The 56,872-nt window shown below is 59.9% G+C and carries 49 protein-coding genes (1 of these 49 only partly in view); 25 read left to right on the top strand and 24 right to left on the bottom strand.

The window, feature by feature from the left end:
• On the top strand, positions 1-1,482 hold the 3' portion of the coding sequence (gene ppx, locus ABJ99_RS02890; protein WP_054084529.1) for an exopolyphosphatase. The gene continues 21 nt to the left of window position 1, outside the view; the window shows 1,482 of its 1,503 coding nt (coding positions 22-1,503); the start codon falls outside the window, past its left edge; its stop codon occupies positions 1,480-1,482.
• Here ppx and ppk1 read toward each other — a convergent pair.
• Both ppk1 and hemB read right to left on the bottom strand, forming a co-directional pair.
• Complete coding sequence (gene ppk1, locus ABJ99_RS02885) at positions 1,469-3,679, bottom strand: polyphosphate kinase 1 (RefSeq protein WP_054084528.1); 2,211 nt, start codon at positions 3,677-3,679, stop codon at positions 1,469-1,471. The genes ppx and ppk1 overlap by 14 nt on opposite strands.
• A 16-nt stretch (positions 3,680-3,695) precedes the next feature.
• Positions 3,696-4,706: a porphobilinogen synthase gene (hemB, locus tag ABJ99_RS02880; RefSeq protein ID WP_054084527.1), complete on the bottom strand. Its 1,011-nt coding sequence runs from the start codon at positions 4,704-4,706 to the stop codon at positions 3,696-3,698.
• A gap of 237 nt (positions 4,707-4,943) precedes the next feature.
• Here hemB and ABJ99_RS02875 point away from each other — a divergent pair, with 237 nt between their 5' ends.
• The 4 genes from ABJ99_RS02875 to ABJ99_RS02860 all read left to right on the top strand — a co-directional run bounded on the left by ABJ99_RS02875 (position 4,944) and on the right by ABJ99_RS02860 (position 9,415).
• Positions 4,944-5,606, top strand: coding sequence for a DedA family protein (locus ABJ99_RS02875; protein WP_054084526.1), 663 nt, complete (start codon positions 4,944-4,946; stop codon positions 5,604-5,606).
• A 166-nt stretch (positions 5,607-5,772) separates the two neighbouring features.
• Positions 5,773-6,831, top strand: coding sequence for a PA0069 family radical SAM protein (locus ABJ99_RS02870; protein WP_054084525.1), 1,059 nt, complete (start codon positions 5,773-5,775; stop codon positions 6,829-6,831).
• Positions 6,832-7,037: 206 nt separating this feature from the next.
• Complete coding sequence (locus tag ABJ99_RS02865; protein ID WP_007248160.1) at positions 7,038-7,778, top strand: carbonic anhydrase; 741 nt, start codon at positions 7,038-7,040, stop codon at positions 7,776-7,778.
• Between the two features lie 104 nt (positions 7,779-7,882).
• A complete protein-coding gene (locus ABJ99_RS02860) occupies positions 7,883-9,415 on the top strand; it encodes a SulP family inorganic anion transporter (RefSeq protein ID WP_054084524.1) in 1,533 nt (510 codons plus the stop codon).
• Positions 9,416-9,520: 105 nt separating this feature from the next.
• Here the strand turns inward: ABJ99_RS02860 and ABJ99_RS02855 are convergent, their stop codons facing one another.
• Positions 9,521-10,171 (bottom strand): hypothetical protein, encoded by a 651-nt coding sequence (locus ABJ99_RS02855; protein WP_007248162.1) that lies wholly within the window; start codon positions 10,169-10,171, stop codon positions 9,521-9,523.
• Positions 10,172-10,459: 288 nt separating this feature from the next.
• Between ABJ99_RS02855 and ABJ99_RS02850 the strand changes: the two genes are divergently transcribed.
• Together ABJ99_RS02850 and ABJ99_RS02845 are read left to right on the top strand one after the other, a co-directional pair.
• Positions 10,460-10,978, top strand: coding sequence for a cytochrome c oxidase assembly protein (locus tag ABJ99_RS02850; protein ID WP_054084523.1), 519 nt, complete (start codon positions 10,460-10,462; stop codon positions 10,976-10,978).
• A 95-nt stretch (positions 10,979-11,073) separates the two neighbouring features.
• Positions 11,074-11,706 carry an SCO family protein gene (locus ABJ99_RS02845; protein ID WP_054084684.1) on the top strand — a complete coding sequence of 211 codons (633 nt, stop codon included), beginning with the start codon at positions 11,074-11,076 and terminating at the stop codon, positions 11,704-11,706.
• A 349-nt stretch (positions 11,707-12,055) separates the two neighbouring features.
• On the opposite strand, the gene ABJ99_RS02840 is transcribed toward ABJ99_RS02845, so the two are convergent.
• From ABJ99_RS02840 to ABJ99_RS02830, 3 genes are read right to left on the bottom strand one after another with little or no spacing between them, the layout of a single operon-like run.
• The gene (locus ABJ99_RS02840) at positions 12,056-12,829 is read right to left on the bottom strand and encodes a MetQ/NlpA family ABC transporter substrate-binding protein (protein WP_054084522.1); all 774 of its coding nucleotides are present in this window, start codon (positions 12,827-12,829) and stop codon (positions 12,056-12,058) included.
• A 51-nt stretch (positions 12,830-12,880) separates the two neighbouring features.
• Positions 12,881-13,555 carry a methionine ABC transporter permease gene (locus ABJ99_RS02835; RefSeq protein WP_007248166.1) on the bottom strand — a complete coding sequence of 225 codons (675 nt, stop codon included), beginning with the start codon at positions 13,553-13,555 and terminating at the stop codon, positions 12,881-12,883.
• Entirely contained in the window at positions 13,555-14,562 is a 1,008-nt protein-coding gene (locus ABJ99_RS02830) for a methionine ABC transporter ATP-binding protein (protein ID WP_054084521.1), read from the bottom strand. The genes ABJ99_RS02835 and ABJ99_RS02830 overlap by 1 nt, the downstream gene beginning before the upstream one ends.
• Before the next feature lie 311 nt (positions 14,563-14,873).
• On the opposite strand from ABJ99_RS02830, the gene katE reads away from it, so the two are divergent.
• Entirely contained in the window at positions 14,874-17,024 is a 2,151-nt protein-coding gene (katE, locus tag ABJ99_RS02825; protein ID WP_054084520.1) for a catalase HPII, read from the top strand.
• 122 nt (positions 17,025-17,146) lie between these two features.
• Here katE and ABJ99_RS02820 read toward each other — a convergent pair whose 3' ends face one another.
• The 4 genes from ABJ99_RS02820 to ABJ99_RS02805 are packed head-to-tail and all read right to left on the bottom strand — an operon-like array spanning position 17,147 to position 19,953.
• Positions 17,147-17,863, bottom strand: a complete 717-nt coding sequence (locus ABJ99_RS02820; protein WP_054084519.1) for a PA5502 family lipoprotein — start codon at positions 17,861-17,863, stop codon at positions 17,147-17,149.
• A gap of 38 nt (positions 17,864-17,901) precedes the next feature.
• The gene (gene znuB / locus ABJ99_RS02815) at positions 17,902-18,690 is read right to left on the bottom strand and encodes a zinc ABC transporter permease subunit ZnuB (protein ID WP_054084518.1); all 789 of its coding nucleotides are present in this window, start codon (positions 18,688-18,690) and stop codon (positions 17,902-17,904) included.
• Complete coding sequence (znuC, locus tag ABJ99_RS02810) at positions 18,683-19,471, bottom strand: zinc ABC transporter ATP-binding protein ZnuC (protein WP_054084517.1); 789 nt, start codon at positions 19,469-19,471, stop codon at positions 18,683-18,685. The genes znuB and znuC overlap by 8 nt, the downstream gene beginning before the upstream one ends.
• The gene (locus tag ABJ99_RS02805; protein ID WP_024645124.1) at positions 19,471-19,953 is read right to left on the bottom strand and encodes a Fur family transcriptional regulator; all 483 of its coding nucleotides are present in this window, start codon (positions 19,951-19,953) and stop codon (positions 19,471-19,473) included. The genes znuC and ABJ99_RS02805 overlap by 1 nt, the downstream gene beginning before the upstream one ends.
• Before the next feature lie 67 nt (positions 19,954-20,020).
• Here ABJ99_RS02805 and znuA point away from each other — a divergent pair, with 67 nt between their 5' ends.
• Entirely contained in the window at positions 20,021-20,956 is a 936-nt protein-coding gene (znuA, locus tag ABJ99_RS02800) for a zinc ABC transporter substrate-binding protein ZnuA (RefSeq protein ID WP_080377985.1), read from the top strand.
• 149 nt (positions 20,957-21,105) lie between these two features.
• Here the strand turns inward: znuA and ABJ99_RS02795 are convergent, their stop codons facing one another.
• Together ABJ99_RS02795 and ABJ99_RS02790 are read right to left on the bottom strand one after the other, a co-directional pair.
• Positions 21,106-22,056 (bottom strand): homoserine kinase, encoded by a 951-nt coding sequence (locus tag ABJ99_RS02795; RefSeq protein WP_054084515.1) that lies wholly within the window; start codon positions 22,054-22,056, stop codon positions 21,106-21,108.
• A gap of 50 nt (positions 22,057-22,106) precedes the next feature.
• Complete coding sequence (locus ABJ99_RS02790; RefSeq protein WP_024645121.1) at positions 22,107-22,394, bottom strand: DUF2782 domain-containing protein; 288 nt, start codon at positions 22,392-22,394, stop codon at positions 22,107-22,109.
• A 74-nt stretch (positions 22,395-22,468) separates the two neighbouring features.
• Here ABJ99_RS02790 and polA point away from each other — a divergent pair, with 74 nt between their 5' ends.
• Complete coding sequence (polA, locus tag ABJ99_RS02785) at positions 22,469-25,234, top strand: DNA polymerase I (protein ID WP_054084514.1); 2,766 nt, start codon at positions 22,469-22,471, stop codon at positions 25,232-25,234.
• 241 nt (positions 25,235-25,475) lie between these two features.
• On the opposite strand, the gene yihA is transcribed toward polA, so the two are convergent.
• Positions 25,476-26,111: a ribosome biogenesis GTP-binding protein YihA/YsxC gene (gene yihA / locus ABJ99_RS02780; RefSeq protein WP_054084513.1), complete on the bottom strand. Its 636-nt coding sequence runs from the start codon at positions 26,109-26,111 to the stop codon at positions 25,476-25,478.
• A gap of 295 nt (positions 26,112-26,406) precedes the next feature.
• Here yihA and ABJ99_RS02775 point away from each other — a divergent pair, with 295 nt between their 5' ends.
• From ABJ99_RS02775 to ABJ99_RS02760, 4 genes are all read left to right on the top strand, one after another.
• Positions 26,407-27,051, top strand: a complete 645-nt coding sequence (locus ABJ99_RS02775) for a thiol:disulfide interchange protein DsbA/DsbL (RefSeq protein ID WP_054084512.1) — start codon at positions 26,407-26,409, stop codon at positions 27,049-27,051.
• Between the two features lie 9 nt (positions 27,052-27,060).
• Positions 27,061-27,936, top strand: coding sequence for an endonuclease/exonuclease/phosphatase family protein (locus ABJ99_RS02770; RefSeq protein WP_054084511.1), 876 nt, complete (start codon positions 27,061-27,063; stop codon positions 27,934-27,936).
• Positions 27,933-30,005 carry a GGDEF domain-containing protein gene (locus ABJ99_RS02765; RefSeq protein ID WP_054084510.1) on the top strand — a complete coding sequence of 691 codons (2,073 nt, stop codon included), beginning with the start codon at positions 27,933-27,935 and terminating at the stop codon, positions 30,003-30,005. Before ABJ99_RS02770 ends, ABJ99_RS02765 begins: the two co-directional genes overlap by 4 nt.
• A gap of 92 nt (positions 30,006-30,097) precedes the next feature.
• Entirely contained in the window at positions 30,098-30,877 is a 780-nt protein-coding gene (locus ABJ99_RS02760; RefSeq protein WP_054084509.1) for an N-acetylmuramoyl-L-alanine amidase, read from the top strand.
• A gap of 53 nt (positions 30,878-30,930) precedes the next feature.
• Here ABJ99_RS02760 and ABJ99_RS02755 read toward each other — a convergent pair whose 3' ends face one another.
• Positions 30,931-32,718, bottom strand: coding sequence for a KinB sensor domain-containing domain (locus ABJ99_RS02755; protein WP_054084508.1), 1,788 nt, complete (start codon positions 32,716-32,718; stop codon positions 30,931-30,933).
• A 10-nt stretch (positions 32,719-32,728) separates the two neighbouring features.
• On the bottom strand, positions 32,729-34,075 hold the full coding sequence (gene algB, locus ABJ99_RS02750) for a sigma-54-dependent response regulator transcription factor AlgB (protein WP_007248187.1): 1,347 nt from the start codon (positions 34,073-34,075) through the stop codon (positions 32,729-32,731).
• 196 nt (positions 34,076-34,271) lie between these two features.
• Between algB and ABJ99_RS02745 the strand changes: the two genes are divergently transcribed.
• The 4 genes from ABJ99_RS02745 (at position 34,272) to ABJ99_RS02730 (ending at position 36,321) form a co-directional block, all read left to right on the top strand.
• Entirely contained in the window at positions 34,272-35,111 is an 840-nt protein-coding gene (locus ABJ99_RS02745; RefSeq protein WP_054084507.1) for a BON domain-containing protein, read from the top strand.
• Positions 35,112-35,337: 226 nt separating this feature from the next.
• Positions 35,338-35,625 carry a hypothetical protein gene (locus ABJ99_RS02740; protein ID WP_054084506.1) on the top strand — a complete coding sequence of 96 codons (288 nt, stop codon included), beginning with the start codon at positions 35,338-35,340 and terminating at the stop codon, positions 35,623-35,625.
• 61 nt (positions 35,626-35,686) lie between these two features.
• A complete protein-coding gene (locus ABJ99_RS02735; protein ID WP_003380232.1) occupies positions 35,687-35,851 on the top strand; it encodes a DUF1328 domain-containing protein in 165 nt (54 codons plus the stop codon).
• Positions 35,852-35,853: 2 nt separating this feature from the next.
• Positions 35,854-36,321 (top strand): inhibitor of vertebrate lysozyme family protein, encoded by a 468-nt coding sequence (locus ABJ99_RS02730; protein ID WP_054084505.1) that lies wholly within the window; start codon positions 35,854-35,856, stop codon positions 36,319-36,321.
• A gap of 246 nt (positions 36,322-36,567) precedes the next feature.
• On the opposite strand, the gene ABJ99_RS02725 is transcribed toward ABJ99_RS02730, so the two are convergent.
• A complete protein-coding gene (locus tag ABJ99_RS02725; protein ID WP_054080137.1) occupies positions 36,568-37,878 on the bottom strand; it encodes an ATP-binding protein in 1,311 nt (436 codons plus the stop codon).
• A gap of 163 nt (positions 37,879-38,041) precedes the next feature.
• A complete protein-coding gene (gene ompR, locus ABJ99_RS02720; RefSeq protein WP_007248192.1) occupies positions 38,042-38,782 on the bottom strand; it encodes an osmolarity response regulator transcription factor OmpR in 741 nt (246 codons plus the stop codon).
• Between the two features lie 269 nt (positions 38,783-39,051).
• Between ompR and ABJ99_RS02715 the strand changes: the two genes are divergently transcribed.
• The 3 genes from ABJ99_RS02715 (at position 39,052) to gshA (ending at position 43,591) form a co-directional block, all read left to right on the top strand.
• Complete coding sequence (locus ABJ99_RS02715; RefSeq protein WP_054084504.1) at positions 39,052-41,373, top strand: Tex family protein; 2,322 nt, start codon at positions 39,052-39,054, stop codon at positions 41,371-41,373.
• Entirely contained in the window at positions 41,373-41,756 is a 384-nt protein-coding gene (locus tag ABJ99_RS02710) for a PaaI family thioesterase (protein ID WP_054084503.1), read from the top strand. The genes ABJ99_RS02715 and ABJ99_RS02710 overlap by 1 nt, the downstream gene beginning before the upstream one ends.
• A gap of 242 nt (positions 41,757-41,998) precedes the next feature.
• A complete protein-coding gene (gene gshA / locus ABJ99_RS02705; RefSeq protein WP_054084502.1) occupies positions 41,999-43,591 on the top strand; it encodes a glutamate--cysteine ligase in 1,593 nt (530 codons plus the stop codon).
• 259 nt (positions 43,592-43,850) lie between these two features.
• On the opposite strand, the gene argA is transcribed toward gshA, so the two are convergent.
• Positions 43,851-45,149 (bottom strand): amino-acid N-acetyltransferase, encoded by a 1,299-nt coding sequence (gene argA / locus ABJ99_RS02700; protein ID WP_007248197.1) that lies wholly within the window; start codon positions 45,147-45,149, stop codon positions 43,851-43,853.
• 126 nt (positions 45,150-45,275) lie between these two features.
• Complete coding sequence (argE, locus tag ABJ99_RS02695; protein WP_007248198.1) at positions 45,276-46,424, bottom strand: acetylornithine deacetylase; 1,149 nt, start codon at positions 46,422-46,424, stop codon at positions 45,276-45,278.
• Between the two features lie 162 nt (positions 46,425-46,586).
• On the opposite strand from argE, the gene ABJ99_RS02690 reads away from it, so the two are divergent.
• The 3 genes from ABJ99_RS02690 (at position 46,587) to ABJ99_RS02680 (ending at position 50,830) form a co-directional block, all read left to right on the top strand.
• Positions 46,587-47,954, top strand: a complete 1,368-nt coding sequence (locus ABJ99_RS02690; RefSeq protein ID WP_054084501.1) for a CYTH domain-containing protein — start codon at positions 46,587-46,589, stop codon at positions 47,952-47,954.
• A gap of 618 nt (positions 47,955-48,572) precedes the next feature.
• Entirely contained in the window at positions 48,573-50,357 is a 1,785-nt protein-coding gene (locus ABJ99_RS02685; protein ID WP_054084500.1) for a GspE/PulE family protein, read from the top strand.
• A gap of 152 nt (positions 50,358-50,509) precedes the next feature.
• Complete coding sequence (locus ABJ99_RS02680) at positions 50,510-50,830, top strand: DUF2388 domain-containing protein (RefSeq protein WP_007248201.1); 321 nt, start codon at positions 50,510-50,512, stop codon at positions 50,828-50,830.
• A gap of 51 nt (positions 50,831-50,881) precedes the next feature.
• Here the strand turns inward: ABJ99_RS02680 and gcvH are convergent, their stop codons facing one another.
• The 5 genes from gcvH to ABJ99_RS02655 form a co-directional block, all read right to left on the bottom strand.
• Positions 50,882-51,268: a glycine cleavage system protein GcvH gene (gene gcvH / locus ABJ99_RS02675; RefSeq protein WP_054084499.1), complete on the bottom strand. Its 387-nt coding sequence runs from the start codon at positions 51,266-51,268 to the stop codon at positions 50,882-50,884.
• Positions 51,269-51,311: 43 nt separating this feature from the next.
• Positions 51,312-52,394, bottom strand: coding sequence for a glycine cleavage system aminomethyltransferase GcvT (gcvT, locus tag ABJ99_RS02670; protein WP_054084498.1), 1,083 nt, complete (start codon positions 52,392-52,394; stop codon positions 51,312-51,314).
• 154 nt (positions 52,395-52,548) lie between these two features.
• Positions 52,549-54,165, bottom strand: coding sequence for an ABC transporter permease (locus tag ABJ99_RS02665; protein WP_054084497.1), 1,617 nt, complete (start codon positions 54,163-54,165; stop codon positions 52,549-52,551).
• 242 nt (positions 54,166-54,407) lie between these two features.
• Entirely contained in the window at positions 54,408-55,409 is a 1,002-nt protein-coding gene (locus ABJ99_RS02660; RefSeq protein ID WP_054084496.1) for an extracellular solute-binding protein, read from the bottom strand.
• Between the two features lie 115 nt (positions 55,410-55,524).
• Complete coding sequence (locus ABJ99_RS02655; protein WP_054084495.1) at positions 55,525-56,229, bottom strand: Crp/Fnr family transcriptional regulator; 705 nt, start codon at positions 56,227-56,229, stop codon at positions 55,525-55,527.
• A gap of 84 nt (positions 56,230-56,313) precedes the next feature.
• On the opposite strand from ABJ99_RS02655, the gene ABJ99_RS02650 reads away from it, so the two are divergent.
• Positions 56,314-56,838, top strand: coding sequence for an Mpo1 family 2-hydroxy fatty acid dioxygenase (locus tag ABJ99_RS02650; protein ID WP_054084494.1), 525 nt, complete (start codon positions 56,314-56,316; stop codon positions 56,836-56,838).
• The last annotated feature ends 34 nt before the right edge of the window (positions 56,839-56,872 follow it).

Below are 56,872 nucleotides of genomic sequence, written 5' to 3'. Positions count from 1 at the left end.
AATCTTTCACTGATCGCCGCTATCGACCTGGGCTCAAACAGCTTTCATATGGTTGTCGCGAAAGCCAATCAGGGCGAAATCCGTATTCTTGAGCGCCTCGGCGAGAAGGTGCAGTTGGCCGCAGGCATCGACGAAGAGCGCCAGCTGTCTGAAGAATCCATGCAGCGCGGTCTTGACTGCCTGAAACGCTTTGCTCAGTTGATCAACGGTCTGCCACACGGCGCCGTGCGCATCGTCGGCACCAACGCCCTGCGCGAAGCACGCAATCGCAACGATTTCATTCACCGCGCCGAAGAAATTCTCGGCCATCCGGTGGAAGTGATTTCCGGCCGCGAAGAAGCCCGCCTTATCTATCTGGGCGTGTCCCACACGTTGGCGGATACGCCGGGCAAGCGCCTGGTCGCCGACATCGGCGGCGGCAGTACCGAGTTCATTATCGGCCAGCGCTTCGAGCCGCTGCTGCGTGAAAGCCTGCAGATGGGCTGCGTGAGTTTCACCCAGCGCTACTTCCGCGACGGCAAGGTGACACCCGCCCGTTACGCCCAGGCCTACACCGCAGCGCGCCTTGAAATCATGAGCATCGAGCATGCACTGCATCGCCTGAAGTGGGATGAGGCCATCGGCTCATCGGGCACCATTCGCGCCATTGGCGTGGCGCTCAAGGCCAACGGCTACGGCGCAGGCGAGGTCAATGCCGAAGGGCTGGCCTGGCTCAAGCGCAAACTGTTCAAGCTGGGAGACGTCGAGAAGATCGACTTCGACGGCATCAAACCTGACCGCCGCACTATTTTCCCGGCAGGCCTGGCGATTCTGGAAGCCATTTTCGACGCGCTCGAACTCAAGCGCATGGACCATTGCGAAGGTGCGCTGCGCGAAGGCGTGCTGTACGACCTGATGGGTCGCCATCACCACGAAGACGTGCGTGAGCGCACGCTCAGTTCGCTGATGGAGCGTTATCACGTCGATCTGGAACAGGCCGCACGCGTCGAAACCAAGGCGCTGCATGCGCTGGAACAGGTTGCCGAGAGCTGGGAATTGCAGCACGAGAGCTACGCCGAACTGCTGAGCTGGGCTGCCAAGGTGCATGAGATCGGGCTGGACATCGCCCACTACCACTATCACAAGCACGGCGCCTATCTGATCGAGCACTCGGACCTTGCCGGATTCTCGCGCGAAGACCAGCAAATGCTCGCCCTGCTGGTGCGCGGTCATCGCCGTAATATTCCCAAGGACAAGTTCGCCGAGTTCGGCGCGGAAGGCATCAAGCTGATTCGCCTGTGCGTGCTGTTGCGCTTTGCCATTCTGTTCCACCACATCCGTGGCACCCAGGAGATGCCAAGGGTGGTGTTACGTGCCGACGGCCCGAGCCTTGATGCGGAGTTCCCGGAAGGCTGGCTGGAAAACAACCAGCTGACTCAGGCCGACTTCGCGCTGGAAGCGGAGTGGCTGGCCCGAGTCGGTATCGTCTTCAGCGTACGCTGAGGACCGGGTTGCTCAGGCGCTCCAGCAGGGTCGCCTGAGCGCTCCGCGGGTTCTGATTGCCGGTCGGCGTGCTGCGCACGTAACGCCCGTCAGACTGCAACAGCCAACTGTGGGTGTTGTCGGTCAGATAGCTTTCCAGCTCTTTCTTCACCCGCAGAATCAGCTTCCTGCCTTCCACCGGGAAGCAGGTCTCGACACGCTTGTCGAGGTTGCGCTCCATCCAGTCGGCACTCGACAGGAACATCTGCTCGTCGCCGCCGTTGAGGAAGTAGAACACCCGCGTGTGCTCCAGGAAGCGGCCGATGATCGAGCGCACATGAATGTTGTGCGAGACCCCGGCAATCCCCGGACGCAGGCAGCACATGCCGCGCACCACCAGATCGATACGCACACCGGACTGGCTGGCCTTGTACAGCGCGCGAATGACCTTCGGGTCGGTCAGCGAGTTGAACTTGGCGATGATGTGCGCAGGCTTGCCGTCGAGCGCGAACTGCGTCTCGCGGGCAATCATGTCAAGCATGCCCTTCTTCAGCGTGAACGGCGCATGCAGCAGTTTCTTCATGCGCAGGGTCTTGCCCATGCCGATCAACTGACTGAACAGTTTACCGACGTCTTCGCACAACGCGTCGTCGGAGGTCAGCAAGCTGTAGTCGGTGTACAGACGCGCGTTGCCGGCGTGATAGTTGCCGGTCCCGAGGTGCGCGTAACGCACGATCTCGCCCGCCTCGCGGCGCAGGATCAGCATCATCTTGGCGTGGGTCTTGAAGCCGACCACACCGTAGATCACCACCGCGCCCGCCGCCTGCAGACGACTGGCCAGTTGCAGGTTCGACTCTTCGTCGAAACGCGCACGCAACTCGATCACCACCGTGACTTCCTTGCCGTTACGCGCAGCATCGACCAGCGCATCGACAATTTCCGAGTTGGCACCGCTGCGATACAGGGTCTGGCGAACTGCCAGAACATGCGGGTCTTTCGCCGCCTGGCGCAGCAGATCGACCACTGGCGTGAAGGACTCGAACGGATGCAGCAGTAGAATGTCCTGCTTGCTGACTACGCTGAAGACGTTTTCGCTGTTCTGTAGCAGCTTGGGAATCGCTGGCGTGAACGGCGGGTATTGCAGCTCCGGATGGCTGTCCAGGCCGGTGATGCTGAACAGGCGCGTCAGGTTGACCGGGCCATTGACCTGATACAGCTCGGACTCGTTCAGGTTGAACTGCTTGAGCAGGTAATCCGACAAGTGTTTCGGGCAGGTATCCGCCACTTCCAGACGCACCGCGTCGCCGTAACGACGCGAAAACAGCTCGCCACGCAGGGCCCGCGCCAGGTCTTCCACGTCTTCCGAGTCCAGCGCCAGATCGGCGTTTCGGGTCAGGCGGAACTGATAGCAGCCCTTGACCTTCATGCCCTGGAACAGGTCATCGGCGTGCGCGTGAATCATCGACGACAGGAACACAAAATTATCGCCAGGCCCGCACACGTCTTCCGGCACCTTGATCACGCGCGGCAACAGGCGCGGAGCAGGAATGATCGCAAGGCCGGAGTCGCGACCGAAGGCATCGATGCCTTCCAGTTCGACGATGAAGTTCAGGCTCTTGTTGACCAGCAACGGGAACGGGTGCGTCGGGTCCAGGCCGATCGGGGTGATGATCGGCGCGATCTCGTCACGGAAATAGCGACGCACCCAGGCCTTGAGCTTGGCGGTCCAGTGACGACGACGAATGAAGCGCACCTGATGCTTTTCCAGCTCAGGCAGCAGAATGTCGTTGAGAATGGCGTACTGGCGGTCGACATGACCGTGAACCAGTTCGCTGATTCGGGCCAGCGCCTGATGCGGCTGCAGGCCATCTGCACCGGCCTGTTCACGGGCAAACGTGATCTGCTTTTTCAGACCCGCCACACGAATCTCGAAGAACTCATCGAGGTTGCTGGAGAAGATCAGCAAAAACTTCAGCCGCTCCAGCAACGGGTAGGACTCATCGAGCGCCTGTTCCAGTACCCGGATATTGAACTGTAACTGGGACAGTTCGCGGTGGATATACAGGCTGCTGTCGTCCAGGTTCGGCGCGACGATGGCCGGCACCAACGCGGCAGGCGCCTCGATGGCCGGGACTACTTCGATATCAGGTTCAACCACGGGCGTCGCCTCCTGAACATCGACTTCAACAGCGGCTTCGATGAGTGCTTCGGTATTCATGAGTGTTCCTGTGAGGCTATTGCCCCTTCAACAGTTGAGCGGCACGAACGGCAAAATAAGTAAGAATGCCGTCGGCACCTGCGCGTTTGAAGGCAGTGAGGGACTCGAGAATCACCCCTTCACTCAGCCAACCATTCTGGATTGCTGCCATGTGCATCGCATATTCACCACTGACCTGATAGACAAATGTCGGCACTTTGAACTCATCCTTGACCCTGTGAAGGATATCCAGATAAGGCATGCCGGGTTTGACCATCACCATGTCAGCGCCTTCAGCAAGGTCGGCGGCCACTTCGTGCAGCGCCTCGTTGCTGTTGGCCGGGTCCATTTGATAGGACGCCTTGTTGGCCTTGCCCAGGTTCAACGAAGAACCCACCGCGTCGCGGAACGGGCCGTAATAGGCACTGGCGTATTTGGCCGAGTAAGCCATGATTCGAACATTGACGTGCCCGGCCAGCTCCAGAGACTCGCGGATGGCCTGAATGCGGCCGTCCATCATGTCTGACGGCGCGACAACCTGAGCACCCGCATCGGCATGGGACAGTGCCTGCCTGACCAGTGCGTCGACAGTGATGTCGTTCTGCACATAGCCTTCTTCATCGAGGATGCCGTCCTGACCATGGGTAGTGAACGGGTCCAGCGCCACATCAGTGATGACGCCCAGCTCCGGGAAGCGGTCACGCAGGGCGCGAGTGGCGCGCTGAGCGATACCGTCCGGGTTCCAGGCTTCGGCACCGTCCAGAGACTTCTTCTCTGGCGGGGTCACCGGGAACAGCGCCAGCGCAGGAATACCCAGCGCGACCCATTTTTCAGCTTCTTCGAGCAACAGATCGACGCTCAGACGCTCGACGCCCGGCATCGATGCGATGGACTCACGTCGGTTTTCACCATCGAGCACAAATACGGGGAGAATCAGATCGTCAACGGTGACTACGTTTTCACGCACCAGCCGACGGGAAAAGTCGTCGCGGCGATTACGGCGCAGACGAGTGAGAGGAAACAGGCGGTTTGCGGGGGTAAAGCTCACGGCGAGACTCCTGAGCCCGCTTACACGGGCAAGCGCGACAGTTATAAGCCGCCATTATGACCAATGTGTGACAGTCATGGTTCGACCTGCGACTGCACGTCGCGGCCATGGCCATGGCCCATATGGGGATGCGACCATTGTGGTTGCAAGAATCTTTAACGTCGAGACACATATCGACACTTTCTTCCTGGCGTTGGGCGCGTTAGGCTGCGCGTTCACTTCGCCAGCATCCAGACAATGCTCCAGAATTTCTTGAACGAATTCGGCTACTTTGCCCTCTTCCTCGGCACCTTTTTTGAAGGCGAGACCATCCTGGTGCTCGCTGGATTCCTGGCGTTCCGTGGCTACATGGACCTCAACATCGTCATCATCGTCGCCTTTTTTGGCAGCTATGCGGGTGATCAGTTGTGGTATTTCATGGGGCGCAAACACGGTCGCAAGCTCCTGGCGCGCAAGCCTCGCTGGCAACTGATGGGCGACAAGGCCCTCAGGCTGGTTCGCAAACACCCGGACATCTGGGTGCTCGGCTTTCGTTTTGTCTACGGTTTGAGAACGGTCATGCCGGTGGCCATCGGCCTGTCCGGTTATCCACCCGGGCGCTACCTGCTGCTCAACGGTATTGGCGCTGCGGTCTGGGCGGCGGCGCTGGGTTCGGCGGCTTACCATTTCGGCGCAATTCTCGAAGGCCTGCTGGGCAATATCAAGAAATACGAGCTGTGGGTACTGGGCGCGCTGCTGCTGCTTGGTCTGGGCCTGTGGATACGCCGGCGTTTCAAGAATGCGCGTATCGCTCGTGAAGCACGCGAAGAGAAGGATCGCTACTGCGCCTCGGCCGCGGCTTCCGATCTGGATGAGCCGATTGCAGCGCCTGTCGACTCAATCAAAAAGTCCGACGCGTAAACCTGTACTGTCAGGCATCCGGGTGAAGGCATCGCGCCTCACCCGGCAGCAACATCCTCGCTGTCTCGCCCCGCCCATACCGCCTGTCAGGCTCCTGATAGTTTGCAGACCGCAGATAGCGCCGCATACTGTACTGTACAGATAAACAGTATGCGAGCAAACCTCCATGTCCAGCCCTTCCCCGATTCGTGGTCGCGGTACCGCCAGCAATCCGCACAATCGCTTCGCGCCCAGCCAATCGGTTGCGGAGGATGACGGCTGGCATCAGGAAGCCCCGCTGACGCAGGGTACTCAGGTCACCCATGAGACGGCCAAGAGCATCATCACCCGCAACAGTTCGCCGGACATTCCCTTTGATCGGTCGATCAATCCTTATCGCGGCTGCGAGCATGGCTGCATCTATTGCTTCGCCAGGCCCAGCCACGCCTATTGGGACATGTCACCAGGGCTGGACTTCGAGACAAAACTGATCGCCAAGACCAATGCGGCGGCGCTGCTGGAGCAGCAACTCTCCAAACCGGGCTACCGCTGCGCGCCCATCACGCTGGGGGCCAACACCGACCCGTATCAGCCCATTGAACGTGAGTACCGGATCACCCGCGCCACACTCGAGGTTTTGCTGCGCTACCGGCATCCGGTCAGCATCATTACCAAAGGCTCGCTGATCCTGCGCGACCTGGATCTGCTCGCGGAAATGGCAAAATTGCGGCTGGTATCGGTCTTCATCAGCCTGACGACACTGGATGACGAGCTCAAGTGCATCCTGGAACCGAGGGCAGCAGCGCCCAAGGCGCGTTTGCGGGCGATTCGGGTGCTGCGTAACGCCGGCGTGCCGGTCGGTGTGCTGTGCGCGCCAATGATTCCGATGATCAATGACCACGAACTCGAAGCGCTGTTGAGCGAGGCAAAGGACGCTGGCGCATTGAGCGCCAGTTACGTGATGCTGCGCTTGCCACTGGAGGTCGCGCCGCTGTTCGACGAATGGTTGAAGACGCATTACCCGCAGCGCGCCGAACATGTGATGAGCCTTGTTCGCCAGAGTCGCGGCGGCGCGCTGTATGACAGTCGGTTTGGCTCGCGGATGCGCGGTGAGGGGCCATTTGCCGATCTGCTGGCGCAACGTTATGCCCTGGCAATCAGACGGCTTGGATTGAACAAACGTGACGGCTTCACACTCGATTGTGAGGCGTTTTGTCCGCCCGGAGAACAAATGTCACTCTTGTAACGAACTTGGCACCATCGTGCAAACCCGCATTCCAGAGCCATCGCATTCAGTTTCATTTAAGCTTGGGCGATTAGTCTGTAACTCGGAGTGTCACCAGCAATAGCGCTCAAGGGATTTGTTCGTGATTCCGATTGACAGGAATCACATCCGGCTCTGGTCAAACAGGCATGAGAAATCCACATCAATCCGTCAGAGAGGATGAACAGATGAGAGACACGGATAACCAGCATTCGGCTACGTCGGACAACACAGACAGCCATTTGAGCAGCGCCGACGTAGCGTTGAAACAGATTGTCGATGGCTTTGTGCATTTTCGTAAAGAGGTCTTCCCCGAACAGGAAGAGCTGTTCAAAAAGCTGGCGACTGCCCAATCGCCACGCGCCATGTTCATCACTTGCGCCGACTCGCGCATCGTGCCCGAGCTGATCACCCAGAGTTCGCCCGGCGACCTGTTCGTCACGCGCAACGTGGGTAACGTGGTGCCGCCGTATGGCCAGATGAATGGTGGCGTGTCCACCGCACTGGAATACGCAGTGGTCGCGCTGGGTGTGCAGCACATTATCGTTTGCGGCCACTCCGATTGCGGTGCCATGCGCGCCGTACTCAACCCAAGCAGCCTAGACAAGATGCCGACGGTAAAAGCCTGGTTGCGTCATGCAGAAGTCGCCCGCACCGTGGTCGAGCAAAACTGCAATTGCACCGGCGAGCTGGAAACCATGCAGGTCCTGACTCAGGAAAACGTGATTTCCCAGCTGCAACACTTGCGTACCCACCCTTCGGTTGCTGCAAAGATGGCCAGCGGTCAGCTGTTCATTCACGGTTGGGTCTACAGCATCGAGACCAGCGAAATTCTGGCCTACGACGCCGAACGTGACGCCTTCATACCGCTCGACGGCAAAGGTCCGACACCGATGGCTTCCCCGAAAGCACGCTTTTCAGTCGACTGACATCTGCCGCGACTGACGGCAAGACCTTTTGAGTCAGAGGAGGGCGGTTGCGCAGGATGCGCGCCGCCCGTCTTGCATCGCCTGAAGAAACACGGAGAAGCGACATGGGAATCACCGAATTGAAATCCGCACTACCACGGGAGCTACTGGCTTCCGTGGTCGTTTTCCTGGTCGCATTGCCTCTGTGCATGGGCATCGCTATTGCGTCCGGCATGCCGCCGGCCAAAGGTTTGATCACGGGCATCATCGGCGGCCTGGTCGTCGGCTGGATAGCCGGTTCGCCGCTGCAAGTCAGTGGCCCGGCCGCCGGTCTGGCGGTGCTGGTGTTTGAAGTCGTGCGTGAGCATGGCATGGCGATGCTCGGCCCGATCCTGCTGCTGGCGGGGCTGCTTCAGTTGCTGGCCGGTCGATTCAAGCTGGGCTGCTGGTTCCGGGTGACGGCTCCGGCGGTGGTCTACGGCATGCTGGCAGGCATCGGCGTGCTGATTGTGCTTTCTCAGGCGCATGTCATGTTCGACAGCGGGCCCAAGCCCTCCGGGCTGGACAACCTGATCGGCTTCCCCAGTACATTTATTCAGGCGTTCGGGCCAGGCACCGGCATGCAGGCCGGTATGCTTGGTCTGGGCACCATGGCGATCATGTGGGGCTGGGAAAAACTCCGTCCTCAATCACTGCGTTTCGTACCCGGCGCCCTGCTGGGTGTGGGCATTGCCACCGGCATCAGCCTGTTCCTGGCGTTGCAGGTCAAGCGCGTGGAAGTCCCTGACAATCTGGCCGATGCCATCGACTGGCTGCGTCCGGCGGACCTGATGAACCTGGCGGATCCGGCGATTCTGGTTGCCGCCGTCGTTGTCGCGTTCATTGCCAGCGCTGAAACGCTGCTGTCTGCATCGGCGGTAGACCGTATGCACAGCGGCCAACGTTCGGACTTCGACAAGGAGCTGAGCGCTCAAGGCGTGGGCAATATGCTCTGCGGCCTGCTGGGCGCACTGCCGATGACCGGCGTTATCGTGCGCAGCTCGGCCAATGTCCAGGCCGGTGCCACGACCCGCTACTCGACCATCTTCCACGGCCTCTGGCTGCTGGCCTTTGTCTTGCTGCTGTCGAGCGTGCTGCAAAGCATTCCGGTCGCGAGCCTGGCGGGTGTGCTGGTCTACACCGGTTTCAAACTGGTCGATCTCAAGGCGTTTCGGGGTCTGGGCCGCTACGGCCGGATGCCGATGTTCACCTACGCGGCCACGGCCGTGGCGATCATCTTCACTGACCTGCTGACCGGTGTGCTGGTGGGCTTCGGCATGACGCTGGTCAAGCTGGCGTTCAAGGCGTCGCGTCTGAAGATCAATGTGGTCGAACTGGCGGGCGAGAAAGAGTACGAGCTGCGTCTGGTGGGGGCTGCGACCTTCCTCAAGGTGCCAGCGCTGACTCAGGCACTGGGGACAATCCCGCAAGGCAGCACCGTGCATGTGCCGTTGGGTAATCTGTCCTACATCGATCACTCCTGTCTGGAGCTGCTGGAAGAGTGGGGACGTTCCAACGCTGCCCACGGAACCCGGCTGATCATCGAGCCACGCGGCTTGAAGCGGCGCCTCGAAGGGAGGATCTACACGACAACAGGAATAGGTTCAGGCGCGACCTGACAATCGCAGCGTCAAGGTGACGGGTTCGGATGGGTCTTCGCGAAGCAGCGGAGTGTCATCCGGCTCCTTCCCTTGCTGGCGAAGACGTTGAAGCGGGCGGTTGGATCAGACAGCGGAACGTTCCAGTTCCAGGCCGACGCCCAATTGACGTGACAGACACGGCCAGCGCTTCCAGGCTGCACCCGTATCAGGACTGCTCAGCTTTTCTCGGTAAACCTCGACCGAATCCAGCGCAAAACTCTCATCATCAAGCAACTGATCGACGGCATGGTGCACCGCCTCGTCCAGCTCATTGGCGAATTGCTCGCCGATCAGCTGATGGGCAATCACGCTGGCAACCGTGGTATTGGACGGAATCAGCGGCTGACCAAAATGCTTGATGTACAGGTCGTTCACTTCCTCGACCAGTCTGTGCGCCAGATAAGCTTCGTCCAGCAAGCTCTCCAGCCCCTCGTGTCCGTCCATGATTGCAGGTGGAGCGGCGAAAAAATGTTCGGCAATCTTCAACACCGGTTTTATCTGCCCCTCGATCCCGGCTTCGACGGCGACCTCATGGGCAGCATCCAGCAAGTCAGGGACCAGATCGATATAAGCGGTAACGAAACGCGTCAGAACGTCCTGGGCGTCGACATCCGGCAAGTGGATGGCGGGGTGTAAATGTGGCAGTTTCTGTTCCAGTTGCTGTAGCAGGTGGCCGGTCCTGGCCTCATGTTGATGGGCTCGTTGTATCTGCTCGCGCAACGCGGCGGTGTTCATGACAGTGAGCACTCCTGAGGGCGATAAAACCCGTGGCTGGTTTATGGAATTCATACGTTAGCTGGCTTAACTAAATAGCTAAGACGCTTTTGTCATAACTGATTCATATTTATATGCATTGGCTATATCAGGCGTTTATCTGCTCATTTTTTGATCATATGCCAGCGCTGGCCAAGACAAAGCGCACCTGACAAGTCACGACGAGCGACCTGTTTGTGCATAAGCCGACTACTCTGATGCCGTCGACGCCCTTCGCGGCACGCTGTCCCACACAAAAGTGAGCCATTCATGACTCAACCTGTCCTGCCCAGGCGGCTCGTTATCCGCCTGATGCTGTTGCTGGCTTTTGTATTCGCCTGCGGCTTCGCGCTGGCACCGATTCGTGACCTGCTGAGCCGGGTGGGCGGACACGCCGGGGCCGGCGATTCGTACACGCAAGCGCAGCAGGTCGATACGTCGCGTGAGATCGAGGTGCAGTTCACGTCGAGCAACGCGGCAGGCATGGTCTGGGCGTTTTATCCTCGTGCCGATCAAATGCTCGTACACCCCGGAGCACTCAACGAGATGATCTTTATTGCGCAGAACCCGACCGACAAACCGATGAAAGCCCAGGCCGTGCCGGGGATTTCGCCGGGAAAGGCAGCGGCCTGGTTTCACAAGACCGAGTGTTTCTGCTTCACCCAGCAGACGTTACAACCGGGCGAGCGCATCGAAATGCCGGTGCGCTTTATCGTTGATCGCGATCTTCCTGAAGACATTAAACACCTGAAGCTGGCGTATACCCTTCTGGACGTCACGCCGCTCTAGGGTCTGTTNGCGGCTCGCGATGAAACGGGAACAGACCCTAGGCTCTGTTCTGAATATGCGACATCATGAGCGAACACTACGCCTGCATTGAAACCATGACCCGAATCCAGAAAACCGTTTTCATCGTTGCCGCTATTGTGGCGCTCCTGCTCGGCCTCATCACCAGCCAGCTGCTGTCTGGCCGCGGACCGCAAGATCAGGCGGCACTCAACGACGCAGGCATTATCCTGTTGCCAAAAAGCCGCACCCTGCCTGCATTGAGCATGATCGATCAGAACGGTGAGGCGATGGCCATCGACCGGCTCAAGGGCCAGTGGACACTGATGTTCTTTGGTTACACGTTCTGCCCGGACATCTGCCCTACCACGCTGGCGCAGATCAAGCAGATCAGAAGCGAACTGCCCAAAGACACGGCCGAGCGGATGCGCGTGGTGCTGGTCAGCGTTGACCCCAACCGCGACACGCCGCAGCAGCTCAAACAATACCTGGGGTATTTCGACAAAACCTTCATCGGCCTTACCGCGCCGGTGCCTGAACTGCAGAAACTGGCCAGCGCGGTCAGCATCCCGTTCATCCCCGCCGACACCAGCAAGCCAAACTATTTCGTCGACCACAGCGGCAATCTGGCCCTGATCGGCCCGGACGGCACCCAGCGAGGCTTCATCCGCGCCCCGCTGAACAACCAGAAACTGGTCAGGCAATTGCCTGGGTTGCTGGAGAGGGATTGAGCGTCGCACGGCCCGCTCACAAGCCACATTCTGCGAGCATTTCACAGGCCTTGAGGTGCATAAAGATTTGGGCTTCTGCCCGCAGGGCGTGGGAGCGGACTCGTCCGCGATGGGCTGCGTAGCGGTCCTGAAACAGGCTACCTTGGTTGTATCTGGTGCACCGAAGCAACTGGTTTTACTGCCGGTGCCCGGCAGTTAGCGGACAAGTCCGCTCCCACACAAGCGAAGCGTCGCCCGGTCCGCTCCCACAGAAGCGATGGACTGCGTTGCGGCCCCAAACCGGGCCACCTCGGTCTTGTGTGGTGCACCGAGGCAGCCTGTTTTGCATGTATGGCGCAACGCAATCAGATCAGAACGCCGGAACCACTGCGCCTTTGTATTTCTCTTCCAGGAACGCTTTCACTTCCGGGCTTTGCAGCGCTGCGGCCAGCTTTTTCATCGCGTCCGAGTCCTTGTTGTCCGGGCGGGCAACCAGGATGTTCGCGTACGGCGAATCCGGACCTTCGATGATCAACGCATCCTTTTTAGGATCGAGACCAGCGCTGAGCGCATAGTTGGTGTTGATCAATGCCAGATCGACCTGAGTCCGCACGCGTGGCAGCGTGGCAGCTTCCAGCTCGCGGAATTTCAGTTTTTTCGGGTTGTTGGTAACGTCCGAAGGCTTCGACAGGATGTTGGTCGGGTCCGCCAAGGTGATCAGGCCCGCCTTCTGTAACAGTAACAGCGCACGACCTTCATTGGTCGCATCGTTGGGCAGCGCGACGTTGGCACCGTCTGGCAGCTCGGCCAGCGACTTGGCTTTTTCCGCGTAGGCGCCAAACGGCTCTACGTGGACTTTGGCCACGGCCACCAGGTCAGTGCCTTGGCCCTTGTTGTACTCATCCAGATACGGCTGATGCTGGAAGAAATTGGCGTCCATATGCTTCTGCGCGACCTGCGCGTTCGGCTGAATGTAGTCGTTGAACACCTTGATGTTCAGGTCGACGCCTTCCTTGGCCAGGGTCGGTTTGACGAATTCGAGGATCTCGGCGTGCGGCACGGCGGAGGCCGCGACGGTCAGGGTCTCGTTGGCCTGCGCGGACAAGGCGGTAACAGCGGCGAATATCGCCAATAGCTTTTTCATGCAACAACTCCTTTGGGCCCGCGCAAGGCGGGCCAGTACCAACGGATACGATCAACGATGAGTGAAGTGCGCGACCAGTCTGTCGCCGATTGTCTGAAGAATCTGCACCAGCACCAGCAACAATACGACCGTCACAAACATCACATCGTTCTGAAAACGCTGATAACCATAACGAATGGCCAGATCGCCCAGCCCGCCAGCGCCTACCGCACCGGCCATGGCGGTGAACGACACCAGCGCAATTGCTGTCACGGTGATCGCCGCCAGAATGCCGGGCCGCGCTTCCGGCAGCAGCGCCTTGATGATGATCTGCCGCGTGGTGGCCCCCATGGCCTGGGTGGCTTCGATGATGCCGCGATCCACCTCACGCAGCGCGGTCTCTACCAAACGCGCAAAAAACGGCGTCGCACCGGCAATCAATGGCGGCAAGGTGCCGAGAATCCCCAGCGATGTGCCGGTAATGATTTCGGTCAGCGGCATCATCACGATCAGCAGAATGATGAACGGCAGCGCGCGCAGCATGTTAACGATCAGCCCGACCGTGGCGTACAGTTGTTTGTGCTCGAGCAACTGACGTGGCGAGGTCAGAAACATCAGCACGCCCAGCGGCAGGCCGAACAGAATGGTGAAGCCCAGCGAGACACTGAGCATGATCAACGTGTCGCCGGTGGCGACCCAGATTTCATACCAGTCGACGTTGGCGAACAGGTTCAAAAAAGCGTCCATCAGCGCAGCACCTCCATATGAACATCGGCGGCGGTGAAGTGAGCAAAGGCGGCGTCCATGTCACCGCCGGTGATCGCCAGCGTCAGTTGCCCGTATGGAGTGTCTTTGATGCGGTCGATACGGCCTGCGAGGATGCTGTAGTCGACACCGGTTTCCCGGGCCACGGTGCCCAGCAGCGGCGCGTAGGTCGCCTCGCCCTGAAAGGTCAGGCGCACGATACGGCCCTGCACGTGGGCAAAATCGTCACGCTGCTCGTTTTCATCGACCTGGTCGTCTTCCTGCACAAAACGCTTGGTTGTCGCGTGCGTCGGGTGCAGAAACACGTCGGCAACCTCGCCATGCTCGACGATCACGCCGGCGTCCATGACGGCTACCCGGTCACAGACACGACGGATCACATCCATCTCGTGAGTGATGAGGACAATGGTCAGCTTCAGCTCGCGATTGATCTCGGCCAGCAGTTGCAGGACCGACGCAGTGGTCTGCGGGTCCAGTGCGCTGGTGGCTTCATCGCACAGCAGGATTTTCGGCTTGGTCGCCAGGGCGCGGGCGATGCCGACGCGCTGCTTTTGCCCGCCCGACAATTGCGACGGGTACTTTCTGGCGTGATCGGAGAGCCCGACCCGCGCCAGCAACTCGGCCACACGCTGATCGATCTGCTGGCGCGACATGTCGCCTGCCAGCGTCAGCGGCATGGCCACGTTGTCGGCCACGGTTTTCGACGAAAGCAGATTGAAGTGCTGAAAGATCATCCCGACCTGCTGGCGAAAGCGCCGCAGGCCGGTGGCGTCGAGCGCCGTGACATCTTCACCGTCAACCACGATCTGCCCGCCGCTCGGGGTTTCGAGACGGTTGATCAGCCGCAGCAGCGTGCTTTTGCCTGCACCGGAATGGCCAATGATGCCGAACACCTGGCCATCGTCAACGCGCAGGCTTGTAGGGTGCAATGCCGGTATTTCCCGGCCTGCCACCCGATAGGTTTTGTGGACGTTATGAAACTCGATCACGGAGCGAACCTTGTGGGGGCGCGTTAAAAAATCAGCGCAGTGGGCGTAGTGCCACTTGCTTCGTTACCTCGGCCAGATTGAACCGGGCGCGCATTTTAGCCTGTCCTGCACGCCGTGCTTAGCATTTATTTGCAGGCAGGCCTGGGTAATGGGCTTAACGCGACCGTTGGTGCAAAAGGCATTGAATCGGAGTGAACGGCTGATTCCACCACCGGTCACTCTCTGGATACCGTGATTTCCCGCTTGCATCAGGGAAGTCGTATTCATCGAACCCAACTCAACGATTGGGTCGAAATAAGGAGTTGTTTCCGATGGCTAGCGAGAAAAACCCACCTATCACCACGACACCCAAAAGCGAGATGGCAGGCACCGACACACTTGATCGGGGCAACACCAACGCCAAGCTCGACAGTCTTGATCAGTTCCGCTCCGACGCCACCAGCCAGGCGTTACGCACCAACCACGGCGTCAAGATTGCCGACAACCAGAACACCCTCAAAGTCGGCAGCCGTGGCCCGTCGCTGCTCGAAGATTTCATCATGCGTGAAAAGATCACGCACTTTGACCATGAGCGTATTCCAGAGCGCATCGTCCACGCGCGCGGCACTGCAGCACACGGTTACTTTCAGACGTACGAAGACCAGAGCGCGCTGAGTAAAGCAGGCTTCCTGCGTGATCCGGGCAAGAAGACCCCGGTGTTCGTGCGTTTCTCCACCGTTCAGGGCCCACGCGGCTCGGGCGACACGGTGCGTGACGTGCGGGGCTTTGCAGTCAAGTTCTACACCGACGAAGGCAACTTCGATCTGGTCGGCAACAACATGCCGATCTTCTTCATTCAGGATGCCATCAAGTTTCCGGACTTCGTGCACGCGGTGAAGCCTGAGCCGCACAACGAAATCCCTACCGGCGGCTCGGCGCACGACACCTTTTGGGACTTCGTCTCGCTGGTGCCGGAATCCGCGCACATGGTGCTGTGGACCATGTCCGACCGTGCGATCCCGAAAAGCCTGCGCACCATGCAGGGTTTCGGCATTCACACGTTCCGCCTGATCAACACTGAAGGCAAATCCACGTTCGTCAAATTCCACTGGAAGCCCAAGTTCGGCGTGTGCTCGCTGGTCTGGGACGAAGCGCAGAAGCTGGCCGGCAAGGACACTGACTTCCATCGCCGTGACCTGTGGGAGTCCATCGAGATGGGCGACTACCCGGAATGGGAACTGGGCGTGCAGATCGTTGCCGAGGAAGACGAGCACAAGTTCGAATTCGACTTGCTCGATCCAACCAAGATCATCCCGGAAGAGCTCGTGCCGGTCACGCCGCTGGGCAAAATGGTGCTGAACCGCAACCCGGACAATTACTTTGCCGAGACCGAGCAGGTTGCTTTCTGCCCAGGCCATATCGTGCCAGGTATCGACTTCTCCAACGATCCGCTGCTGCAAGGTCGCCTGTTTTCCTACACCGACACGCAGATCAGCCGCCTCGGTGGTCCGAACTTTCACGAAATCCCGATCAACCGTCCGATTGCGCCAAACCACAATGGCCAGCGCGACGCACAGCATCGCACCACCATCGACAAGGGCCGTGCTTCTTACGAGCCGAACTCGATCGACGGCGGCTGGCCAAAAGAAACACCGGCAGCTGCGGTAGACGGCGGTTTCGAGACTTACCCGGAGCGCGTCGAAGCGCACAAGGTGCGTGAGCGCAGCGAATCGTTCAGCGATCACTTCTCGCAGGCGACTCTGTTCTTCCAGAGCATGAGCCACCACGAAAAAGAACACATCATCGCGGCGTACAGCTTCGAGTTGGGCAAGGTCGAGCGCGAGTACATCCGTGCCCGTCAGGTCAACGAGATTCTGGCCAACATCGATCTGGAACTGGCCAGCCGTGTAGCGGCCAACCTGGGTCTGCCTGCGCCGAAGGCTGGCACTGTGCATGTGCGTCAGACTTCGGTGAAAGAGTCACCGGCGTTGAGCCAGGTCAACCTGCTGTCGGGCGACATTGTTTCGCGCAAAGTCGCGATCCTTGTGGCCAATGGTGTTGACGGCAAAGCGGTCGAGGCCATGAAAGCTGCACTGACGGCCAAAGGCGCACACGCCAAGGTACTTGGCCCGACGTCTGCACCAGTCAAAACGGCCGATGGCAAAAGCCTGCCGGTCGATGCATCGGCTGAAGGCTTGCCTTCGGTAGCGTTCGACGCGGTGTTCGTGCCGGGCGGCGCAGATTCGGTTAAAGCGTTGAGTACTGATGGCGTGGCGCTGCACTTCATCCTGGAAGCCTACAAGCACCTCAAGGCCATCTCCGTTGCCGGGGAAGCCAAAGACTTGTTGAGCTTGCTGCGCCTGGAAGAGGATGCGGGCCTGCTGGTTGTGTCGGATAGTGCATCGTTCGAAGCCTTCTTCGACGCAATGGCCCAACACCGCGTCTGGGACCGTGAGGTGAAAGCCAAGGCTGTTCCGGCTTGATCTGACGCTACCCTGATTATCGTCCCCACGCTCCAGCGCTCATCGTGATGCATAAATCTCGATGAGCGCTGTGCGTGGGCAGGCAGCTCTGGACGCTCTGCGTCCGGTTTTGAAGGCGCAGCTCAGGACCTGGCTGGCGTCAAAACGATGTGTGCTTTTTCATTGCGCTCGATTTCTCGACGCAGCTGCAACTCGAAGTCTGGATTGGCCTTCACCACCCGTTTGGTCAGCAATGTGGCCAGCCACGGGTAATCTTCGGTGCGCGGCACTACCAGCAGCACGTCACAGTTGAATGCTATGGTATCTGCCGCAATGTCATCCAGTTGACGACGCAGTGCGGGCATATCGCCGATTTTCAGGTCGATGGTGGTACTCGGCGCTGACGGGTCAACCAGCTTGGCCACCCTTCTCGCTTCCGCTTCTTTCAAATCCGCTTCGGCTTTTTCCAGTTCTGCCTTGCGGGCGTGGGCAATCGCCCCGTTGACACCGCTGGTCAGCGCAGGCGCCTTGGGCATCAGTGCGCGCGCTCGGGATAATGCGCTGGCCGCAGCGTTCATGTCGCCCTTCTGCAGGCTGATCTGGCTGCGGCTCAGGTAGGCTTCGGCCAGACGACGCTGTAAAGGCTCGAGCCGGGCATCGTCGGAATTGGCTGCTTGCAACGTCGCCAGTTGATCCTCGGCGGTTGCCAGTTCATTGCCAGCGATGTTCTGTTCAAGCTGCGCGAAAGCGTCAGGCTGAGCCTCGGACGCGGCCGTCTCGACCGTTGGCGCACTGTGACAGGCACCCAACAGGATGGAAAATGCGACCAGCAGCAGATAGCGTGGGGCGAACGGGCTCATTCCTGCGATTCTCTAGTTTGCGCAAAAAACGAGCAAGTCTACACCGCTCGCCTGGGTAGAACAAAGCTGAGCAAGAACAACGCCGCAGCGGATACCACTATAGACGGTCCGGCCGGTGTGTCCTTGAACCATGACAATGATAGCCCGATACACACCGCAGTCACGCCCAGCAGGCTTGCACCAACGGCCATCTGCTCTGGCGAGCGGGCGTGACGCTGTGCCGCAGCGGCCGGAATGATCAGCAACGAAGTAATCAGTAACACACCGACGATTTTCATCGCTACCGCGATCACTACCGCGATCAACAGCATCAGCGCCATGCGCAGCGCCGCGACCGGCAGGCCTTCGACACGGGCCAGCTCCTCATGCACGGTCATTGCCAGCAGCGGTCGCCACAGCGCAATGATCGTGACCAGCACCAGCGAACTGCCGCCCATGATCCAGGCCAGATCGGCCGGGCTGATTGCCAGCAGATCACCGAACAGATAAGCCATCAGGTCGATTCGCACTTCGTGCATGAAACTGAGCACGACCAGCCCGAGCGACAGCGTGCTCGGTGCCAGAATCCCCAGCAGCGTGTCCGACGCCAGTGGTTGACGCTGTTGCAGGGTGACCAGCAGCACCGCCAGCAACAGGCAGCCGCAGGTCACCGCGATGGTCGGGCTGATATCCAGCAAAAAGCCCAGCGCTACGCCGAGCAGTGCGGCGTGGGACAGTGTGTCACCGAAATACGCCATGCGTCGCCAGACCACAAAGGACCCGAGCGGACCGGCCACCAGGGCCAGCGCAACGCCTGCGAGCAAGGCATACAGTAGAAAATCAGCCATGCTTGCAGCTGTCTCCGTGAACGTGAGTATGAGGGGTGGCCGGGGCGTCATTCACCACCGAACCATGCAGATCGTGGGCGTGGTCATGATGATGGTGATAAATCGCCAGACTTTGCGCATTCTTGCCGAACAGTTCGACGAACGCCGGATCATGGCTGACCTGCTCGGGATGCCCGGAGCAACAGACGTGGCGATTGAGGCACACCACTTGATCGGTGGTGCTCATCACCAGATGCAGATCATGGGACACCATCAACACGCCGCACTGGTGACGGTCGCGCAGCCGTGTGATCAGGCTGTATAACTCCGCCTGCCCGGCCACATCGACGCCTTGCACCGGTTCGTCGAGCACCAGCAATTCGGGCTTGCGCAACAAAGCGCGAGCCAACAGCACACGCTGCATCTCACCACCTGAAATACCCTGCAACGGGCTGTCGATGACTTTTTCGGCGCCGACCTCTTCCAGTGCCGACTGCGCAGCAGCACGGTCCACACCGGGCACCAGACGCAAAAAGCGCAGCACCGACAGCGGCAGGGTCTGGTCGACATGCAGCTTTTGCGGCATGTAGCCAACGCGCAATCTGGGTTTGCGCCACACCGTGCCTGAATCGGGCTTGAGCAGCCCCAACACCGCACGCACCAGCGTGGTCTTGCCCGCGCCATTGGGGCCGATCAGCGTAACGATCTCACCGGGGCGAACACTGAGCTGGATGTTTTCCAGCACGTTTTGCCCGGACAGCGTGACGGCAACCTGCTCCAGGCGTATCAATGCATCCGTCATCAGGCAGCCTTGCAGCCGGCGCACACGCCAACGATCTCGACCGTCTGGCCTTCGACCGCAAAGCCGACGCCCGCGGCAGCATCGACCACCGACGCGCTGATGGCCGGGTGTTGCAACTCGATCGCGGCATGGCACACGCGGCAAATCAGAAACTGGCCCTGATGCGCGTGGGTCGGATGATTGCAGCCGGTGAAGGCATTGAGCGAGGCAATCCGGTGCACCAGGCCGTTTTCCAGCAGGAAATCCAGCGCACGGTAGACGGTCGGCGGCGCGGCGCGACGGCCGTCCTCTTCGCTGAGCACCGCCAGAATGTCGTAGGCACCCAGCGGTTTGTGGCTTTGCCAGACCAGTTCCAGCACGCGGCGGCGCAAGGTGGTCAGGCGCAGCCCCTGTTTTGTGCACAGCGCGTCTGCTTCGGCGAGGGCCGAATGCACGCAGTGGGAGTGGTCATGGGGGCGACTGGCCAGGGGAGTATTGGGCATGAGCAGCGACGATATTGGCTAGAGACGTTATTATGTTACCTGTTCCTGACTTATATGAGTGATTCGAGTGCGCCGTCTTTTCAATCTTGTTGCTGTTCTGTGGATCAGTCTGTTGTTCATCGCCCCGGCTCAGGCCGAAGTCAATGTACTCACCAGTATCAAGCCATTGCAGCTGATTGCGGCGGCTGTACAGGACGGCGTCGGTAAGCCCCAGGTGCTGTTGCCACCTGGTGCGTCGCCGCATAACTATGCGCTGCGGCCATCCGACGTACGGCGCGTGCGGGAAGTCGAATTGCTCTACTGGATAGGCCCGGACATGGAAACCTTCCTGCCGCGCGTCCTGCAAGGCCGCAGCTCGCCTACGGTTGCCGTGCAATCTCTGCCTGGCATGCACTTGCGCCATTTCGGCGAAGACAACGCTTCCCATGACGACCACGCTCATGACGAGGATGCAGACGAACACGATCACGACCACCAGCCCGGCAGCCTGGACTCGCATCTGTGGCTGTCGACCGTCAACGCGCGGGTGATCGCAGCAAAGATGGCGGCTGACCTGGGCGCTGCGGACCCGGCCAATGCGGCCCGCTACGCCAGCAACGCCGAGGCGTTCAACAAGCGCCTCGATGCACTGGACGCGCGCATCAAGGGCCGTGTCAGTGCCGTTGCGGGCAAGCCGTTTTTCGTGTTCCACGAGGCGTTCGATTATTTCGAAGAAGCTTACGGGCTCAAGCACGCTGGCGTATTCGCCATCGCCGCCGAGATCCAGCCCGGCGCGCAGCACGTGGCGGCAATGCGCGAGCGCCTGAAAGCGGCGGGCAAGACCTGCGTGTTCAGCGAACCACCCCTGCGCCCGCGCCTGGCAGAAACCCTGAGCGCAGGCCTGCCGGTCAAGCTCGCAGAGCTGGACGCGCTAGGCGGCTACATCCCCGCCACCGCGCAGGGTTACGAGCAGGTGTTACAGAAACTGGCGGATGATCTGACCGGCTGCCTGAGCAGTATTTGATAGCACAGGCACTTTTCGTCCTGACTATCGTCCCGACGCCCCGCGCCGGTATGCCGTTCTGGACGCTCTGCGTCCGACCCGGCGCATGCGGTGCGGCACGGATTTGTGACGCAGAGCGTCACGAACTGCATGCCAACGCGGAGCACCAGTCAGAGCGCAAACGGCAGCGCGATGTGCGCTTCCTGGCGCTCGGCCAGACGCCGCTCGAACTCCACGGGATCGTGAATCAGCACGTCCTGCCCGGCGAAGGTCTCGGCGGCGATCAGGCGGGACAACCAGAAGCGCACACAGGCGATGCGCAACATCGTGTTCCAGAGCTTCGATTCCGCAGCCGTGAATGGCCGCAGTCCGGCGTAAGCGCCCAACAGGGCACGCGCGCGGACGGCGTCGAGCTGGCCGTTTTCGCGTGAGCACCAGTCGTTCAGCGCAATCGCCAGGTCGTAGAGCATCGGACCGGAACAGGCATTATAGAAATCGATCAGCCCGGTCAGGTGTGTGCCCTCGAACAGCACGTTGTCACGAAACAGGTCGGCGTGCAGGTTGGCGCGTGGCAAGGCCATGATCTGCGACTTGAGGTCTTCGATTTCCTGAAGGCTTTTTGCAAGCAATGCCCGCTGAGTCTCACCCAGGTGCGACAGAAAGTTGCGCCCCTCGCTCAACATCCAGTCCAGCCCGCGATCGGTCTTGCGCTCCACTATTCGCTCGCGTGTCGCCAGATGCAGATTGGCCAGCAACTCGCCGATCTGCACGCAATGCTGAGTATTCGGCTCACTGATGTGCTTGCCCGGCAGGCGCGGCTGCAACAGCGCCGGTTTGCCTGCCAGCTCGCGCAACGCCTGACCGTCGGTGGTGCGCAGAGCGTAAGGCACCGGCAGATCGGCCTCGTGCAACACATCGAGCAGCTCGATGAAGAAAGGCATTTCCTGCACCGGACCGCGCTCGACCAGGGTCAGGACGAATTCGCCCCGCTCCAGGCTGATGAAGTAATTGGTGTTTTCACTACCGGCGGCAATGCCCTGAAAATCAAGCAGACGGCCGAGCCCGTAAGGGGCGAGAAATGTTTCCAGCTCGGGCCGAGCCAGCGGGGTAAAAACGGACATATCAGAACTGCCAACCAATAAAGTGAATGTGGGGTGCTACCGACCAGCGACTACCAGCTGAATATTTCCCACTGCGGGATCAGCATGTCCGGTTGATCCGAACGAATGAAATTGGGGCTTGTACCATCGGCGCGCACCAGAAAATAAGGCTTGCCGTGTTTCGGGGTGATTTTCACCGCATACAGAAAGCCGTTCTGTCGATATTCCTGAATGGTTCGGTCACCGTCGGTGCGAATAGTAACGTCCGGCGCCGCCGAAGGTGAGTCCTCTGCTGCAACAGCGAGCAAAGGGCAAAGTGCCAACAGGCCGGTCAATAACAGTCGATTTACCTTGCGCATGATAACCTTGTCCCTTTGTCGTCAATGGTCCGCGCATTCTAGCGCCGACCCCGCCGAAAAGGTTGATTCTGCTCATGACCCAAGCGCCGCTCGTCCTGGTGGACGGTTCTTCTTACCTCTACCGCGCCTTCCATGCACTGCCCCCCCTGACCACGTCCAAAGGCTTGCCGACCGGCGCCGTCAAAGGCGTGCTGAACATGCTTAAAAGCCTGCGTCGCCAGTACCCGGAAAGCCCGCTCGCCGTGGTTTTCGACGCCAAGGGCGGGACCTTTCGTGACGCGCTGTACACCGACTATAAAGCCAACCGGCCCAGCATGCCGGATGACCTGCGCGTGCAGGTCGATCTGCTGCATGCGTGCGTCAAAGGCATGGGCTATCCGTTTTTGTGCGTGGAAGGCGTCGAAGCGGATGACGTGATCGGCACCCTGGCGCGCAGCAGCGCGGCGGCGGATCGTCCGGTGGTCATTTCCACTGGTGACAAGGACATGGCGCAACTGGTCGACGGGCACATCACGCTGGTCAACACCATGACCGGCAGCGTAATGGACGTCGCGGGCGTGAAAGAGAAGTTCGGCGTCGGCCCTGAACACATCATCGATTACCTCGCGCTGATGGGCGACAAGGTCGACAACATTCCAGGCGTGCCGGGGGTCGGTGAAAAAACTGCGGTCGGTCTGCTGGTCGGCGTCGGTGGCGGGATCAAAGAGCTTTACGACAACCTCGACAAGGTCGCGACCCTGCCGATCCGCGGTGCCAAGACCCTCGCCGCCAAGCTCGAAGAGCATCGCGAGATGGCGTTTCTGTCCTACGAGCTGGCGACCATCAAGATCGACGTGCCGCTAGACATCGAACTGGATCAGCTGCACTGCGGCGAACCGGACCGCGATGCGCTGATGGAGCTGTACGCCGAGCTGGAATTCAAAAGCTGGATCGAAGACCTGCAACGCGACGCCAAGCGTGCCGGGCAGGAATTGACCGTTGAAGAGCCGACAGTAGAAGCCAAAGAAGCGGCCTATGAAATCATCCTTGAGCAGACTCAGTTCGACGCCTGGCTGAAAAAGCTCAAGGCCGCGCCGCTGTTCGCCTTCGTCACGCAGAGCAACGGCACCGACGCCCAACGCGCGCAACTGGTCGGCTTGTCTTTTGCCATTCAGACCCACGAAGCGGCGTACATTCCGCTGACTCACTCGTACATGGGCGTCCCGCAGCAGCTGGATCGCGACAGCGTGCTCAAGACCCTCAAGCCGTTGCTGGAGGACCCGAGCAAGATCAAGGTCGGTCAGCACGCCAAATTCGCCATCAATCTGCTTGCCAATTGCGCGATCGATGGCGATCAGGCGCAGGGCATCGATTTGCAGGGCGTCCGCTTCGACACCATTCTGGAATCTTACGTACTGGATTCCACTGCGACCCGCCACGACCGCGACAGCCTGGTGGCCAAGTACCTGACGCACACGCCGATCAACTTTCAGGACATCGCCGGCAAGGGTGCCAAACAGCTGACTTTCGACCAGATTGCGCTGGAGCAGGCAGGCAACTATGCCGCCGAAGAAGCGGACCTGACCCTGCGCCTGCATGAAGTGTTCGAAGCGCGTCTGGCGGCGATCCCGACCTTGCAGCCGGTGCTCAACGATATCGAGATGCCACTTGTCCCCGTACTGGCGCGTATCGAGCGCCAGGGCGCGCTGGTCGATGCCAACCTGCTGGGCATCCAGAGCGTCGAACTGGGCGACAAGATGACCGCACTGGAGCGCGAAGCCTTCGCCATTGCCGGTGAAGAGTTCAACCTGGGCTCGCCCAAGCAGCTCGGGGTGATTCTCTACGAAAAGCTCGGCATGCCAATCCTCAGCAAAACCGCCACCGGCCAGCCGTCGACCGCCGAGGCGGTGCTTGCCGAACTGGCCGAGCAGGACTTCCCGCTGCCGAAGGTGCTGATGCAGTACCGTTCGATGAGCAAGCTCAAGAGCACCTACACCGACCGCCTGCCCGAGCAGATCAACCCGCGCACCGGGCGCATCCACACGTCTTATCATCAGGCAGTGGCGGTGACCGGGCGCTTGTCGTCCAGCGATCCGAACCTGCAGAACATCCCGATTCGTACCGCCGAAGGGCGCCGTATTCGTCAGGCGTTCGTCGCGCCGAAGGGTTACAAGCTGCTGGCAGCGGACTATTCGCAGATCGAACTGCGGATCATGGCGCATCTGGCGAAGGACGAAGGCTTGCTGCACGCGTTCCGCAATGATCTGGACGTGCACCGGGCCACGGCGGCGGAAGTCTTCGGCGTCGAGCTGGAAGGCGTTACTCAAGACATGCGCCGCAGCGCCAAGGCGATCAACTTCGGCCTGATCTACGGCATGAGCGCGTTCGGTCTGGCCAAACAGATCGGCGTCGACCGCAAGCAGTCACAGGCTTACGTAGACCGTTACTTCGCCCGCTACCCCGGCGTGCTCGACTACATGGAACGTACCCGCGCCCAGGCCGCCGAGCAGGGTTTTGTCGAAACCATCTTCGGCCGCCGCCTGTACCTGCCGGACATCAATGCCAAGAACCCGTCCCTGCGCAAGGGTGCGGAGCGCATGGCGATCAACGCGCCGATGCAAGGGACGGCGGCAGATATCATCAAGAAAGCGATGGTCGCGGTAAATGGCTGGCTGGATACCTCCGGCCTGGATGCACGCGTCATCCTGCAGGTACACGATGAACTGGTGCTGGAAGTGCGCGAAGACCTGGTCGATCAGATCAGCGAACAGATCCGTCCGCACATGAGCGGGGCCGCAGATTTGGCGGTTCCGCTGCTGGTGGAAGTCGGCATCGGCAACAATTGGGACGAGGCGCATTGAGTGAAAAAGGGCGAACTGTAGGCAGGTTCGTCAAACATTGTAGGAAAGGTGAACTTTTCTTAATTGCTGGAACTTAACCATTTAGACAGGAGTCAGAGGTTCCGATAGATTGCAAAATCCATCGTGCTCCTAGTTGTGTTAAGTGTTGGCATATATCCGGACCCCACCCTAAGGTCTGGACCTTAAGCCCCGGAACTTCCTTCTCCCCATGCGAAGTCCGGGGTCTTTTTTTGCCTGCGATTTACTCGGCAGGCGCCTTGTCTTCCAGTTCCATCCAGTCGGCCAGGACGGTGTAGGCCTCTTCCAGCCCCATGCGCTTGGGGGCCGAGAACAACTGAATGCTGACGGCGTCGCCCCAACCCTTGCGGATCTCGGCCTGAACCTTGAGCAGCGTGTTCTTGGCTGCACCGTAGGTCAGCTTGTCGGCCTTGGTCAGCAGGATGTGCATCGGCATGTTGCTCGCGATGGCCCAGTCAAGCATCAGGATGTCGAAATCAGTCATTGGATGACGGATGTCCATCATCAGGATCAGCCCCTTCAGGCTTTCGCGACTGCCCAGATAGGCTTCCAGGTGGCGCTGCCAGTGCAGCTTGAGCGGGATGGGTACTTTCGCGTAACCGTAGCCAGGCAAATCGACCAGACGGCGATCTTCGTCCAGGCCAAAGAAGTTCAGCAACTGAGTACGCCCCGGCGTCTTGGAAGTACGCGCCAGGCTGGCATGCGTCAGGGTGTTCAGCGCGCTCGACTTGCCCGCGTTGGAGCGACCGGCAAATGCGACTTCAAAACCTTCGTCATCGGGGCATTGGTCGACCTTGGCGGCGCTGAGCATGAACGTGGCCTGTTGGCACAGACCGAGAATGGGGTTTTTGAGCTGCATGTGATTTCCGGTGAAGGCCCTTGCCTGCAAGGCGTGTGGCAAGAGGTGTCGGTTTCGTTTGAGTGCGTGCGCCTATAATGACACACCTGTCCCCCGGCCCATACTCGCACCCTGTCGGGAGGGCGCTGACTGGCCGCTGGAACATTCAGACATGACCTGCTTCACTCTTATGCAAAAAGGCCTGCCACAGCCGCCCATTTTTACAACCCCAGCGTTACACTAACGAACTCAGGCTTTCGCGCCCGGTCGAAAACACCGTCGCATGAAGGCGATTCAATCTGCTCAGGAGTAAAGCATGCGTAATCTGATCATCAGCGCCGCTCTGGTTGCCGCCAGTCTGTTCGGTATGTCCGCCCAGGCCGCCGAGCCCATCGAGGCCGGCAAACAATACGTCGAGCTGAAAAGCGCTGTGCCCGTTGCCGAGCCGGGCAAGATCGAAGTCATCGAACTGTTCTGGTATGGCTGCCCGCATTGCTACGCGTTCGAGCCGACCATCAATCCATGGGTTGAAAAACTGCCGTCCGACGTCAATTTCGTGCGTATCCCGGCCATGTTCGGCGGCGCGTGGGATGCACATGGCCAACTGTTCATCACTCTGGACACCATGGGCGTCGAGCACAAGGTTCACGCAGCCGTCTTCGAAGCCATCCAGAAAGGCGGCAAGCGTCTGACCGACAAGAAAGACATGGCCGATTTCGTTGCGACTCAGGGCGTGAACAAGGACAACTTCCTCAAGACGTTCGACTCCTTCGCAGTGAAGGGCAAGATCGCGCAGTACAAGGAACTGGCCAAGAAGTACGAAGTGACTGGCGTTCCGACCATGATCGTCAACGGCAAGTACCGTTTTGACCTCGGTTCGGCCGGTGGTCCGGAAGCAACTCTGAAGGTGGCCGACCAGTTGATCGCCAAAGAGCGAGCAGCTACGACGGCTGCCAAGTAAGCGCCGGTCATGCGCCGTTGGGGCAAAGGTAGCCCGCGTATCGTTGGCCTGCATGATCCGCAGGTCAACGAACATCACCTGACGCAAAGCGGCTTGCCGGAAGACGGCAGGCTGCGTTTGCTCAGCTTCAACATTCAGGTCGGTATCAGCACCGAACGCTACCGGCACTACCTGACGCGCAGCTGGCAGCATTTACTGCCGCACGGCGGACGCGCAGGTAACCTGCAGAAAATCGGTGACCTGATCAACGACTTCGATCTGGTGGCGCTTCAGGAAGTCGACGGCGGGAGCATGCGCTCCGGCTTCGTCAATCAGGTCGAACATCTTGCCCAACTGGGCGGTTTTCCGTACTGGTATCAACAGCTCAATCGCAACCTCGGGCGTCTTGCCCAGCACAGCAACGGTGTACTGAGCCGTCTGCGCCCGACCAAGATCGAAGACCACCCGTTACCGGGCCCGGCCGGACGCGGTGCAATTCTCGTGCGCTTTGGCGAAGGCGAAGATGCGTTGATCGTCGTCATGATGCACCTGGCCCTCGGGACCCGCACCCGAACCCGACAACTCGCCTACATTCGCGAACTGATCGGCGGCTACCGTCACCAAGTGCTGATGGGCGACATGAACACGCATGCCAATGACTTGCTGGAACACTCGCCGCTTCGTGATCTGGGGCTGTTGGCCCCGCAAATCGAAGCGACGTTCCCCAGCTGGCGCCCAAAGCGCTGCCTTGATCACATTCTGCTCAGCCCGACCCTGACGCTTGAACGCGTGCAGGTGCTGGCCCAACCCATTTCCGATCACCTGCCGGTTGCCGTCGAGATTCGCCTGCCTGCTTCACTGTGTGGGGACTCACTGCCTGTGCCCTCTGGTGGAAACCTTGCATGAGCGACGACGCGGAGCGTTGGAAAGAGAAATACCTCAAAGGGATCGAGCAACAGGATAAGCTCGAAAAGCGCTGGGATGCGCGGCTCGACTTGCTGCGGCGCGGCCTGGTACGCAGCAGTCTGGCGGCGGAGGGTTCAGACCGGGCCGTCGACGAATGCATGAAGGAAATGCGTGAAATCGTCCGCACTGACGACATGGATGCAGGCCTCGCGGCCCTGATCCCGCGCCTTGAAAAGGCCGTGCTGGATTCCGAACATCGCCGCGAAGTGCGCGCCGGGCAGATCAGTTCGGCACTGACCGCCCTTGTCGCACAGCTCCAGGCACTGCCGCTGCCACGCGACGTCCGCAAACCACTCAAGCGCTTCGCCAAGGACCTTGAAGAGCGCGCCGCTCAGGCACGCGAACTGCCCGTCCTGCTCGGCGAGTTGAGCAGCCTGCAAGGCCAGGCCCTGACGCAGATAGAAAAACCCGAAGAAGCCCCCCGCCAGGGATTGCTGCAACGCCTGTTCGGCTCACGGGACGCGCACAGCGAGGAGCATCCTCCTGAACCTCCGCCTGACCTTACTCCGGCCTTGGTGCCGGAGGAGCAGCACGACAACGTGCACCATGAACGACCTGCATCACCCGCGCAGCCGGATACGCCGCCAATGCCGGTAGCACCACTTCCGGCGCAGGCCGAGAAGACTGATACGGTTATCGAGTCTGCCCCACCGCCGGCACTCGTTGCAGAGGGCGAGGCAGTTACTGCTCCCACGCCAGTAGAGGCGGCACCCTCCGTGACCGCCACACCCACGGTCACGCTCCACGCAGAAATTGCCCCCGAACCACCTGCTGAAAACACCTACATCTACGTCGAGCCCGTTGATATCACCGACATGCTGGCGCCTGTTCCCAGCGTACCCTACCAGCAACGACCGGCACCGCTAGTCGTTGACACAGAGCAACCGGAAGAAGATGCCGAGCCTGAAACCGAGGTAGTAGAAGGCGATGACGGCTACGCGTTGCCCTCCTCCCCGGAGCCGAGCTACAGCTCGGTTGCTGCGCACATCGAAGAAACCCTGCTGGGCCTGCTCAACGACCTGACGTTGTCCGAGCATTTTCGTCCGCAGGTCGAGGACATGCAGCTACGCCTCAAACACGGGCTTAACTGGTACGAACTGCTACCGATCCTCGACGATCTTGCAGTCTTGATGCTGGCGATCAATAACGGTGGTCAACAGGAGTTCGGCAGCTATCTCAAGCAACTGAACGAGCGACTCGAGTCGTTCCAGAGCCATTTGCAGGCTGCCAGCGAAGATCACGCCGAGGATCAGTCCGCCGTTCGCGACTTGAACGAGCAATTGCGCGAACAGGTGGGTGGGCTGCAAAGCAGCGTTCAGGATGCGTCCGACCTGACCAGCCTCAAGCAGGTGCTGGATAACCGGCTCGAAGGCTTGCTCAGCACCATGGATAATTACCAGCGCAAACGCGACGACCGCGAGCAGGAAGTGGCTTCGCGACTGCAAAGCCTGTCGGCCCGCGTCGCCAGCATGGAGCAGGAGGCGCTGGGTTTCAGGAGTCACCTGGAAGAGCAACGTCAAAAGGCGCTGGTCGATACGCTCACCGAACTGCCCAACCGGGCCGCCTGGGGTGAACGACTCGAGCATGAAATGGCGCAGTGGCAGCGGGAGAAAAACAGCCTGCTGGTGTGCATTCTCGATCTCGATCATTTCAAGCGTATCAACGACGGCTACGGGCACCTGGCTGGCGACAAAGTGTTGAAGATTGTCGCCAATGTCTTCAAGAAACGCCTGCGGCCTGGGGATTTTCTCGCCCGCTTCGGTGGCGAAGAGTTTGTCATGCTGTTGCCCGCAACCGTTCCCGATGCCGGGCTAGCGCTTCTCGACGAACTGCGTGCCGCCGTCGAGCTGTGTCCGTTTCACTTCAAGGGCGAACGGGTAACAATCACGGTTTCCACGGGAATGACCGCTTTTCGGGTCGGAGAACGTCCCGATACCGCCATAAAGCGCGCCGACCAGGCCCTCTATAAAGCCAAGGAAAATGGCAGGAACCGGATAGAACAGGGATAGCTGAAACATTTGTCTGAACAAATGTTTCAGCCTGAAGCTATTTGCTGGCGCTTTGTTATCCTGTTGCATTACCTGCCGATGTTGCCAATCCAATGAAGCTGTATTTCTCCGCCCTTCTGCTACTCGCCCTCACGGCCTGCTCCAGCGGTCCAACGCTGGACACCAGCCACCCGTCTGTGAATTTCGACAACCGGGTTCAGTACGTCGTGATGCATTACACCTCGACCTCACTGGAACACTCACTCCAGTTGTTGACCCATGGCGAGGTCAGCAGTCATTACCTGATAGGAGATGACGCCAAAGCCACCGTTTACAAGCTGGTCGATGAAAACGCCCGAGCGTGGCACGCCGGCGAAAGCGAATGGGAAGGCCGCACCTGGCTCAACTCCAGCTCGATCGGCATCGAAATCGTCAATCCGGGCTTCAAGGAAACACCGACCGGTCGCCTGTGGTATCCGTACAGCGAAGCGCAGGTCCAGTCGATGATCGTGCTGCTCAAGGACATCGTCAAACGCAACAAAATCGACCCCAAACACGTCATCGGCCATAGCGACATCGCCCCGCTACGCAAGCAGGACCCGGGCCCGCTGTTCCCATGGAAACGCCTCGCAGCCGAAGGCCTGGGCATCTGGCCCGACGAACGCCAGGTTGCCCAGCGCCAGGCATTGCTCGCCGTCAACCTGCCGAGCATCACCTGGTTCCAGCAGCAACTGGCACGCCTTGGCTACAGCACCCCGCAAACCGGCGAGCTGGACATCGCAACGCGACAGGTGCTGGCAGCCTTCCAGATGCACTACCGCCCTGCCCGTTTCGACGGCGAACCCGACGCACAAAGCGCTGCCATTCTGCAGGTGCTTAATCACTCGAATTGATTGAGCTGCGGCTCGACGCTCGATCGGCTTATGACGGCTTGACGATCAAGTCTTCAAAGCGGCAACGCCATATAAAACTGAGTGCCCTGTCCCGGCCTTGAGTAAACCCCCATGCGCCCGCCGTGCAACTGGACGATCTCCTTGCACAGCGCCAGCCCGAGCCCGGCACCGCCTTTTTTGCGGCCGACCTGAACGAAGGGCTCGAAGATCCGCCCTTGCTGACCGTAGGCGATGCCCTCGCCATTGTCCTCGACGCTGATAATTGCCCGCTCGCCATGGCGCCGCGCCTGCAGGCGGATCAGCCCTTTCGGTGGCGTGTGGCGCAAGGCGTTGTCGAGCAGGTTGTCGAGCACCCGCTCCAGCTGGGACTGGTCGGCATGCAGCCGTGGCATCGGCCCCTGCACATCCAGCATCAGCACAATGTCCTGCTCCAGCGCTTGCTCCTCGAACCGGGACTTGGCTTCCTCCAGCAGCGCTTCGACAGAGCACGGCGCCAGCTTGAGTTTTTGCAGGCCATTCTGGTAACGCGAGAAGTTCAGCAGGTCGTTGATGAGCTGCATCAGGCGCTGCATTTCTTCAGTCACGGTATTCAGCAGATCGGCTTCGCGGGACTCCGGCGCAAAGTGCAGCCGCTCCTGCAAAAGGCCGAAGGCCATGTGCATGCCGGTGACCGGCGTGCGCAGTTCGTGTGAGGCGCGCAGCACGAACTCACTGCGCACGCGCTCGAACGCGCGCTGCTCGGTGACGTCATGCAGCACCATCACCGCACCCAGAATATGCCCCTTGGTATGACTGACCGGCGTCATGCTATAGGTCAGCAAGCGGGACTCGCTGTCTATTTCGATGGCAAGATCTTCCGGCGCGCGCTCCAGTGTGCCCCCGCGCAATACCAGATGCAGCTGCTCATCCAGTTCGGGACGCCCCAGCGCTTCACCCAGACTCTGGCCCAGACGGCTTTCATCCCACCCGAGTTGGCGCTGAGCGACAGGATTCAAGTGTTCGAGATGCCCTTGCCGGTCAATCATCAACAGGCCGTCGTCGATGCTGTCGAGAACCGCCTGCAGCCGCTGTTGACCTGCCAGCAGCTCATCGACGTTAGTCGCCTGATGCTGGCGCAACGCCTCAGCCATGATGCCAAAGCGTCGAGTCAGCAGGTTCATCTCGGCAGCCGAGGAAATCGGCAATGTAACCTCGTAATCACCCTCGCCTATCCGGTCGGCTGCTTTGGCCAGCGCTTCGATCGGGGCACCAAAGCGTCGCGCAATACCGTGCGCAGTCACGAAGCCGATGCACAGCACCGCCAGCCCGACCAGCCCCAGCAGGCCAGCGATCCACAGCGCGCGGTCCCGGGAGTTGATTTCGGCATTACTGATATTTTCGAGCGCCGTGCGGTGCACGCTCAAAAGCCCGTTACGCAGCGTGTCGAAGCTCTCACTCAATTGCGGTGTGCCGCGTATGCCACGCGGGTCGCTCCCGTACAGCTTCCAGTCGTCAATGAAGCGCTGGTAATCACTCCTGGTTTTCTCGAAACCGACCCGCACATCCTGCTGGGCGTCCTGCGCAGAACCCTGCTCCAACAACTCTTTGAACTGAGCCTGAGCCTTATCCAGCTCCGCCTGATTGCGCTGCGAACCGGTCATCAGTACCAGCTGATCGCCGAGGTTCTGACGCAGCCTCAAACCCAGGTCGAGCACCGCGAAGTTGTGCTGAATCAGCGATTCCTGAGTACGGGCCATCTGCATGACGCTGACGAGTCCCAGCAGCAGTCCGAGCAAAGCGACCGTGATAAGGGCCGAAATACTCAGAAAAAGGCGAGTGCGCAACTTCATGGCCAGCTTCATTCGAGGTCATTCACAGGTTGTACTGTTTACGTTTGCGGTAAAGAGTAGAAGCGTCGATACCCAGTGTTTTCGCGGCCTGATCGAGCGTTTCGCTGGTGGCCAGGACTGCGCCGATGTGTGCTTTTTCCAGCTCGTCCAGGCTCAACGCGGCACCGACACGCGGCGCATTGTTAACCGGTTGCTCGGCCATGCCCAAGTGGCTGACCTCCACGCGCTCTTGCGGGCAGATGATACTGGCGCGTTCGATGACGTTACGCAGTTCGCGGATATTGCCGGGCCAGCGGTAGTTGAGCAGCGCAGCACGTGCTTCATCGCTGAAACCACGCGCCGGGCGGGCGTAGTCCTTGACGAAACGCGCCAGAAAGCGGTCCGCCAGGGTCAGAATGTCTTCACTGCGCTCGCGCAAGGCAGGCAAATGCAGGGTGATAACGTTCAGACGGTACAGCAAGTCCTCACGGAAACGCCCGCTGCGCACCATGTCCTCCAGATTGAGGTTGGTGGCCGCCAGAATACGCACATCAGCCCGCCGAGTGACCGGATCGCCCACGCGCTCGTATTCCTTGTCCTGGATGAAACGCAGCAACTTTGGCTGCAACGTCAATGGAAAATCGCCGATTTCGTCGAGAAACAGCGTGCCGCCATCCGCCTGATTAACACGCCCCAGGGTGCTTTCACTGGCACCGGTAAAGGCTCCACGACTGTGACCGAACAGCTCGCTCTCCATCAACTCAGCAGTCAGCGACGGGCAGTTGATCGTGACGCAAGACTTCTTGGCGCGCTTGCTCCAGCCATGAATCGCGCGGGCCAGCTCGCCTTTACCCGTGCCTGACTCACCCAGAATCAGAATGTTGGCGTCAGTCACTGCAACCTGACGGGCCGTTTCCAGAATCGCCATCATCGACGGGCTGTGGGAATCCAGACCGTCCTTGGGCTTGCGAACCTCGCCTTCCAGTGCCTCGAGACGGGCAGAAAGCTGTCGCACTTCCAACTGCTTGGCGGTGGCCAGACGCAGCTGATCCGGGCTGCACGGTTTTACCAGATAGTCGGCCGCGCCAGCCTGAATGGCATCGACAGCGGTATCGACGGCCGAATGCGCGGTCACAATGACCACGCGCATCCACGGCGCCTGGATACGCATCTGGGCCAGCACGTCGAGGCCATTGTCCTCACCCAGACGCAGATCCAGAAAGCACAAATCAAATACTTGGCGTTGCATGAGCGTGTCCGCCTGCGCTGCGCTGTTGGCAGTGGCGACGCTGTAACCTTCGTCTTCCAAACAGTATCGGAAGGTGCGGAGGATGGCGGACTCATCGTCCACAAGCAGAATACGGCCCTGATTCTCAGTGGCTGCTTCCATTTTTCCTACGCTCCTTAATGAATTGTCTCAGTTAGTCTCGGAATCATCGGGCAAGTTGCATGGTCAATTCTGATTGATTCTGCGGCATTCGTGGTAGCTATCTGTCCGTTTAATAGCGAATGGCCTGATCGCCCGCTGTTTATGCCGTTTAAACCGTCTGTTCGGAGACAACATTCATTTCAAAAGGAACGCTCACATGTTTTCACTGAAAAAGATCGCGCTGATCACTGCCGCCACTGCAATGCTGGGCAGCGGCCCGGTGCTTGCCCAGCCTGATCTGCCCACCCAGCTTGCCGAAGCGCGGCAGGAAGGATCTATCTGGACGGCCTTTGCGCTGAACAAACATCTAAGCCCTTTCAAGATCGATGTGGATGTCGAGCAAGGTACGGCCATTCTGAAGGGCAAGGTCGAAAGCGAAGTGGATCGCGAATTGGCAGAACGCATTGCGCTGGACGTCAAAGGGATCGAAAAAGTCGACAATCAGCTACAGGTCGATGCATCGGTGGCCAGCGAAGCCGGCACTCGCACCGCCATGGCTCAGCGTTTCGACGACGCCACGCTGGTCGCCACGGTGAAATCCAAACTGCTGTGGAGCAGTGTCACCGAAGGCTTGAACATTGACGTCGACAGCAAGGATGGCGTGATCACGCTCAAGGGCCGCGCCCAAAGCCCGGAAGCGAAAGAATTGGCGGGGAGCCTGGCGAGCAACACCGATGGCGTCGTCAGCGTCAACAACCTGATCAGCCTGAGCGCCGCGGACTCGATAGCCGCCAAAGCACAACCGCAGTCGCTGACGCCGACTGAAGAGATGAGTGACGCGTGGATCACCAGCAAGGTGAAGGCGAGCCTGATCTACAGCCGCACGCTGGACGGACTGAACATCAAAGTGGACACCAAGGCCGGGGTCGTGAGCTTGAATGGCGTCGTTGCCAACTTCGCTGAGAAGGAGTTGGCGATTGAAATCGCGAGAAACATTCGCGGCGTCAAAGGCGTGAACGGCGATGCCCTGAAGGTCATGGCACGCAGCGCAGGCTGAGCCTTTCAGCCTCGGGCGCAGGACGCTTCGTGCAGAACGCACGATTACAAATGTGTAATCGTGCAGCTTGCTGGTAGGACCCGCCTGTAAAACTTTGTAGCCTACTGATTTTATTGAGTTTAATATCGTGTAACGAGTTGGCACGCACTCTGCACTATCTCCTGTATCGAGGTCGGAATGTGGCGACCCATCAGATCGCAAGACTAAAGGCCAGGGGAGTTTGCAGATGAACATCCAGCGTATTGCACAGTTGCGTATTTCCCCCCTGCACATCCAGCAAGGTCTTTTCCTGATGCTGGCCCTGTTGGTCACTCTGATCGCCATTCAACAATTCCAACGCTGGGATCAAACCCGCCAGGCCACTCAAGCCAGACAGCAATTCCTTCACAGCAGCAACGTCTCTTACCGTGACGTCAGTGCACCAGCGCTCAAAGAAGCATCATCGAGCCTTCGCCCTGTCGATGGTCTGGTCTCTGTGGATGAAGTCGCGCCGCAGCAAAAATGGGTTTTCTGACCCGCTTTGAAAAAAACGCAGCACTCATATTATTAAAACGGCATTAAAAAGGAGTATCACCATGTTGAGTTGGGCTATCACGTTTCTGATCATCGCCATTATCGCTGCAGTACTGGGCTTTGGCGGTATCGCTGGTACGGCTACTGGTATCGCCAAGATCCTGTTCGTCGTCTTCCTGGTGATGTTCGTTGTGTCGTTCTTCTTCGGTCGTCGTGGTCGAGGCTAAAGATGCACACGTCATTTCGCACACTGGCCACCGCCCTGTTGTTGGGCGGCAGCGCCATGGCCATGGCTGCCAACGATGGGCAGTCCAGGGTCAATGAGCTTTTGAGTTCTGCCCCTGAGTACCGCACAACCTGGGCGAAAGTCGTCAAGAAGGAAGAGCGGTTGCCGGACTGGGTGATTAACCTGTCCGGTGCCTCCGAACAGCAAATGACGGCGGTCGCCGAAGATGGTGACAAGTATCTGGTGGGGCCGCTTTGCGAAACCGCCGATACGTGCAAGAGCAAGCGCCTGATCGTGGCTGTCAGCCTCGATAAGGAAGATGCCTACGCCATGCTGGTCGAAGTGCCTGCAGGCCTTCCTGCCGACAAGTCACCTACCCGTCACGCGACTTACCGCTACCTGGGCAAGCCTGACGACGGCATGAAAGGTCTGCTGCAAGAGCAATTGCGCAAAGACCCGAACTGGTATTGATCCAGCAAGGAAGTTGTCAGCTCCATGCAGCGGACACTTTCCTGATATGCGCGACCTGAGGAAGGTGTGCGCATGACCATGGGGCCGGGATGCGTTGATCGAACGGATCGGCGTGACCTAGGGGTACAGGGAGTACCTCCGTAACGGGCCGGGTCAGGCAAGCTGCGTGCAGTAATCATTAAATCTGTCGAACCCTTTTAATGACTATTGCACGGCGCTTTATATTCTCCTCGCTCCCCCTTCAGATTAAATCGCATCCCTGGGCAGCATCAGCCCCAAAGGCAGACGCACCCGCGCTTCAAGACCACCCCCTGAACGATTTCTCAATTCGACATTGCCGCCATGCATGGCCGCGATTCGCTTGACGATGGCCAACCCGAGCCCGGTGCCCTTGCCGCTACGCGCGCGATCGCCGCGTATGAACGGATTGAAAATGGTGTCCAGTTCCGAAGGATCAATGCCAGCGCCTCGGTCCAATACGCTGAGAACGACATAAGGCGCATTTCTGTCGCCTGACACGTAAGCTGCCACTTCGATGCCATTACCCGCATGATGCCGGGCGTTGCCGATCAGATTGGTCAGCAAGCGCTTCATCGACACCCTGCGCAACGGAAACGGTGGAATAGGCTCCAGGCACAACCTGATGCTGTCTTCGTCGTTGTTGAAGGGTGCCACGACATCGCGCACCAGGTCGCCCAGATCCACCTCTTCAATCTCTTCATCACGGCCATCACGAATGAACGCCAGGAATTGATCGAGAATGGCGTCCATGTCTTCGATGTCGCGCACCATGCCTTCGGAGAACTCGTTGTCGTTCATCAGTTCCAGCGACAGGCGCAAGCGGGTCAGCGGTGTTCGCAGGTCATGGGAAACGCCCGCCAGCATCAGTTCGCGCTCCTGACCGGCCTGTTCGACATCCTCGGCCATCTGATTGAAGGCGCGATAGACTTCGGTCATTTCGCTGGGCGTGTCACTGACCGGCAGACGCACGCTGCGCCCCTGCCCCAGTTGCCGGGCAGCGAACACCAGGCGTTTGAGTGGCTGATTCAGCTGGCGGACGAAAATCCAGGCCGACGCCGTGGACAGCAAACCGATCGCGAGGAACCAGCCCAGCACGCTCCAGATTTTCTGGCCGCGCAACGGATGCGGATAAAGTGGCACTTTCAGCCAGCCATCGCCCAGGCTGGGTGCGCGCACCCACAGCGCGGGCGGAGCATGTACGCGCAGACGCACTTCGGTGTCGGCGCCCAGTTCAGCCTGCATCTGGCGCTGATAAATCTCGCTGTACGGCCAGTGCTGCTCACCTTCCGGCACGCCACCGCCCACGACACGAATCAGCCCGGCCGCCTCGGCAATCGCGTCGCGATCGTTTTCATCGGCCGCCCAGTAAGCGCGCAAAGTCAGCGCGACGCCATGGCTATACTGCCTGTCGACCAGCACATCTTCGTTCATCAGCAGGTAGACCAGCGTCAGCGCCTTGGAAAACAGCACGACGATGAGCACCAGCCAGAGCGTGCGTGAGAAAAAGCTTTGCGGAAACCAGAGCGGAGTCTTCATAACAGCAGCCATACACTTTGCAAGGCGAGCCAGGCTCGCGAATTTGCCGAACGCGGGCGAGACCCGATGGACGAACGCAAAAAACCAGAACGTCGATAACCTGTTGAGCGGTTATCGACGTAACTGGCAGGAATAACGGATTTCGGTGCTGACAACCCGGTTGTCAGCGATTTCCGGCACCATCTGGAACGAATACATAGCCCACGCCCCAGACCGTCTGGATGTAACGGGGTTTGGACGGATCGGGCTCGATCAGACGACGCAGACGGGAAATCTGCACGTCGATGGACCGTTCCAGCGCATCCCACTCCCGGCCACGGGCCAGATTCATCAGTTTGTCACGGGTCAACGGCTCGCGAGCGTGCATGACCAGCGCCTTGAGTACCGCAAACTCGCCGGTCGTGAGCATGTGCACTTCGTCGCCACGCTTGAGCTCGCGGGTCGCCAGCGACAGCACGTAATCGCCAAAGCTTACCGACTCGTCTTCGCTGCCGGGGGCACCGGGTACAGGCGCGGCCTGACGACGCAATACCGCCTTGACCCGCGCCATCAACTCGTCCGGGTTGAACGGTTTGGCCAGATAGTCATCGGCCCCCAGTTCAAGACCCTTGATACGGCTCAGCTCATCGCCCTTGGCGGTGAGCATGATGATCGGTACCTGATTGTTCGCGGCACGCAGCCGGCGGCAGGCGGAAAGACCGTCTTCCCCGGGCAGCATCAAATCCAGCACCACAAGGTTGAAAACCTCACGGGCCAGCAATCGGTCCATTTGCTCCACGTTCGCAACAGCGCGGGCACGGTAGCCCTTGCTGGTGAAAAAACGTTCAAGGAGACTGCTCAACCCCGGATCGTCATCGACAATCAGGATTTTTTCGCCTTCAGCATTTTGTGCGGTGCTGCTCATCGGATGCTCCTCTGATCTCGGGGCGCATTATGGCGTAGCTGCGGTGATGCGCACCGTGTGCATTGTTAGCAGATTTTACTGGGGGCAGCACTCGCACATGCTTTTGCACGAAAAAAAGACCACGTTTGTCGGCCAATCCCCTAATTCGCCTTCGCCGGGTATAATGCGCCGCCCTCAAAGTCAGGCAACGCCGGACGTGCAGGGCGGAAGTCAGGCAAGGCAATTTCGTACACAGCCCCAGTTTTTTGCTCACAACTCCAGGTGGTCTTATGGACAGCATCAACAGCCGCATCGCCGAAGAACTCGGCGTACGCCCACAACAGGTCGCTGCGGCCGTCGCACTACTGGATGAAGGCTCGACCGTGCCCTTCATTTCCCGTTATCGCAAGGAAGTGACCGGCAGCCTCGATGACACGCAATTGCGCCATCTGGAAGAACGCCTGCGCTACTTGCGCGAACTGGACGACCGGCGCGTCAGCATCCTTGCCAGCATCGAAGAGCAAGGCAAGCTGACCCCGGAACTCGCTCGCGATATCAAGCTGGCCGACACCAAGACCCGCCTTGAAGATTTGTACCTGCCCTACAAGCAAAAACGCCGCACCAAGGGGCAGATCGCCCTTGAAGCAGGCCTCGGCGAACTGGCCGATGGCCTGTTCAACGACCCGGGCCTGAATCCGGAAACCGAAGCCGCACGCTTTGTCGACGCTGAAAAAGGCGTGGCCGACGTGAAGGCTGCGCTGGAAGGCGCCAAGTACATTCTGATGGAGCGCTTTGCCGAAGACGCTGCCCTGCTCGACAAACTGCGCAGCTTCCTCAAGCAGGAAGCGGTGATCAGTGCGCGGGTGGTGCCGGGCAAAGAAGAGGAAGGCGCCAAGTTCCGCGACTATTTCGAACACGACGAGCCGCTCAAGAGCATGCCGTCGCACCGCGCCCTGGCGATTTTCCGCGGTCGCAATGAAGGCTTCCTGAGCAGCGCGCTGAAAGTCGGCGAAGAACTGCCGGGCGCCATGCACCCGTGCGAGCTGATGATCGGCGAGCGTTTCGGCATCCAGAACCAGAGCCGCCCTGCCGACAAGTGGCTGGCCGAGGTGGTGCGCTGGACCTGGAAGGTCAAGCTGTACAGCCATCTGGAAACCGATCTGCTCGGCGAGCTGCGCGAAAGCGCGGAAACCGAGGCGATCAACGTGTTCGCCCACAACCTGCACGACCTGCTGCTCGCCGCCCCGGCCGGCCAGCGCGCGACACTGGGCCTCGACCCGGGCTTGCGCACCGGCTGCAAGGTCGCCGTGGTAGACGCCACCGGTAAGCTGCTCGACTACGCGACTGTCTATCCGCATGTGCCGAAAAACCAGTGGGACCAGACCATCGCTGTGCTGGCTGCGCTGTGCGCCAAGCACTCGGTCGACCTGATCGCTATCGGCAACGGCACCGCCAGCCGCGAAACCGACAAGCTGGCCGCCGATCTGATCAAAAAATACCCTGGCCTGAAAATGACCAAGGTCATGGTGTCGGAAGCCGGCGCATCGGTTTACTCGGCTTCTGAACTGGCGGCCAAGGAATTCCCTGATCTGGACGTGTCGATCCGTGGCGCTGTGTCGATTGCCCGGCGCTTGCAGGATCCGCTGGCCGAGCTGGTGAAAATCGACCCGAAATCCATTGGTGTCGGTCAATACCAGCATGACGTTTCGCAGCTGAAACTGGCTCGCGGTCTGGACGCAGTGGTTGAAGACTGTGTAAACGCCGTGGGCGTGGACGTGAACACCGCGTCGGTGGCGCTGCTGGCGCGGATTTCCGGCCTCAACACCACACTGGCGCAGAACATCGTTGCGCATCGCGATGAAAACGGCGCCTTCAAGACCCGCGCCTCGTTGAAGAAAGTCAGTCGTCTGGGCGAAAAAACCTTCGAACAGGCCGCCGGTTTTCTGCGCGTCATGAACGGTGACAACCCGCTGGACTCGTCGGCCGTTCACCCGGAAGCCTACCCGCTGGTGCAGCGGATTGCGGCGCAGACCGACCGCGACATCCGTTCGCTGATCGGCGATGCGAGCTTTCTCAAGCGTCTGGACCCGAAGAAGTTCACCGACGAGACCTTTGGTCTGCCGACTGTGACCGACATTCTGCAAGAACTGGAAAAACCGGGCCGCGATCCGCGTCCGGAGTTCAAGACTGCCGAGTTCCAGGAGGGCGTCGAAGACCTCAAGGACCTGCAACTGGGCATGATCCTCGAAGGCGTCGTCACCAACGTCACCAACTTCGGTGCGTTCGTCGATATCGGCGTGCATCAGGACGGTCTGGTGCACATCTCGGCACTGTCCGAGAAGTTCATCAAGGACCCGCGTGAAGCGGTCAAGGCCGGCGACGTGGTGAAAGTGAAGGTCATGGAAGTCGACATCCCGCGCAAACGCGTCGGCCTGTCGATGCGCATGAGCGACACGCCGGGCGAGAAGATCGACGGCGCTCGTGGCGCTCGCCCCGGCTCTTCGCCGCGCCAGCAGAGCAGCGCACCGCGCAAGGAAACTTCTGCACCGGCACCGGCCAACAACGCCATGGCCTCGCTGTTCGCCAACGCCAAGCAATTGAAGAAGCGCTGATGGACATCCCCGAGGATCTGACCCACAGCGCCTATTTCAAAATGCTCGGCTGCGAGCTGCGGCGTCTGGACGAAGGCGTGGCCGAAGTCGCGCTGCCGCTGGAGGCGCATCTGCGCAACCGCGGCAACGTGATGCACGGCGGGGCAATCTTCAGCCTGGTCGATATCGCCATGGGGCTGGCCTGTTCCAGTTCTCATGGTTTCGACCAGCGCAGCGTGACCATCGAGTGCAAGATCAACTACGTGCGTGGCGTGTCCGATGGCGAAGTCGTGTGCATCGCCAGGGTGCTGCATGCGGGCCGCAGGACGCTAGTGGTCGAAGCTGAAGTGGTTCAAGGCGACAAGCTGGTCGCAAAAGCCCAAGGCACATTTGCGGTCCTCTAGACTCAGTCAAAGGCTGATGAAAGCAATCACTGCGAACTGTACCTAGCCGTATCGACATCATTTGGGTTAATTTCGGCACCATTAGCGTGGTGCCGAGTCCATTTGGGTGGTACGACGAAGAGCAGTGATTGTGAACAGGCGTTACAGACCAACCAGGCGACTACGCCAGTTCCTTTCTTCACCCTTGTAGACCGTCAAGTCCACCCCCATATCGGGGCGACCGATGCGTGAAGGATTACACCTTGAGCGAACTTTTAAACCGTCGTCTTGCCTTGCTCGGCGAGCGCAACAACCTCTCTTTGCTGGAGCAATGCCTGCACGGTATAGAGCGTGAGTGTCTGCGCGTTACCCCCACGGCAGAACTGGCCCGCACGCCTCATCCGCAAGCTCTGGGTGCCGCACTGACCAATGGCCAGGTCACGACCGATTACTCCGAATCATTGCTGGAGTTCATCACGCCAGCATTGAAGAACCCGGCTGAAACCCTCGACAGCCTCGACAAGATCCATCGCTTCGCCTACAGCAAGCTGGATAAAGAGCTGCTCTGGAGCCCGTCGATGCCGTGCCCTTTGCCTGATGAGGAGCACATCCCGATCGCGTATTACGGCACGTCGAACATCGGCAAGCTCAAGTACGTCTATCGCAAGGGTCTGGCGCTGCGCTATGGCAAGACCATGCAGTGCATTGCCGGCATTCACTACAACTTCTCGTTGCCGGAAGACGCCTGGGCGCTGCTCAAGCAGACCGAAGACTTTGCCGGCGACGCGCGGGACTATCAGTCGCATTCCTACATCGCGCTGATCCGTAATTTCCGCCGTTACAGCTGGCTGCTGATGTACCTGTTTGGCGCATCACCGGCGCTGGACGCCGGTTTCCTGCGCGGCCGTGAGCACCAGCTGGAACAACATTTCGACGCCGACACGTTGTACCTGCCCTACGCCACCAGCCTGCGCATGAGCGATCTGGGTTATCAAAGCGATGCTCAGGCCGATCTGACGCCGTGCTACAACGATCTGGTCAGTTACACCGACAGCCTGCGCAAGGCCGTGGCCACGCCTTATCAGCCTTATGTCGAGGTCGGTACTCATGACCGGAACGGCGAATGGATTCAGCTCAACACCAATGTGTTGCAGATCGAAAACGAGTACTACTCCAACATCCGCCCGAAACGCGTGACTTACAGCGGCGAACGCCCTATTCAGGCCCTGGTGGCGCGTGGTGTGCAGTACGTCGAAGTGCGCTGTCTGGACATCAACCCGTTCCTGCCGACCGGCATCAGCCTGGAGCAGTCGCGCTTCATCGATGCGTTCGTGCTGTATTGCGCGCTTGAAGAAAGCCGGCAACTGGCGGGTCATGAGTGTTCCAACGCCAGCTCGAACTTCCTCGCAGTGGTCAAGGAAGGCCGCCGTCCGGGCCTAAACCTGCTGCGCGACAACAGCCCGGTCGAGCTCAAAGCCTGGGCCACCGAGTTGCTGGAGAAAATCACCCCGATTGCCCGGCTGCTCGATCAGGCGCAAGGGATTGATGAGCACATCAAGTCGATTGCCGTGCAACAAACCAAGATCGACGACACCGCCCTGACCCCGTCCGCCCAGGTACTGGCCAGCATGCAGGCGCATAACGAGGGCTTTACCGCCTTCTCCCTGCGCCAAAGCCAGATCCATGCCGAATACTTCCGCACTCACCCGCTGAGCGCCGAAGAACAGGCCCACTTCGAAGCTTTGGCCAAAACCTCCATCGAGGAACAGGCCGAGCTGGAAGCCACGGAAGAAGTGGTGGATTTCGACACCTTTGTCGGGTCGTACCAGGCGAGCATTCTGTCGATCAGTAACTGATTCTGGCCCCCTGTAGAGTGCGCTTCTGCCCGCAGGGCGTGGGAGTTTCAGGAGGTTACGACGGCTGCGATGGGCTGCGAAGCAGCCCCAACAGCAGGCCACCCCGGTTGTGTCTGGTACACCGAGGTGGCCGGTTTTGCTGCCGGTTCCCGGCAGTTCGCGGACAAGTCCGCTCCTACACTCTATCAATCGCGGACAAGCTAGGCGTCGCCCAGCCTGCGCCCTAAAAACTGCGTTTTCCGAGCTCTTCGGGACTGGTTTAAATCGCCTTTTCGAAGATCTTCGAATTACGCTGGAAGTTGTACAGCGACGCACGGGCGCTGGGCAGGCGGTCGACGCTGCTGGGCTCGAAGCCGCGCTCGCGGAACCAGTGTGCGGTGCGCGTAGTAAGAACGAACAGGGTTTTGAGGCCCAGCGCTCGGGCGCGGTTTTCGATGCGCTCCAGCAGCTCGTCACCGCGTCCGCCATGACGGTATTCCGGGTTGACGGCCAGACACGCCAGCTCGCCCGCCTCCGAATCGGCAATCGGGTAAAGCGCAGCACAGGCGATGATCAAACCCTCCCGCTCAACCACGCTGAACTGGGTGATCTCACGCTCCAGCACTTCACGGGAACGGCGTACCAGAATGCCCTGCTCTTCGAGCGGCGTGATCAGATCCATCAAACCACCGACGTCCTCGATGGCCGCCTCGCGAACCAGCTCGAATTGCTCCTGCGCCACCAGCGTGCCGCCACCGTCGCGGGTAAACAGCTCGGTCAGCAGCGCGCCGTCTTCGGCATAACTGACGATATGGCTGCGTGCCACACCACCGCGACAGGCTTCGGCCGCCGCATCCAGCAATTCCGCCTGATAGTTGCCGCCCAAACGCTGCAAATGCGCAGGCACCTGTTGCGGGCGCAGTTCGCGTACCAGCCGGCCCTGCTCGTCCAGCAGACCGGTTTCCTCGCCGAACAGCAACAGCTTGTCGGCCGCCAGATCGATGGCTGCGCGGGTGGCGACGTCTTCGCAGGCCAGATTGAAAATCTCGCCGGTCGGTGAGTAGCCCAGCGGCGACAGCAGCACGATATGACGCTCATCCAGCAAGCGATTGATACCTTTGCGGTCGACCCGACGGACTTCGCCGGTGTGCTGATAATCGACGCCCTCGAGCACCCCGATCGGCCGTGCAGTCACCACGTTGCCGCTGGTCACCCGCAGGCGTGAGCCCTGCATCGGCGAGGCAGCCATGTCCATCGACAGGCGCGCTTCGATGGCGATGCGCAACTGGCCGACGGCGTCGATCACGCATTCCAGGGTTTCGGTGTCAGTGATGCGCAGGTCGCGATGATAGCGCGGCGCAATACCGCGCTGGGCCAGACGACTTTCGATCTGCGGACGTGAGCCGTGCACCAGCACCAGCCGCACGCCCAGACTGTGCAGCAGCACGAGGTCGTGAACGATGTTGCCGAAGTTGGGATGAGCGACGCCGTCGCCGGGCAGCATGACGACGAAGGTGCAATCGCGGTGGGCATTGATGTAGGGAGACGCGTGGCGAAGCCAGTTGACGTAGTCGGGCATGACAACAAGAGCCTGTAGATAAAATGGACGAAAAGAAAAAGCACGCACAACGGTGTGGTGGTTATCGTCGGAACAGGCTTGGCAACACGTGCAATCTCCTTGCATTCAACAGGTGTGGAACCTGACTCACTGAGGCGTCAGGCAGTAATGCTCGATCAACTGACGTAACAGACGCACTGTAGGGTCCAGACGTGACATTTCGAGGTATTCCCCCGGCTGATGCGCACAGGCGATATCACCCGGGCCGAGCACCAGTGTTTCACAACCGAGGCGCTGAAGATAAGGCGCTTCGGTGCCGAACGCTACTGCTGCGGCCGTATGACCGGTCAGTCGTTCAGCCACACGCACCAGTTCCGCGTCGGCCACCTGTTCGAACGGCGCACACTCGGGGAACAGTGGAGCGTAGTCGATCTGCACCTGATGCTGTTCGGCGAGCGGTTGCAGCTTCTGCCGGATCGCCGAGCGCAGCACGTCCGGGTCCATGCCCGGCAGCGGGCGCAGGTCGAACTCCAGCGAACACTGACCGCAGATCCGGTTCGGGTTGTCGCCGCCATGAATGCAGCCCAGGTTGAGGGTCGGTTGCGGCACGGTAAATTGCGGATTGCGGTATTCCAGCTGCCACTGGTTGCGCAGGCCCTTGAGTTCGCTGATCGCATCGTGCATCGCTTCCAGCGCGCTGTGCCCGAGGCTCGGGTCCGAAGAATGGCCGCTGCGCCCAAGAATATGGATACGCTCCATCATCACGCCTTTGTGCATGCGGATCGGCTTGAGCCCGGTCGGCTCGCCGATCACCGCCGCTCGGCCCAGCGGGCGTCCGGCGTCTGCCAGCGCACGCGCCCCGGCCATCGAGCTTTCTTCATCGCAGGTCGCCAGGATCAGCAACGGCTGCTTGAACGGCTGATCGAGCAGACCACGCACAGCCTCGATGACCAGCGCAAAGAAACCCTTCATGTCACAACTGCCCAGCCCGACCCAGCGGCCATCGACTTCGGTCAGTTTCAGCGGGTCGGTTTTCCACAGCGCTTCGTCGAACGGCACGGTGTCGCTGTGGCCCGCCAGCACCAGGCCACCGGGGCCCGTGCCGAAAGTCGCCAGCAGGTTGAACTTGCCGGGCGAAACCTGCTGAATGTCGCAGGCGAAACCCAGATCGCCGAGCCATCCGGCCAGCAGGTCGATGACAGGCCGGTTGGTCTGGTCCAGAGAAGGCTGAGTGCAGCTCACCGAGGGCGCAGCGATCAAGGCGGCAAACTGGTCTTTCATGGACGGCAACGGCATGGACGTTTCCTGTAATCAAGACAAAACAGGGATCATCATAGGGCCATAGCCACCCAGGAATAAACCGTTTCGGGCCATGTCCTGTACACTGCCGCCCTTAGCAGCCGTTCATTCATGGGCTGCGCTCCCGTTATCAGTATCAGCGTTTGGATTCCCCCGGCCATGCAAAAAGAAACAGAAATCAAACTCCGCGTCAGCCGCGAGACCCTCGCTGCACTGCGCGAACACCCGCTGCTCAAGAAGCGCAACAAAAGTGGCTGGGAGCGCCTGGAACTGTCGAACCAGTATTTCGATACCCCTGAGCGCGAGCTGGCCCACGCCAAGGTGGCGCTGCGCATCCGTCGTGACGGCGATCAGATCATCCAGACCATGAAGACCCGCGGGCAAAGCGTGGCCGGCCTGTCCGAGCGCAACGAATACAACTGGGACCTGACCAAAGCCAAGCTGGACCTGAAAAAACTCGAAGGCGATTGCTGGCCCGAGCAACTGGCCGAGCTGGACAAGAAAACCATCAAGCCGTTGTTCACCACCGATTTCATCCGTGAAAAAGCCGAAATTGCCTGGGGTCGCGGCAAGACCAAAGTCGTGATCGAAGCTGCGCTGGACCTGGGCCAGGTGGTGGCAGGCAAGCAGAAGGAAGAAATCTGCGAGCTGGAACTGGAGCTGCGCGAAGGTGATCCGGCCGCCCTGCTGGAACTGGCTGCCGAACTGGCAGCCAGCCTGCCGTTGATGCCGTGTGACATCAGCAAGGCCGAGCGCGGTTATCGCCTGCTCGACGCCAGCAGCTACGCGCTGAGCCTGCCTGCACCGACGCTGCACGCAGAAACGCCGCTGGACGACGCCTACTCGGCGCTGGCCTGGCACCTGTTGGGCAGCAGCCAGCGTCTGGCCGAGCAATACCGTTTCAACGGCCACTGGCGACTGCTGCAGGACTGGGTCGAGATGCTGGCTGAGCTGCGGGCGCTGACCAGCAGTCTGGGGCAGGCCGCACCGCGCAGTTCGTCGGCGCAACTGCGTGCCGCACTGGACGCCTTGCTGGAAGACTGGCGCCCGCTGGTTCAGGCCGGTCAGGAAGATGGCGATGTCCGTGGCGCAGCGCATGAGCAGTTTCTTGAAGAGCTGCAGGACACTCGCTGGGGCGAGTTCTCGCTGAACACCTCACGCTGGTTGCTGGCCCGCAGCTGGACGGCCGAACGCAATACTCGCGGCAACCGCCAGGGCGCTGCGCTGTTGAGCAGCTGGCTACCGCGCTTGCTGGGTGAAGAAGCGACGTCCCTGCAATTGAGCCGTTATCAGCAGCAGCCGGAAGACCTTGCCGAGCAACTGCCACGCATCGAGCGCATCCAGGCCTGGCTGCACTGGGCACGCGGCGCGCTGGACTTGCCGGAGCTGGACCGTCTGTACGGCGAACTACGCAAACTGGAAGAACTGGCTCACCTGGACATCAGCGACGAAGTCCTCGACGCCCGTGTTCAGCAAGCGATCACCGTGTTCCAGAGCCGCGCGTGGAAGACTCTGCTGCGTTTGTGACAGTCCTTGAACCACGATGATTCTCGTGCATACGCTGCGTGCTCGTCGTTATACATAAATCCTGAAAGCCCAAAATACCGGGCTTCCAGGCTTTTGCCCGCAGGGCGTGGGAGCGGCTTGTTCGCGAAGACGGTGGCTCAGACGATGCATTTTCGGAGANCGTGGACAAGTCCACTCCCACGGCCTCTGGCCAGAATCAAAAGCAGAGCTGTGTACAACGCTGAGCGCTCAGCGTTGTCCAGCCTGCAATTTCGTGGGGCTAAAATTGCAGTATCGGGCGGAATAAAGATCCCTGTGGGAGCGGACCGGGCGACGCTTCGCTTGTTCGCGAAGACGGTGTTTCAGACGACACATTTCCGAAGAGTATATCGGCCCTTTCGCGAACAAGAATCTCCCACAGCCTCCGGCCAGAANAAGCCATAAGCGCTTCGCATTCCGGGCTCTTCAGAGCTTATGTGTAGAGCGCCATGTGGTATTAGCACAACAAGCCGCCTCCCCTCCCGGCTGAAACCATTTAGCTGCTACAGTAATGCCCGGTCGCACAGAAGGCGCAACGCTGCCACGCTTGGCGTCTACTCTTGCTCATCGTCTGATGATGAATAGTCTCAAGGAGCGCGCATGGCAGCCCTGGCCCCCTCTTCACAGGATCGCTGGCTCGATCTGAACGATGTGTTGCGCGATCTGGTCGCGGAAGGCTTTCTCGGCCAGGACGACTCGGAAACCGCGCTTGTCCAGCGCCGCAGTGCGGCGAACATTCAGTTGCACCCTCTCGAGTTTCTCGCTTCTCTACAGTTTGACGACGTGAAGCGGCCCGGCAAAAAGCTCGACCTGGAAACCCTTACCGCCTGGCTGGCGAAAGCCTGCGACCAGCCGTACATGCGCATCGACCCGCTGAAGATCAACGTGGCAGCTGTCACGCCATTGATGTCCTACGCTTTCGCCCAGCGGCACAAGATTCTCGCCGTGGCGGTGGACCGCGAGTCAGTGACCATCGCCAGCGCCCAGCCGTATGTGCGCTCGTGGGAAGCCGACCTCGCCCACGTACTTAAACTCCAGGTGAAGCGCGTCGTTGCCAACCCGACAGACATCCAGCGCATGGCGATGGAGTTTTTCCGGCTGGCGAAATCGGTCAGCGGTGCCAACGCGTCCGAACAGAAAATGAGCAACATGGGCAACTTCGAACAGTTGCTCAAGCTCGGTGCCAGCGATCAGGAACCGGACGCCAACGACGCGCACATCGTCAATATCGTCGACTGGCTGTTCCAGTACGCGTTCCAGCAACGTGCCAGCGACATTCATATAGAGCCGCGCCGCGAACAGGGCACGGTGCGTTTTCGCATCGACGGCGTGCTGCACAACGTCTATCAGTTCCCGGCGCAAGTGATCATGGCGATTGTCAGCCGCCTGAAAAGTCTGGGCCGGATGAACGTCGCTGAAAAGCGCAAACCGCAGGACGGCCGCGTCAAGACCACTACGCCTGAGAACCGCGAAGTAGAACTGCGGCTATCGACACTGCCGACTGCGTTTGGCGAGAAGATGGTGATGCGGATTTTCGACCCCGAAGTGCTGCTCAAGGACTTCGACCAGTTGGGCTTCTCCAGCGATGACCTGCGGCGCTGGCAGGACATGACCCGCCAGCCCAACGGCATCATCCTGGTTACCGGCCCGACCGGTTCGGGCAAGACCACCACGCTGTACACCACCCTCAAGAAGCTGGCGACCTCAGAGGTCAACCTCTGCACCATCGAAGACCCTATCGAGATGGTCGAGCCCGCCTTCAATCAGATGCAGGTGCAGCACAACATCGATCTGAGCTTCGCTGCCGGCGTGCGTGCTCTGATGCGGCAAGATCCGGATATCATCATGATCGGCGAAATTCGCGACCTGGAGACGGCTGAGATGGCGATTCAGGCCGCGTTGACCGGTCACCTGGTGCTGTCGACCCTGCACACTAACGACGCGCCCAGCGCCATCAGCCGCATGCTTGAACTGGGCGTGCCACATTACCTGCTCAAGGCGACCATTCTCGGCGTCATGGCGCAACGCCTGGTGCGCACGCTGTGCCCGCATTGCAAGGCGCCGATCAACCTGAACGAAACCGATTGGCAAACCCTGACTCGTCCGTGGCAAGCCCCGGTGCCTGCTGGCGCACATCAGGCGGTAGGCTGCGTGGAATGCCGTGATACGGGTTATCGCGGGCGGGCCGGGGTCTACGAGATCATGGTCATGTCGGACAACATCAAAGCCCTGATTTCCGCAGACCTGGACCTCAACGCCATGCGTCGCCAGGCCTTCAAGGAAGGCATGCGCAGCCTGCGCCTGTCCGGCGCCCAGAAAGTCTCGGCCGGGCTGACTACACTGGAAGAAGTGCTGCGAGTAACGCCACAGAGTGAGCAGCGCTAGACCGGTTGGAGGCGGCGTTTGTACACGACGGCCCAGGTAAGCCTGACCGTGTTCGACCAGCTAAAGTGAACCATGCAGTTCACATTGATTGAACTAGTTCACGGCTTTAGCTATCCAACCCCTCAGAACAACCACAGTCGGAGTATCTCACCATGCGTCTCAAGTTTGCTGTCGCCACCGTAGCCTTGCTTTCCATCCCGATGGGTTCAGCGATGGCTGACACCTTCTGGCGTAACGTATTGTCCTCGGGTGCCACCACTGGCTCGAGTTATCTCACCTTCAAGGATCACAAGCTGATCGTCGCGGCTCAGGATGATGCAGGCAGCTACGTTGCCAGCAATGGCGACATCCGTGGCCCGTTTCTGGAAGCTGCTATCCAGCAGGTTCGTAAAGAAAATCCTGGTTTGAAAGCGACCGACATGGAATTGGCCAACGCCATCCTGGACAAGAACCTGGTTGCTGAAAGCCAGTAAGTGTCACGCATAAAAAATGCCGCTCGATGAGCGGCATTTTTTTGTCCGGTGTTACTCGCCGATCGCGCTTTTGTAACCTGCGGCGTCCAGCAGCCTGGCCAGATCGGCCTCTGCACTGGCTGGCTTGAGCTTGAAGATCCAGGCGCTATAAGGCTCGCTGTTGAGCGACTCGGGCGAATCGCCCAATGCCCCATTGACCTCGAAAACTTCACCGGCCACTGGCGAGTAGATGTCCGAAGCGGCCTTGACCGACTCGACAACCCCGGCAGTATCACCCGCTGCGAACACTTTACCGATTTCCGGCAGTTCGACGAAGACTACATCGCCCAGCGCTTCCTGTGCGTGATCCGAGATGCCGACGGTCACGGTGCCATCGGCTTCAAGGCGCGCCCACTCGTGACTTTCAGCGAAACGCAGCTCGGCGGGAATATTGCTCATTTAGTCATCCTCAACATCGGGTCAGCGGAAAACCCGCCATAGGTTAGATAAGGGCTTTGCCATGTCGCACGAACGCGGGCTGCACCACCCGCACCGGGTACCACTTGCCGCGGATTTCCACCTCGGCCCGGTCGGCGGTTGCCATCGGTACGCGCGCCAGAGCAATGGATTTGCTCAACGTAGGAGAGAAACTACCACTGGTGATCTCACCTTCGCCAATTTCTGCGATTCTTACCACCTGCTGGGCCCGCAACACGCCGCGCTCTTCGAGCACCAGTCCAACCAGCTTGAAGGCCACGCCTGCGGCCCGTTCGCGCTCCAGAGCCTTGCGGCCGATGAAGTCACGGTCGGCAGGGTCCCAGGCGATGCTCCAGGCAATGTTCGAGACCAGCGGTGAAACACCTTCGCCGATATCCTGACCGTACAGGTTCATACCGGCTTCAAGGCGCAATGTGTCGCGAGCGCCCAGGCCGATGGGGGAGATGCCCGCGCCGACCAGCTCATTGAAAAAGCTCGGGGCCTGCTCGGCCGGCAGCATGATTTCCAGGCCGTCTTCACCCGTATAGCCCGTGCGGGCGATGAACCAGTCGGCGTCCTCGCGACCTTCAAACGGTTTGAGCTCGGCAATCAACTTGCCGCGAGCACTGGAAACCAGGTCGGCAATTCTGGCCCGCGACCGTGGCCCCTGAATGGCCAGAATCGCCATCTCGCTACGCTCGTTCAGCTGGACGTCGAAATCGCCCAGCTGCGCCTTCATCCAGGCAAGATCCTTGGCACCGTTCGCCGCATTCACGACCAGACGATAACCGTCGGCGGTGAGGTAGACGATCATGTCGTCGATGATTCCGCCAGCCTCATCCAGCATCGCACTGTAAAGCGCCCGACCTGATGCCTTCAGACGGTCGACATCATTGGCCAGCAGGTAGCGCAGCCAGTCGTTGGCCTGACGGCCGGTCACGTCGATCACGTTCATGTGAGAGACATCGAAGACCCCACAGTCGCGGCGCACCTGATGGTGCTCCTCGACCTGCGATCCATAATGCAACGGCATGTCCCAGCCACCAAAATCGACCATTTTTGCGCCAAGGGCGAGGTGCAGGTCGAACAGGGGGGTACGCTGTCCCATGGGTTTCTCCTTCCGGGCGTGGCGAAGGTGCGGGCAGAAACACTCGGCAAGCCCCCAATAGACCGGGGTTTGCAGCACATTTACAACTGACCGAATAATCTGACAGACCGCACCGATTGCGGCGCATTGTAGCCGCAAGGTTGAGACCCCGCACCTAACCAATCTGACGGGCAGAACGCCGAATCAACCCGATGACCGGTAATAATCCTACAAGTACCAGCGTCAAAGCGGGCAGCGCCGCGCGTGCCCACTCGCCCTCGCTGGTCATTTCGAAGATCCGCACCGCAAGCGTATCCCAGCCAAACGGGCGCATCAGCAGGGTGGCGGGCATTTCTTTGAGCACATCGACAAACACCAGCAGCGCGGCGCTGAGGGCTCCCGGCACCAGCAGCGGCAGATACACGTTAAGAAACAACTTCGGACCACTGACGCCCAGGCTGCGCGCGGCTTCGGGCAATGAGGGCCGTATGCGCGACAGGCTGTGCTCCAGCGGACCGAAGGCGACGGCGATGAACCGCACCAGATAGGCCAGCAACAGTGCCGACAGGCTGCCCAGCAACAACGGTTTGCCCGCCCCGCCCAGCCAGCCGGACAGCGGAATCACCAGCTCACGGTCCAGATAACTGAATGCCAGCATGATCGAAACAGCCAGTACCGAACCCGGCAGGGCATAGCCCAGGTTGGCGAGGCTGACACCGGAGCGAATCGCGGGCGTAGGTGCCATACGTCGGGCAAAGGCCAGGATCAATGCCATGCTGACCGTGATCAGGGCGGCGATGCTGCCCAGATAAAGGGTGTGCAGGATCAGCCCGATGTAACGCTCATCCAGATCGAACCGGCCACGTTGCCAGACCCAGACGATCAGTTGCAGCACCGGTACGACGAAGGCGCAGAGAAACACCAGTCCACACCAGAAACTGGCCCCCCAGGCCTTGAAGCCTCGCAGCGGGTAAAGCGCCTGGCCTCGGGGACGTTCGTTGGTTGGACGGCTCGCACCTCGGGCCCGGCGTTCGCCGTACAGCAGGATCAGCACAGCCAACAGCAGCAGGCTCGCCAGTTGCGCGGCACTGGAAAGGCTGAAAAAGCCATACCAGGTTTTGTAGATGGCCGTGGTGAAGGTGTCGAAGTTGAAGACCGAGACTGCGCCGAAGTCTGCCAGGGTTTCCATCAACGCCAGAGCGACGCCCGCCCCGATGGCCGGACGGGCCATCGGCAGCGCCACTCGCCAGAATGCCTGCAACGGTGTTTGCCCCAGGACGCGCGCGGCCTCCATCAAGCCCTTGCCCTGCGCCAGAAAAGCCGTGCGTGCCAGCAGGTAGACGTAGGGGTAGAAAACCAGCACCAGCACGGTAATCACGCCACCCGTGGAGCGCACACGCGGCAAACGCAGGCCGGAGCCGAACCATTCGCGCATCAGGGTTTGCAGCGGGCCGGAAAAATCCAGCAGACCGACAAAGACGAACGCCAGCACGTAGGCGGGAATCGCGAACGGCAGCATCAGCGCCCAGTCCAGCCAGCGCCGGCCAGGGAATTCGCACAAGCTGGTCAGCCAGGCCAGGCTCACGCCCAGCAGCGTCACACCTGTGCCGACCCCGAGCAGCAGGATCAGCGTGTTGCTCAGCAAGCGCGTCATTTGGGTTTCGAGCAGGTGCGACCAGATCTGCGTGTCAACCGTCCCCCACGACAGCAGCAACACGCTCAGCGGCAACAACACCAGCGCAGCGATGGCAAAGACCAGTGGGTACCAGCGGCGTTGGACAGGATGGGCCAAGGGGTTCTCGAAATGAGGAGTGATCAGTTTTTAAGTCCTACATCTATGCGGCACGGCTCACTCATGCTGGAGCGCTCAGCGTTATACACAAGTCCTGACGAGCCCGGAATACAGGGCTTTCTCGCTTCTGCCCGAAGGGCGTGGGGGNGTTCGCTCCCACGCCCTTCGGCCAGAATCAAAAACAGACTTGTGTATAACGATGAGCGCTGCAGCGTTGGCGCGATAGGGCAGTGGGTATTAAATCAATTCCAGCCGGCGCGATCCATCATGCGGATGGCTTCTGCCTGGCGCTTGCCTGCCACTTCGACCGGGATGGTGTCAGCCTTGAACTGACCCCAGCTCGCCACTTCTTCCGACGGTGCCACGTTCGGGTTGGCCGGGAACTCCTGATTGACGCTGGAGAAAATCTTCTGCGCCTCGGGACCGGTCATCCATTCGACCAGTGCCTTGGCGGCTTCCGGGTGCGGTGCATGTCTGGTCAGACCAATGCCTGACAGGTTGACGTGCACACCGCGATCCGCCTGGTTCGGCCAGAACAGCTTCACCGCCAGCTTCGGGTTCTGCTTGTGCAGGCGGCCGTAGTAGTAAGTATTGACGATGCCGACGTCGCACTGCCCGGCATTGATCGCCTCCAGCACAGCGATGTCGTCGGAAAACACATCAGTGGACAGGTTGTTCACCCAGCCCTTGAGGATCTTCTCGGACGCTTCGGCGCCGTGGGTTTCGATCAACGTGGCGGTCAGCGACTGGTTATAGACCTTCTTCGCGGTGCGCAGGCACAGGCGCCCTTCCCAGTTCTTGTCGGCCAGCGCCTCGTAAGTGGTCAGCTCCGCCGGTTTCACCCGATCAGTGGAGTAGGCGATGGTGCGCGCGCGCAGGCTCAGGCCGGTCCAGCCATGGGTAGATGAGCGATATTGCGCGGGGATATTGGCTTCGATCACCGGCGAGGTAAACGGCTGCAGAATGCCCATTTGCTCGGCCTGCCACAGGTTGCCGGCATCGACCGTCAGCAGCAGGTCGGCAGTCGCATTCTCGCCCTCGGCCTTGATACGCTGCATCAACGGCGCTTCCTTGTCGGTAATGAATTTGATCTTCACCCCGGTTTTGGCGGTGTAGGCATCGAACACCGGCTTGATCAGCTCGTCGATCCGGGAGGAATACACCACCACCTCGTCGGCGGCCTGAGCGGTGCCGCCCAGCAAAGTCAGTGTCAGAGCAGCCAGAAGACGCTTGCTTGCCTGCATCGGGGTATCTCGCGTTCGCAAATGAGGCGAAATGGTAGTGAATCCCATTTGCTATCTCAATCGAAGCGCGAACAGAGCCGTTACGGAATGTTTCCAAACGCCGTCCTTCGCGTGATCAGCACGCCGCTTTTGCCCTGGAAAAGTTCGCGATCCTGCGTAATTTCTCGACGTCGAACACTTCCAGTTGCCCTATCCCCAGGCGCACGACCTTGCGCTCGTGCAGGTCTTCGAGCACTTCCAGCAACGCCGACAGCGAGATAGCTTGCAGCGAGCTGATTTCATCCAGCGCGATCAAGCGCCGCGCATGACTCAGCGGCCCATACCCCTCACTCAGCAACAGCAATCGCCAGGCGACCCGCGACCTGAGGGGCAGTTGTCGCAGCTTTTCGGGGTTTTGCAGGGGCAAGCCGAGTTTCTGGCTCAGCAGCGCGGCAAACGAACGCCAGTACTCGGGATGCTGTTCGAGCAACGAGACCAGAAATGAATGGGGCACATGCAGAAAAATGGTCTGATCCAGTGAGCAGACATCGAACCGGCGCGGCAGGTCGTCGAACAGCGATACTTCGCCGAACCAGTAAGGTCGCGGGATCGGCTCCTGCCGGGGGCCCAGACGCTGTACATGCGCACCGCCGATGCGCACGTTGCCTTCCATCAACGCATAAAGCCCGCATGGCGCCGCGCCTTTTTCGAACAACAGCTTGCCTGGTGTCTTGCGAACCTGGCGAGCGGCATGCTGCAAGCTATCCTGCAAAGCGGCGGGCAAGTGGGAAAACCAGTAGCCGGACAGCAACGACGACCGCCATAGCACTCCGTTTGTCATGTTTGCTCCCTTTTATTGCGGGCAATCGTATTGCAAAGGCGATACGTTAACCAAACCCGATTATCGTCGCAGGCAGCAATAATAATGAAAAACCTTGTCGATCATCTCAGCCAATATGCGTCCTATCATCGTGATTCACGCAATATCGTGACGCACTTCGTGGGTATCCCTTTAATTGTGCTGGCGGTGGCGGTGCTGCTGTCGCGTCCGGGCTGGGACATTGGCGGGCTGTGGTTTTCGCCTGCGGCCTTGGTGGCACTGGCGTCGACGGTCTTTTACCTGAAACTGGACCGTGCACTGGGTGGGGTGATGGCGGGTTTGCTGGCGTTGTGCGTCTGGGCTGGCGCACTTCTGGCGCAACAGGCCACCATGGTCTGGCTGGGTGCGGGGGTCGGGTTGTTCGTCGTCGGCTGGATCATCCAGTTTATCGGCCATTACTACGAAGGCCGCAAACCGGCGTTTATCGATGATGTGACCGGGCTGATCATCGGCCCGTTGTTCGTGGTCGCGGAACTGGCATTCCTGATGGGCCTGCGCAAACCGCTGCAACACGCCATCGAAGAACGCTCCGGCCCGGTGGGACGAAATGTGCGCAAGGCGGCGGTGTAAAGGCTCTGCTCGCTTTGCACCAAGCATTTATAGC

Source organism: Pseudomonas syringae pv. cilantro, from assembly GCF_001293775.1.
In the GTDB taxonomy this organism is placed as follows: domain Bacteria; phylum Pseudomonadota; class Gammaproteobacteria; order Pseudomonadales; family Pseudomonadaceae; genus Aquipseudomonas; species Aquipseudomonas syringae_P.
The sequence above is the reverse complement of the archived record's forward strand: the minus strand, read 5'-3'. Positions and strand labels throughout refer to the sequence as shown.

Excerpts from the sequence above, each read along its gene's own strand:
- ABJ99_RS02685 (WP_054084500.1), top strand. The coding sequence starts at position 48,573 with ATGGCAGCCCTGGCCCCCTCTTCACAGGATCGCTGGCTCGATCTGAAC.
- ABJ99_RS02745 (WP_054084507.1), top strand. The coding sequence starts at position 34,272 with ATGTTTTCACTGAAAAAGATCGCGCTGATCACTGCCGCCACTGCAATG.
- ABJ99_RS02740 (WP_054084506.1), top strand. The coding sequence starts at position 35,338 with ATGAACATCCAGCGTATTGCACAGTTGCGTATTTCCCCCCTGCACATC.
- ABJ99_RS02775 (WP_054084512.1), top strand. The coding sequence starts at position 26,407 with ATGCGTAATCTGATCATCAGCGCCGCTCTGGTTGCCGCCAGTCTGTTC.
- ABJ99_RS02765 (WP_054084510.1), top strand. The coding sequence starts at position 27,933 with ATGAGCGACGACGCGGAGCGTTGGAAAGAGAAATACCTCAAAGGGATC.
- ABJ99_RS02875 (WP_054084526.1), top strand. The coding sequence starts at position 4,944 with ATGCTCCAGAATTTCTTGAACGAATTCGGCTACTTTGCCCTCTTCCTC.
- ABJ99_RS02835 (WP_007248166.1), bottom strand. The coding sequence starts at position 13,555 with ATGGACGCTTTTTTGAACCTGTTCGCCAACGTCGACTGGTATGAAATC.
- ompR (WP_007248192.1), bottom strand. The coding sequence starts at position 38,782 with ATGAGCAGCACCGCACAAAATGCTGAAGGCGAAAAAATCCTGATTGTC.
- ABJ99_RS02820 (WP_054084519.1), bottom strand. The coding sequence starts at position 17,863 with ATGAGCCCGTTCGCCCCACGCTATCTGCTGCTGGTCGCATTTTCCATC.
- argA (WP_007248197.1), bottom strand. The coding sequence starts at position 45,149 with ATGCCCGACTACGTCAACTGGCTTCGCCACGCGTCTCCCTACATCAAT.
- ABJ99_RS02755 (WP_054084508.1), bottom strand. The coding sequence starts at position 32,718 with ATGAAGCTGGCCATGAAGTTGCGCACTCGCCTTTTTCTGAGTATTTCG.
- ABJ99_RS02855 (WP_007248162.1), bottom strand. The coding sequence starts at position 10,171 with ATGAACACCGCCGCGTTGCGCGAGCAGATACAACGAGCCCATCAACAT.
- ABJ99_RS02660 (WP_054084496.1), bottom strand. The coding sequence starts at position 55,409 with ATGCAGGCAAGCAAGCGTCTTCTGGCTGCTCTGACACTGACTTTGCTG.
- ABJ99_RS02680 (WP_007248201.1), top strand. The coding sequence starts at position 50,510 with ATGCGTCTCAAGTTTGCTGTCGCCACCGTAGCCTTGCTTTCCATCCCG.
- algB (WP_007248187.1), bottom strand. The coding sequence starts at position 34,075 with ATGGAAGCAGCCACTGAGAATCAGGGCCGTATTCTGCTTGTGGACGAT.
- ABJ99_RS02860 (WP_054084524.1), top strand. The coding sequence starts at position 7,883 with ATGGGAATCACCGAATTGAAATCCGCACTACCACGGGAGCTACTGGCT.
- ABJ99_RS02770 (WP_054084511.1), top strand. The coding sequence starts at position 27,061 with ATGCGCCGTTGGGGCAAAGGTAGCCCGCGTATCGTTGGCCTGCATGAT.
- ABJ99_RS02850 (WP_054084523.1), top strand. The coding sequence starts at position 10,460 with ATGACTCAACCTGTCCTGCCCAGGCGGCTCGTTATCCGCCTGATGCTG.
- ABJ99_RS02865 (WP_007248160.1), top strand. The coding sequence starts at position 7,038 with ATGAGAGACACGGATAACCAGCATTCGGCTACGTCGGACAACACAGAC.
- ABJ99_RS02655 (WP_054084495.1), bottom strand. The coding sequence starts at position 56,229 with ATGACAAACGGAGTGCTATGGCGGTCGTCGTTGCTGTCCGGCTACTGG.
- gcvH (WP_054084499.1), bottom strand. The coding sequence starts at position 51,268 with ATGAGCAATATTCCCGCCGAGCTGCGTTTCGCTGAAAGTCACGAGTGG.
- polA (WP_054084514.1), top strand. The coding sequence starts at position 22,469 with ATGACCCAAGCGCCGCTCGTCCTGGTGGACGGTTCTTCTTACCTCTAC.
- znuC (WP_054084517.1), bottom strand. The coding sequence starts at position 19,471 with ATGACGGATGCATTGATACGCCTGGAGCAGGTTGCCGTCACGCTGTCC.
- ABJ99_RS02650 (WP_054084494.1), top strand. The coding sequence starts at position 56,314 with ATGAAAAACCTTGTCGATCATCTCAGCCAATATGCGTCCTATCATCGT.
- ppk1 (WP_054084528.1), bottom strand. The coding sequence starts at position 3,679 with ATGAATACCGAAGCACTCATCGAAGCCGCTGTTGAAGTCGATGTTCAG.
- gcvT (WP_054084498.1), bottom strand. The coding sequence starts at position 52,394 with ATGGGACAGCGTACCCCCCTGTTCGACCTGCACCTCGCCCTTGGCGCA.
- ABJ99_RS02805 (WP_024645124.1), bottom strand. The coding sequence starts at position 19,953 with ATGCCCAATACTCCCCTGGCCAGTCGCCCCCATGACCACTCCCACTGC.
- argE (WP_007248198.1), bottom strand. The coding sequence starts at position 46,424 with ATGCCGTTGCCGTCCATGAAAGACCAGTTTGCCGCCTTGATCGCTGCG.
- katE (WP_054084520.1), top strand. The coding sequence starts at position 14,874 with ATGGCTAGCGAGAAAAACCCACCTATCACCACGACACCCAAAAGCGAG.
- ABJ99_RS02710 (WP_054084503.1), top strand. The coding sequence starts at position 41,373 with ATGGACATCCCCGAGGATCTGACCCACAGCGCCTATTTCAAAATGCTC.
- ABJ99_RS02795 (WP_054084515.1), bottom strand. The coding sequence starts at position 22,056 with ATGTCCGTTTTTACCCCGCTGGCTCGGCCCGAGCTGGAAACATTTCTC.
- yihA (WP_054084513.1), bottom strand. The coding sequence starts at position 26,111 with ATGCAGCTCAAAAACCCCATTCTCGGTCTGTGCCAACAGGCCACGTTC.
- ABJ99_RS02715 (WP_054084504.1), top strand. The coding sequence starts at position 39,052 with ATGGACAGCATCAACAGCCGCATCGCCGAAGAACTCGGCGTACGCCCA.
- ABJ99_RS02760 (WP_054084509.1), top strand. The coding sequence starts at position 30,098 with ATGAAGCTGTATTTCTCCGCCCTTCTGCTACTCGCCCTCACGGCCTGC.
- ABJ99_RS02840 (WP_054084522.1), bottom strand. The coding sequence starts at position 12,829 with ATGAAAAAGCTATTGGCGATATTCGCCGCTGTTACCGCCTTGTCCGCG.
- ABJ99_RS02735 (WP_003380232.1), top strand. The coding sequence starts at position 35,687 with ATGTTGAGTTGGGCTATCACGTTTCTGATCATCGCCATTATCGCTGCA.
- ABJ99_RS02870 (WP_054084525.1), top strand. The coding sequence starts at position 5,773 with ATGTCCAGCCCTTCCCCGATTCGTGGTCGCGGTACCGCCAGCAATCCG.
- ABJ99_RS02725 (WP_054080137.1), bottom strand. The coding sequence starts at position 37,878 with ATGAAGACTCCGCTCTGGTTTCCGCAAAGCTTTTTCTCACGCACGCTC.
- ABJ99_RS02790 (WP_024645121.1), bottom strand. The coding sequence starts at position 22,394 with ATGCGCAAGGTAAATCGACTGTTATTGACCGGCCTGTTGGCACTTTGC.
- ABJ99_RS02845 (WP_054084684.1), top strand. The coding sequence starts at position 11,074 with ATGACCCGAATCCAGAAAACCGTTTTCATCGTTGCCGCTATTGTGGCG.
- ABJ99_RS02730 (WP_054084505.1), top strand. The coding sequence starts at position 35,854 with ATGCACACGTCATTTCGCACACTGGCCACCGCCCTGTTGTTGGGCGGC.
- znuB (WP_054084518.1), bottom strand. The coding sequence starts at position 18,690 with ATGGCTGATTTTCTACTGTATGCCTTGCTCGCAGGCGTTGCGCTGGCC.
- ABJ99_RS02690 (WP_054084501.1), top strand. The coding sequence starts at position 46,587 with ATGCAAAAAGAAACAGAAATCAAACTCCGCGTCAGCCGCGAGACCCTC.